Source organism: Bacillus sp. 179-C3.3 HS, from assembly GCF_047229225.1.
Lineage (GTDB): Bacteria > Bacillota > Bacilli > Bacillales > Bacillaceae > Bacillus.
In genome coordinates this window covers 1-57671 of the sequence record NZ_JBFEFT010000008.1, presented here as the reverse complement: position 1 = coordinate 57671, position 57671 = coordinate 1, and the positions used below count along the sequence as shown (strand labels likewise).

At 40.5% G+C, this 57671-nt stretch carries 64 protein-coding genes and 1 pseudogene (1 of these 65 running past the window's edge); 8 read left to right on the top strand and 57 right to left on the bottom strand.

Features of this window, described 5'->3' with window-relative positions; genetic code table 11:
- Together AB1K80_RS07375 and AB1K80_RS07370 are read left to right on the top strand one after the other, a co-directional pair.
- Positions 1 to 151, top strand: partial view of an SDR family NAD(P)-dependent oxidoreductase gene (locus tag AB1K80_RS07375; RefSeq protein WP_412855967.1) — the 3' end only. It extends 536 nt beyond the left edge of the window; the window shows 151 of its 687 coding nt (coding positions 537-687); the start codon falls outside the window, past its left edge; its stop codon occupies positions 149 to 151.
- A 71-nt stretch (positions 152 to 222) separates the two neighbouring features.
- Positions 223 to 867 (top strand): NAD(P)-dependent oxidoreductase, encoded by a 645-nt coding sequence (locus AB1K80_RS07370; RefSeq protein WP_412855966.1) that lies wholly within the window; start codon positions 223 to 225, stop codon positions 865 to 867.
- Between the two features lie 97 nt (positions 868 to 964).
- Here the strand turns inward: AB1K80_RS07370 and AB1K80_RS07365 are convergent, their stop codons facing one another.
- From AB1K80_RS07365 to rpsU, 25 genes are all read right to left on the bottom strand, one after another.
- Positions 965 to 2086, bottom strand: a complete 1122-nt coding sequence (locus AB1K80_RS07365; RefSeq protein ID WP_412855965.1) for a Nif3-like dinuclear metal center hexameric protein — start codon at positions 2084 to 2086, stop codon at positions 965 to 967.
- Positions 2079 to 2795, bottom strand: coding sequence for a tRNA (adenine(22)-N(1))-methyltransferase (locus AB1K80_RS07360; RefSeq protein ID WP_412855964.1), 717 nt, complete (start codon positions 2793 to 2795; stop codon positions 2079 to 2081). The genes AB1K80_RS07365 and AB1K80_RS07360 overlap by 8 nt, the downstream gene beginning before the upstream one ends.
- A gap of 120 nt (positions 2796 to 2915) precedes the next feature.
- Positions 2916 to 3275: a cytochrome c550 gene (gene cccA / locus AB1K80_RS07355; RefSeq protein WP_412855963.1), complete on the bottom strand. Its 360-nt coding sequence runs from the start codon at positions 3273 to 3275 to the stop codon at positions 2916 to 2918.
- 299 nt (positions 3276 to 3574) lie between these two features.
- Positions 3575 to 4696, bottom strand: a complete 1122-nt coding sequence (gene rpoD / locus AB1K80_RS07350; protein ID WP_061408609.1) for an RNA polymerase sigma factor RpoD — start codon at positions 4694 to 4696, stop codon at positions 3575 to 3577.
- Between the two features lie 200 nt (positions 4697 to 4896).
- The gene (gene dnaG / locus AB1K80_RS07345) at positions 4897 to 6726 is read right to left on the bottom strand and encodes a DNA primase (RefSeq protein WP_412855962.1); all 1830 of its coding nucleotides are present in this window, start codon (positions 6724 to 6726) and stop codon (positions 4897 to 4899) included.
- 33 nt (positions 6727 to 6759) lie between these two features.
- Complete coding sequence (locus AB1K80_RS07340; protein ID WP_412855961.1) at positions 6760 to 7260, bottom strand: YaiI/YqxD family protein; 501 nt, start codon at positions 7258 to 7260, stop codon at positions 6760 to 6762.
- Positions 7261 to 7521: 261 nt separating this feature from the next.
- Positions 7522 to 8343, bottom strand: coding sequence for a pyruvate, water dikinase regulatory protein (locus tag AB1K80_RS07335; RefSeq protein ID WP_412855960.1), 822 nt, complete (start codon positions 8341 to 8343; stop codon positions 7522 to 7524).
- A 25-nt stretch (positions 8344 to 8368) separates the two neighbouring features.
- A complete protein-coding gene (locus AB1K80_RS07330; protein WP_412855959.1) occupies positions 8369 to 9007 on the bottom strand; it encodes a helix-turn-helix transcriptional regulator in 639 nt (212 codons plus the stop codon).
- 163 nt (positions 9008 to 9170) lie between these two features.
- Positions 9171 to 11216 carry a glycine--tRNA ligase subunit beta gene (gene glyS / locus AB1K80_RS07325; RefSeq protein ID WP_412855958.1) on the bottom strand — a complete coding sequence of 682 codons (2046 nt, stop codon included), beginning with the start codon at positions 11214 to 11216 and terminating at the stop codon, positions 9171 to 9173.
- Positions 11209 to 12096 carry a glycine--tRNA ligase subunit alpha gene (gene glyQ / locus AB1K80_RS07320; protein WP_412855957.1) on the bottom strand — a complete coding sequence of 296 codons (888 nt, stop codon included), beginning with the start codon at positions 12094 to 12096 and terminating at the stop codon, positions 11209 to 11211. Before glyQ ends, glyS begins: the two co-directional genes overlap by 8 nt.
- 327 nt (positions 12097 to 12423) lie before the next feature.
- Positions 12424 to 13194 carry a DNA repair protein RecO gene (gene recO, locus AB1K80_RS07315; RefSeq protein WP_412855956.1) on the bottom strand — a complete coding sequence of 257 codons (771 nt, stop codon included), beginning with the start codon at positions 13192 to 13194 and terminating at the stop codon, positions 12424 to 12426.
- Positions 13195 to 13228: 34 nt separating this feature from the next.
- A complete protein-coding gene (locus AB1K80_RS07310; RefSeq protein ID WP_003217288.1) occupies positions 13229 to 13372 on the bottom strand; it encodes a YqzL family protein in 144 nt (47 codons plus the stop codon).
- Between the two features lie 146 nt (positions 13373 to 13518).
- Positions 13519 to 14424 carry a GTPase Era gene (gene era / locus AB1K80_RS07305; RefSeq protein ID WP_412855955.1) on the bottom strand — a complete coding sequence of 302 codons (906 nt, stop codon included), beginning with the start codon at positions 14422 to 14424 and terminating at the stop codon, positions 13519 to 13521.
- Positions 14417 to 14815 carry a cytidine deaminase gene (locus AB1K80_RS07300; protein WP_412855954.1) on the bottom strand — a complete coding sequence of 133 codons (399 nt, stop codon included), beginning with the start codon at positions 14813 to 14815 and terminating at the stop codon, positions 14417 to 14419. Before AB1K80_RS07300 ends, era begins: the two co-directional genes overlap by 8 nt.
- 114 nt (positions 14816 to 14929) lie before the next feature.
- The gene (locus AB1K80_RS07295; RefSeq protein WP_412856034.1) at positions 14930 to 15316 is read right to left on the bottom strand and encodes a diacylglycerol kinase family protein; all 387 of its coding nucleotides are present in this window, start codon (positions 15314 to 15316) and stop codon (positions 14930 to 14932) included.
- Positions 15297 to 15773, bottom strand: coding sequence for an rRNA maturation RNase YbeY (gene ybeY / locus AB1K80_RS07290; RefSeq protein WP_412855953.1), 477 nt, complete (start codon positions 15771 to 15773; stop codon positions 15297 to 15299). Before ybeY ends, AB1K80_RS07295 begins: the two co-directional genes overlap by 20 nt.
- Positions 15774 to 17861, bottom strand: a complete 2088-nt coding sequence (locus AB1K80_RS07285; RefSeq protein ID WP_412856033.1) for an HD family phosphohydrolase — start codon at positions 17859 to 17861, stop codon at positions 15774 to 15776.
- Positions 17862 to 17999: 138 nt separating this feature from the next.
- Positions 18000 to 18959, bottom strand: a complete 960-nt coding sequence (locus AB1K80_RS07280; RefSeq protein ID WP_412855952.1) for a PhoH family protein — start codon at positions 18957 to 18959, stop codon at positions 18000 to 18002.
- A gap of 3 nt (positions 18960 to 18962) precedes the next feature.
- Positions 18963 to 20153, bottom strand: coding sequence for a sporulation protein YqfD (gene yqfD, locus AB1K80_RS07275; protein ID WP_412855951.1), 1191 nt, complete (start codon positions 20151 to 20153; stop codon positions 18963 to 18965).
- Between the two features lie 18 nt (positions 20154 to 20171).
- Positions 20172 to 20453: a sporulation protein YqfC gene (gene yqfC, locus AB1K80_RS07270; protein WP_412855950.1), complete on the bottom strand. Its 282-nt coding sequence runs from the start codon at positions 20451 to 20453 to the stop codon at positions 20172 to 20174.
- Between the two features lie 219 nt (positions 20454 to 20672).
- Positions 20673 to 21149: a hypothetical protein gene (locus AB1K80_RS07265; RefSeq protein WP_412855949.1), complete on the bottom strand. Its 477-nt coding sequence runs from the start codon at positions 21147 to 21149 to the stop codon at positions 20673 to 20675.
- A gap of 31 nt (positions 21150 to 21180) precedes the next feature.
- The gene (gene floA / locus AB1K80_RS07260) at positions 21181 to 22173 is read right to left on the bottom strand and encodes a flotillin-like protein FloA (RefSeq protein WP_412855948.1); all 993 of its coding nucleotides are present in this window, start codon (positions 22171 to 22173) and stop codon (positions 21181 to 21183) included.
- A 25-nt stretch (positions 22174 to 22198) separates the two neighbouring features.
- Complete coding sequence (locus AB1K80_RS07255) at positions 22199 to 23512, bottom strand: NfeD family protein (RefSeq protein ID WP_412855947.1); 1314 nt, start codon at positions 23510 to 23512, stop codon at positions 22199 to 22201.
- 139 nt (positions 23513 to 23651) lie between these two features.
- Complete coding sequence (locus AB1K80_RS07250; protein ID WP_412855946.1) at positions 23652 to 24101, bottom strand: GatB/YqeY domain-containing protein; 450 nt, start codon at positions 24099 to 24101, stop codon at positions 23652 to 23654.
- Positions 24102 to 24115: 14 nt separating this feature from the next.
- Entirely contained in the window at positions 24116 to 24289 is a 174-nt protein-coding gene (gene rpsU, locus AB1K80_RS07245) for a 30S ribosomal protein S21 (RefSeq protein WP_003152957.1), read from the bottom strand.
- A 181-nt stretch (positions 24290 to 24470) separates the two neighbouring features.
- Between rpsU and AB1K80_RS07240 the strand changes: the two genes are divergently transcribed.
- Positions 24471 to 25400, top strand: a complete 930-nt coding sequence (locus tag AB1K80_RS07240; RefSeq protein ID WP_412855945.1) for a Na/Pi symporter — start codon at positions 24471 to 24473, stop codon at positions 25398 to 25400.
- A 38-nt stretch (positions 25401 to 25438) separates the two neighbouring features.
- On the opposite strand, the gene mtaB is transcribed toward AB1K80_RS07240, so the two are convergent.
- The 12 genes from mtaB to gpr form a co-directional block, all read right to left on the bottom strand.
- Positions 25439 to 26797 carry a tRNA (N(6)-L-threonylcarbamoyladenosine(37)-C(2))-methylthiotransferase MtaB gene (mtaB, locus tag AB1K80_RS07235; protein WP_412855944.1) on the bottom strand — a complete coding sequence of 453 codons (1359 nt, stop codon included), beginning with the start codon at positions 26795 to 26797 and terminating at the stop codon, positions 25439 to 25441.
- Positions 26785 to 27567, bottom strand: coding sequence for a 16S rRNA (uracil(1498)-N(3))-methyltransferase (locus tag AB1K80_RS07230; RefSeq protein WP_412855943.1), 783 nt, complete (start codon positions 27565 to 27567; stop codon positions 26785 to 26787). The genes mtaB and AB1K80_RS07230 overlap by 13 nt, the downstream gene beginning before the upstream one ends.
- A 23-nt stretch (positions 27568 to 27590) precedes the next feature.
- Positions 27591 to 28526, bottom strand: coding sequence for a 50S ribosomal protein L11 methyltransferase (prmA, locus tag AB1K80_RS07225; RefSeq protein ID WP_412855942.1), 936 nt, complete (start codon positions 28524 to 28526; stop codon positions 27591 to 27593).
- Between the two features lie 22 nt (positions 28527 to 28548).
- Entirely contained in the window at positions 28549 to 29682 is a 1134-nt protein-coding gene (dnaJ, locus tag AB1K80_RS07220; protein WP_412855941.1) for a molecular chaperone DnaJ, read from the bottom strand.
- A gap of 167 nt (positions 29683 to 29849) precedes the next feature.
- Complete coding sequence (dnaK, locus tag AB1K80_RS07215) at positions 29850 to 31688, bottom strand: molecular chaperone DnaK (RefSeq protein ID WP_412855940.1); 1839 nt, start codon at positions 31686 to 31688, stop codon at positions 29850 to 29852.
- 25 nt (positions 31689 to 31713) lie between these two features.
- Positions 31714 to 32271, bottom strand: a complete 558-nt coding sequence (grpE, locus tag AB1K80_RS07210) for a nucleotide exchange factor GrpE (RefSeq protein WP_412855939.1) — start codon at positions 32269 to 32271, stop codon at positions 31714 to 31716.
- 65 nt (positions 32272 to 32336) lie between these two features.
- Entirely contained in the window at positions 32337 to 33368 is a 1032-nt protein-coding gene (hrcA, locus tag AB1K80_RS07205; RefSeq protein WP_412855938.1) for a heat-inducible transcriptional repressor HrcA, read from the bottom strand.
- Positions 33369 to 33449: 81 nt separating this feature from the next.
- A complete protein-coding gene (gene hemW / locus AB1K80_RS07200) occupies positions 33450 to 34589 on the bottom strand; it encodes a radical SAM family heme chaperone HemW (RefSeq protein ID WP_412855937.1) in 1140 nt (379 codons plus the stop codon).
- A 110-nt stretch (positions 34590 to 34699) separates the two neighbouring features.
- Positions 34700 to 36538, bottom strand: a complete 1839-nt coding sequence (gene lepA / locus AB1K80_RS07195) for a translation elongation factor 4 (RefSeq protein ID WP_412855936.1) — start codon at positions 36536 to 36538, stop codon at positions 34700 to 34702.
- A 182-nt stretch (positions 36539 to 36720) separates the two neighbouring features.
- Complete coding sequence (locus AB1K80_RS07190) at positions 36721 to 37053, bottom strand: YqxA family protein (RefSeq protein ID WP_412855935.1); 333 nt, start codon at positions 37051 to 37053, stop codon at positions 36721 to 36723.
- A gap of 13 nt (positions 37054 to 37066) precedes the next feature.
- The gene (gene spoIIP / locus AB1K80_RS07185) at positions 37067 to 38275 is read right to left on the bottom strand and encodes a stage II sporulation protein P (RefSeq protein ID WP_412855934.1); all 1209 of its coding nucleotides are present in this window, start codon (positions 38273 to 38275) and stop codon (positions 37067 to 37069) included.
- Positions 38276 to 38341: 66 nt separating this feature from the next.
- Complete coding sequence (gpr, locus tag AB1K80_RS07180; RefSeq protein WP_412855933.1) at positions 38342 to 39457, bottom strand: GPR endopeptidase; 1116 nt, start codon at positions 39455 to 39457, stop codon at positions 38342 to 38344.
- A gap of 198 nt (positions 39458 to 39655) precedes the next feature.
- Here gpr and rpsT point away from each other — a divergent pair, with 198 nt between their 5' ends.
- Positions 39656 to 39922 (top strand): 30S ribosomal protein S20, encoded by a 267-nt coding sequence (rpsT, locus tag AB1K80_RS07175; RefSeq protein WP_412855932.1) that lies wholly within the window; start codon positions 39656 to 39658, stop codon positions 39920 to 39922.
- Between the two features lie 132 nt (positions 39923 to 40054).
- Here rpsT and holA read toward each other — a convergent pair whose 3' ends face one another.
- A complete protein-coding gene (gene holA / locus AB1K80_RS07170) occupies positions 40055 to 41074 on the bottom strand; it encodes a DNA polymerase III subunit delta (protein ID WP_412855931.1) in 1020 nt (339 codons plus the stop codon).
- Between the two features lie 239 nt (positions 41075 to 41313).
- On the opposite strand from holA, the gene AB1K80_RS07165 reads away from it, so the two are divergent.
- Positions 41314 to 41448: a YqzM family protein gene (locus tag AB1K80_RS07165; protein ID WP_412855930.1), complete on the top strand. Its 135-nt coding sequence runs from the start codon at positions 41314 to 41316 to the stop codon at positions 41446 to 41448.
- A 38-nt stretch (positions 41449 to 41486) separates the two neighbouring features.
- On the opposite strand, the gene AB1K80_RS07160 is transcribed toward AB1K80_RS07165, so the two are convergent.
- From AB1K80_RS07160 to AB1K80_RS07150, 3 genes are all read right to left on the bottom strand, one after another.
- Positions 41487 to 43814: a DNA internalization-related competence protein ComEC/Rec2 gene (locus AB1K80_RS07160; protein WP_412856032.1), complete on the bottom strand. Its 2328-nt coding sequence runs from the start codon at positions 43812 to 43814 to the stop codon at positions 41487 to 41489.
- On the bottom strand, positions 43807 to 44376 hold the full coding sequence (locus tag AB1K80_RS07155) for a ComE operon protein 2 (protein ID WP_412855929.1): 570 nt from the start codon (positions 44374 to 44376) through the stop codon (positions 43807 to 43809). The genes AB1K80_RS07160 and AB1K80_RS07155 overlap by 8 nt, the downstream gene beginning before the upstream one ends.
- Before the next feature lie 64 nt (positions 44377 to 44440).
- A complete protein-coding gene (locus AB1K80_RS07150) occupies positions 44441 to 45064 on the bottom strand; it encodes a helix-hairpin-helix domain-containing protein (RefSeq protein WP_412855928.1) in 624 nt (207 codons plus the stop codon).
- A 91-nt stretch (positions 45065 to 45155) separates the two neighbouring features.
- On the opposite strand from AB1K80_RS07150, the gene comER reads away from it, so the two are divergent.
- Positions 45156 to 46004, top strand: a complete 849-nt coding sequence (gene comER / locus AB1K80_RS07145; protein WP_412855927.1) for a late competence protein ComER — start codon at positions 45156 to 45158, stop codon at positions 46002 to 46004.
- A gap of 48 nt (positions 46005 to 46052) precedes the next feature.
- Here comER and AB1K80_RS07140 read toward each other — a convergent pair whose 3' ends face one another.
- From AB1K80_RS07140 to AB1K80_RS07105, 8 genes are read right to left on the bottom strand one after another with little or no spacing between them, the layout of a single operon-like run.
- Entirely contained in the window at positions 46053 to 46796 is a 744-nt protein-coding gene (locus tag AB1K80_RS07140; RefSeq protein ID WP_412855926.1) for a class I SAM-dependent DNA methyltransferase, read from the bottom strand.
- Entirely contained in the window at positions 46793 to 47149 is a 357-nt protein-coding gene (rsfS, locus tag AB1K80_RS07135; protein WP_412855925.1) for a ribosome silencing factor, read from the bottom strand. The genes AB1K80_RS07140 and rsfS overlap by 4 nt, the downstream gene beginning before the upstream one ends.
- Before the next feature lie 13 nt (positions 47150 to 47162).
- Positions 47163 to 47726, bottom strand: a complete 564-nt coding sequence (gene yqeK / locus AB1K80_RS07130; protein ID WP_412855924.1) for a bis(5'-nucleosyl)-tetraphosphatase (symmetrical) YqeK — start codon at positions 47724 to 47726, stop codon at positions 47163 to 47165.
- Positions 47716 to 48285, bottom strand: a complete 570-nt coding sequence (locus AB1K80_RS07125) for a nicotinate-nucleotide adenylyltransferase (protein ID WP_412855923.1) — start codon at positions 48283 to 48285, stop codon at positions 47716 to 47718. Before AB1K80_RS07125 ends, yqeK begins: the two co-directional genes overlap by 11 nt.
- Before the next feature lie 13 nt (positions 48286 to 48298).
- Entirely contained in the window at positions 48299 to 48589 is a 291-nt protein-coding gene (gene yhbY / locus AB1K80_RS07120) for a ribosome assembly RNA-binding protein YhbY (RefSeq protein ID WP_412855922.1), read from the bottom strand.
- A complete protein-coding gene (gene aroE, locus AB1K80_RS07115; RefSeq protein WP_412855921.1) occupies positions 48583 to 49425 on the bottom strand; it encodes a shikimate dehydrogenase in 843 nt (280 codons plus the stop codon). Before aroE ends, yhbY begins: the two co-directional genes overlap by 7 nt.
- 21 nt (positions 49426 to 49446) lie before the next feature.
- A complete protein-coding gene (gene yqeH, locus AB1K80_RS07110; RefSeq protein WP_412855920.1) occupies positions 49447 to 50547 on the bottom strand; it encodes a ribosome biogenesis GTPase YqeH in 1101 nt (366 codons plus the stop codon).
- A gap of 2 nt (positions 50548 to 50549) precedes the next feature.
- Positions 50550 to 51071, bottom strand: a complete 522-nt coding sequence (locus AB1K80_RS07105; protein ID WP_412855919.1) for a YqeG family HAD IIIA-type phosphatase — start codon at positions 51069 to 51071, stop codon at positions 50550 to 50552.
- A gap of 362 nt (positions 51072 to 51433) precedes the next feature.
- Here AB1K80_RS07105 and AB1K80_RS07100 point away from each other — a divergent pair, with 362 nt between their 5' ends.
- On the top strand, positions 51434 to 51574 hold the full coding sequence (locus AB1K80_RS07100; protein ID WP_412855918.1) for a sporulation histidine kinase inhibitor Sda: 141 nt from the start codon (positions 51434 to 51436) through the stop codon (positions 51572 to 51574).
- 136 nt (positions 51575 to 51710) lie between these two features.
- Here the strand turns inward: AB1K80_RS07100 and AB1K80_RS07095 are convergent, their stop codons facing one another.
- The 3 genes from AB1K80_RS07095 to AB1K80_RS07085 all read right to left on the bottom strand — a co-directional run bounded on the left by AB1K80_RS07095 (position 51711) and on the right by AB1K80_RS07085 (position 53982).
- Positions 51711 to 51860, bottom strand: a complete 150-nt coding sequence (locus AB1K80_RS07095; RefSeq protein WP_412855917.1) for a hypothetical protein — start codon at positions 51858 to 51860, stop codon at positions 51711 to 51713.
- A gap of 77 nt (positions 51861 to 51937) precedes the next feature.
- Positions 51938 to 52666 carry an SGNH/GDSL hydrolase family protein gene (locus AB1K80_RS07090; RefSeq protein WP_412855916.1) on the bottom strand — a complete coding sequence of 243 codons (729 nt, stop codon included), beginning with the start codon at positions 52664 to 52666 and terminating at the stop codon, positions 51938 to 51940.
- Positions 52667 to 52860: 194 nt separating this feature from the next.
- The gene (locus tag AB1K80_RS07085; RefSeq protein WP_412855915.1) at positions 52861 to 53982 is read right to left on the bottom strand and encodes an aspartate phosphatase; all 1122 of its coding nucleotides are present in this window, start codon (positions 53980 to 53982) and stop codon (positions 52861 to 52863) included.
- A 227-nt stretch (positions 53983 to 54209) separates the two neighbouring features.
- On the opposite strand from AB1K80_RS07085, the gene sigK reads away from it, so the two are divergent.
- Complete coding sequence (gene sigK / locus AB1K80_RS07080) at positions 54210 to 54938, top strand: RNA polymerase sporulation sigma factor SigK (RefSeq protein WP_412856031.1); 729 nt, start codon at positions 54210 to 54212, stop codon at positions 54936 to 54938.
- 130 nt (positions 54939 to 55068) lie between these two features.
- Here sigK and AB1K80_RS07075 read toward each other — a convergent pair.
- The 5 genes and pseudogenes from AB1K80_RS07075 to AB1K80_RS07055 form a co-directional block, all read right to left on the bottom strand.
- Positions 55069 to 55253: pseudogene (locus tag AB1K80_RS07075) on the bottom strand (pre-toxin TG domain-containing protein); the annotation flags it as partial.
- Positions 55254 to 55392: 139 nt separating this feature from the next.
- Positions 55393 to 55725: a tRNA-Val4 gene (locus AB1K80_RS07070; RefSeq protein ID WP_412855914.1), complete on the bottom strand. Its 333-nt coding sequence runs from the start codon at positions 55723 to 55725 to the stop codon at positions 55393 to 55395.
- 126 nt (positions 55726 to 55851) lie between these two features.
- On the bottom strand, positions 55852 to 55986 hold the full coding sequence (locus AB1K80_RS07065; protein WP_412855913.1) for a hypothetical protein: 135 nt from the start codon (positions 55984 to 55986) through the stop codon (positions 55852 to 55854).
- A gap of 683 nt (positions 55987 to 56669) precedes the next feature.
- Positions 56670 to 57056, bottom strand: a complete 387-nt coding sequence (cdiI, locus tag AB1K80_RS07060; protein WP_412855912.1) for a ribonuclease toxin immunity protein CdiI — start codon at positions 57054 to 57056, stop codon at positions 56670 to 56672.
- A gap of 1 nt (position 57057) precedes the next feature.
- A partial coding sequence (locus AB1K80_RS07055) for a CdiA family toxin C-terminal domain-containing protein (protein ID WP_412855911.1) occupies positions 57058 to 57671 on the bottom strand: 614 nt, incomplete at its 5' end.

Here is a 57671-nt window from a genome sequence, read left to right as displayed (position 1 = left end):
GGACAAGGGTATTTATGCTGGGCATGTTTCGATTGGTATCTGGATGCAGCCGAATTCCGGAGTACAAGACAAAATCGCTGACATTTGGTATGACATGTACACGAAAAGAGATCGAGTTGAAGAATTAGTGACGGATGATCATGTGTCATAAAAGCAACCTTTGATATAGACATTAGATACATTTTATTTAGAACATAATAAGCTCGAGGTGGTAGGAAAAAAATGAACATAACTATTTTTGGAGCAAGTGGTGCAATCGGTCATCTTCTCATGGAAATTGCATTAGACAACGGAGATCTTGTTACTGCTTATGTAAGAGATCCTAAGAAGATCAAGATAAATCATTCAAACTTACGGCTTGTAAGAGGAGAACTCTCGGACACAGTAGCCATTGAAACGGCAGTTGCAGAAGCTGATGTTGTCATTAGCACAATGGGGCCTTCGATTGATATATCTCGAAAGCTGAAAGGTACGCCAATTGCTGATGGGCATGACCGGATTATCAAAGCAATGAAGAAGTTCAACAAAAAAAGATTGATTACTCTAGCAACTCCGGCCTTACAATCGAAAGATGATAAGAAAAACGTATCGACGGTTTTGCCAGGATTATTGGCAAAACTCTTTTTACCAAACGGCTATGCTGAAATGAAGAAGATGGAAAGGATGATTAAGCAATCCAATTTAGATTGGACTGTTGTCAGAATGATTAATCCTAATATAAAACACAACGGGCAACTTTATGGTTATTCAATTGGAAATCAATCGGCTAAACTGTCTGTCTCTAGAGAGAATGTAGCAAAATTTATATATTCCACTATTGGGCAAGGCTCGTTAATAAGAAAAATGCCCATTGTTTATAATATTTAATCTATCTTTTAATAGTAACCTCTTGCGGATATCATACCGAAGAGGTTACTATTAAAATGATTATGAATGATCCATCTTTTTTATAAAACTACATTTTTTACATAAATTGAAATGGATTTGTATTAGATTCAGACACAAAGAGCTGGACATCATACTTTTGATCGTCACATAGCGATTGAAGCTTCTGCTTCACGCCCTCTTTCATGATCTTTTCTGCATAATGCCCTGGATCAACCACATGCAGCCCGATCATCATGGCATCATGTGCCACATGGAAATAGAGATCTCCAGTAACGTAGACATCAGCACCCATTCTTTTCGCTTGATGGATGTATTTATTTCCGTCTCCGCCAAGCACCGCTACTTTTTTCACAACGGCGTCCTTCTGTCCAACAAAACGAGCACCGTTCACATCTAGCTTTGTTTTCACCAATTGTGTAAAGTCTTCAAGTGTCATCGGTTTTTCTAATTCTCCAATGCGTCCGAGACCTTTTTGAACGGGAGGAAGGTCGGTTGTGTGTACACTATATGCAACCTCTTCATATGGATGTGCTTTGATCATCTCACGAATGACCTGTTTTTCAAGACTTGCTGGAAAAATCGTTTCGATTCGCACTTCTCTCACAAACTCTAGCTTGCCTGACTCCCCGATAAAGGGTGTTGCCTCCTCTGACGGCAAAAAGCTACCTGTCCCTTCATTTGAGAAAGCACAATGACTATAGTTGCCAATATGGCCCGCTCCAGCATTTCCTAATGCCACTCGGATGGCTTCTTCAAATTCCTCTGGTACATACACAATGAGCTGTTTGATTTGCTCTTCATATGTCGGAACTAACACCTTTGTTTCCTTGAGCTCTAATGCATCAGCGAGTAAATCATTGACTCCCCCATCAGCCACATCTAAATTTGTATGCGCCACATACACCGCAATATCATGCTTGATGCACTTTTCAATGATGCGCCCAGCTGGCTGGTCAGTTGCTACATGTTTTAATGGCCGAAAAATAGGCGGGTGGTGCGCGATAATTAAGTCTACTTTCCGCTCAATCGCTTCGTCTACCACGTTTTCTAATACATCTAACGTAATCATCACATTTGAAACACGTTTATTTAATGTCCCAATTTGCAGCCCAATTTTATCTCCTTCCATTGCGTAAGCCTTTGGCGAAAATTGCATAAACAATTGAATGATTTCATGACCGTTTACTGTTTTAGCCAACAGTTAAAACCTCCTTTAATAACATGATTTTCTTTTGCAACTCTATCTGTCGCTCTTTATTCTCTTCAGTAGGCGCTGCCTGCGCGATTTGACCTTCTATTTTCTCCATATGTTGAAGCTCTTGCACCCATTTACGTCGGAAGACATCACTCTGTTCTTTCGCAAGAAATGGACCAACCAATAGCCCCGCTTCAAACGACATATGTTGATAGGCTTGATCTTTATTGCCTTTTTCTGCAATGATGATTTCGTATATCTTGCCATCCTCTTCTAAAATGACTTCATCTAAAAGTTCATATCCCTCTTGATAAAGCCATAAACGTATATGATAAGCATGGATATTAGGCTGGAGGATCAGTCTTTCTTTTCCATCCAATTTCTCTTTGCCTTCTTTTAGGATGTTTGCAATAAGGGCTCCGCCCATCCCGGCAATTGTCACAGCATTGACCTCACCTTGTTCAATGACTTCAAGGCCATTCCCTTTTCTCACCGAGATTTGTTCATCTAACTCTAGTCTATGTACTTGCTGTTTCGCAGATTGAAGCGGTCCATCGGTGATTTCTCCCGCAATGGCTTTCACTGCTTTTTGGTGTAAGATCGCGTAGCATGGCAAATAAGCATGATCTGACCCGATATCGGCAAAGACAGCGTCTTTTGGTAAAAAGTCTGCTACCCGTTTTAATCGTTTTGATAAATTCAATTCATTCATACATATCACTACTTTTCTTTAATGTTCATACTTGTCTATCTTATATAAATTATGGACTTTTTAAAAGTCGTTTTCAAATGAAAAAAGCTCTTCTTAGGAAAAAGAGCTTTTTGTGCGATATTATTTGATTTTGGATACCCACTCCGACATCTCATCTAGCTTTTCATTCGGAATGAGTCCACCTGGCATCCCATTTCCACCTTCTTGAATTTTCTTCTTAATTTCTGCCACTTCAAGCTTATCACCAACCCCTTTTAATGCAGGACCTGCGCCGCCTTCATAATTCTCCCCATGGCAGCTTAAGCAGTTTTGCTTATACAATTCTTCCGGTGTAGCATTCGCAGTCTCTTCTTGCTTTTGCTCTTCGCCCCCAGATGCGATCTTCTGTTCATCTTTGAGCCCCTTCATTGATAAGAAAAAAGTGAGTCCAATTCCTAAAATGGCAATCAATAAGAATGGTATAAGTGGATTCCGTTTCATTTCTTTCATCCTCCCCTTTGTAAAAACCCCTTTGATACTTTGAAAACAATTCTAATTCTACTTTAATTTTACAAAAAGTAAACGCATTATGATACAATACTTTGATCAAGTTCACATATTAGACAAAACTATGCAACAAGAGATTTGACGCTTCCAAGACATTTTGATGTATTTTTTATACATCTTTTCCTAAGAACGTTGCAAATTCATTTGTTATTCAGTAAAATATAATCAGAATTGAAAAAGCGTTTTCATTTTGATGATGAAAGAACGGATCTCTCGCAAGATCCGTTCGGGTTCTATTCTAAGAAGTCTTTTAATCGTTTACTTCTGCTAGGATGTCTTAATTTACGAAGAGCCTTCGCTTCAATTTGGCGGATCCGCTCTCTAGTTACGCCAAACACCTTTCCAACCTCTTCTAATGTGCGTGTTCTTCCGTCATCCAGTCCAAAACGTAGTCTCAGCACATTTTCTTCACGATCCGTTAGCGTATCTAATACATCTTCAAGCTGCTCTTTTAACAATTCATATGCAGCATGATCCGATGGAGATGTGGCCTCTTGATCTTCAATAAAGTCACCAAGATGCGAGTCATCTTCTTCACCAATTGGTGTTTCTAAAGAAACTGGCTCTTGTGCAATTTTAAGAATTTCTCTAACCTTTTCTGGTGTCAAATCCATGTCTTCAGCAATTTCTTCTGGCGTTGGTTCTCTCCCCAAATCTTGTAGAAGCTGTCTTTGAACACGGATTAATTTATTAATCGTTTCAACCATATGCACTGGGATACGAATGGTTCTTGCCTGGTCAGCAATAGCACGCGTGATCGCCTGTCTAATCCACCAAGTCGCATATGTTGAGAATTTATATCCTTTGCGGTAATCAAACTTCTCAACCGCCTTCATGAGCCCCATGTTTCCTTCTTGAATTAAATCAAGGAACAGCATACCACGACCGACGTAGCGTTTGGCAATACTGACAACGAGACGAAGGTTCGCTTCCGCTAATCTTCTTTTTGATTCCTCATCGCCTTCTTCAATCTTCTGTGCATACGAAATTTCTTCTTTTGCAGATAATAAATTGACGCGGCCGATTTCTTTTAAATACATACGAACAGGGTCATTAATTTTGACACCTGGTGGTACACTTAAATCATTCAAGTCAAATTCTTCTTCTGCTTTCGCCAGCTGCTGAACATTCGGGTCTTCAGTCTCTTCGTTTTCACTGATGAGTTCGACACCCTGTTCGCCTAAATATTCATAGTATTCATCCATTTGGTCTGATTCAATTTCAAAGCTAGACATACGCTCTGCAATTTCCTCGTATGTTAAAACGCCCCGTTTTTTACCCGTTTCAGTAAGTTTGTCTCTTACCTGTTCAAAGGTTAGTTCAGTTTCAGTTTCGTGGGCTTGTTTATCAGCCATTATGGATCCCTCCTTCCAAAGCTTGCAACGAATTCTTAAGTAACTTGCGATTTGCTTCTCATCCGCTCTTCTCTCTATATAGAACAGTACGAGCAAATAGGAATAATATAAATAATGATGAAGGCAAGATGCTTGCGGTCTCTTTTGCTCCTCCTGTAAAGGATTCATTGCCAGCCGTAAGCGGATTACTTATTAACGTATTACTTCAGCGTACGGTTCAACTGAACAATTTCTTTTGCAAGTGTTGCCGCTTTGAAGAAATCTTTTTGTCTTTCCGCCTCTGCACGTTCTAGTTCTTTTTCCTTTATCATTGCCAAATTCCGATGATTCAACACTTTTTTTACATAATCACTTAACTCAGCTTCACTTAGTTCGTCTCCGACTTGAATCATTAGTATATCCGTAAGAAGCTGATTCATCTGATCATCTTCAAAACGGTTCATTAGGTGCTGCGGCGTTGGCTCTTTGCCTTCCTCATACAGTGCATACACGTATGTTGCAAGAGCCCTATGTGAATCTATATTAAATTCTATCCCTACTCTATCAAGCACTTTACGAATGACATCATCGCTTTTTAACATATGGGCAAGTAACATTCGTTCTGCATTTTCATATGCGGGCCGTAGACGCTTTCGTCTGACCTGTGTTGATAGATGTGCACGCCGTTTCTCAAGTCCATTCTCTTCTTGCGTGTTTTTCACTTCTTGCCGCTGCTGCTTTTCAAATAGCTCTAATTGTTCTTTTAATGAGTCAAGTGAGATCGAGAACTCTCCAGCAAGCTGCTTCATGTAAATTTCTTGTTCCAAGGAGCCGTTTAATCGGCTAATTTCGCGGAGAACTTGCTTCATATAAGTAAGACGGTCTCCCTCGTCTGATAAATTTTTCCCTCTTCGGAAAAAATTCATCTTAAACGTCATTAATGTCACACTTGCATCTATGATGTCGTTCCTAAATTTCTCGCCGCCATATTTGCGAATGTAATCATCTGGATCGAGTCCATCTGGAATCATGGCAACGCGAACTTTACATCCTCTTTTCCCAAGCAAATCCGATGCTTTCATGGTTGCTTCATATCCGGCCGTATCTGAGTCATAGCATAGGATGATTTCTTCTACGTTCCGTCTAAGAAGCTTCACATGCTCTTCTGTTAGAGACGTTCCCATTGTTGCAACACTTTCACCGACACCAGATGTAACAGCCGATATCACATCTGCAAACCCTTCAAAAAGTACAGCTCTTTCGCGTTTTCTAATATGCATACGCGCGTCATGAAAGTGATAAAGCAACTTACTTTTATGAAAAAGTGGCGTTTCAGGACTATTCATATATTTTGGCTGCTGATCACCGAGCGACCTGCCGGAAAAAGCTACGACCGCGCCATGGTGATCGTGAATCGGAAACATCACGCGATCTCTAAAGCGGTCAAAAAATCCTGTACCATTTTCACGTTGAATTAAAAGACCTGCCTTCTCCATCATCACGGGTTCGAACCCTCGTTTTTCTAAAAACTTGGTCATGAAATCCCATGAGTCTAGTGCATACCCGATCTCAAATTTGGCTATTGTTTCATCCGTAAAGCCTCGTGAACGTAAATAATCGAGTGCTTTTTGACCTTCCTTTGTATTTACCAACAAATGGTGGTAAAATTTCTTTAGAAGATCATGTGCCTCCATCATTTTATGATCTGCTGTATCTTCTTGAGAAGAAGAACTGACCTGTGCATTCGCTACATGATCTGGCAGGTCAATATGGTACTTATCCGCCACGTGTGAAACGGCTTCGATAAATGAGTAGCCTTCCATTTGTCTCAGGAAAGAAAAGACATTTCCTCCTGCACCACAGCCAAAACAATGGAAGATTTGCTTATCTGCTGAAACAGAGAATGAAGGAGTATTTTCACCATGGAATGGACAAAGACCGAAGTAATTACGACCTTGCTTTCTAAGCTGTACGTATTCGCCAATTACTTCGACAATGTCTGCGTTTTTTTGGATCTGCTCCAAAAGTTCATCTGGTATACGTTTGCTCATCCTAATAACACTCCGTCGTACATTATTCGCCTTTTAATTCAAAAACCCTTCATAATTCGACAGGATTTTTTGTAGTTGTACAATAAATCGCTGTTTATCTTCTTCTAAAAGCTTTTTGGGACCTTTTCCGTATACACCTTTTCTTCGCTGTCTGCTCGACATATGCCTCCGCTCCAAATCAAAATCAATTGTATCGTTTTTGTACATCCGTCCTCTTTCTGATAGGACGATGACATCTTTTGGAAGGAGTAGCGAAGCAAGGCCGATATCCTGCGTGACGACAATATCATGTGCAGAAGCCGCATTTGCAATGACGAGGTCAGCTGCTTCTTTGTGTGTATCAACAAACCGCCAATCCTCAAGTGGTGATCGACTTGTTTGAAAATGGACATATGAAGCAACGAATGTCACAGGGACTTGAAATTCAGATGCGACAGAAAGAATTTCATCTTTTACAGGACAAGCATCTGCATCGACATAAATCGTCCTGCCTTTTTTACGTTCATTCAGGTGACTAATTCTCCATCCCTCCACCTTATTCCTGCTTTAGCGAAGCAAAAAGATCATACTTTTCCCCCATAAAGTGTTCAAGAGTAAAACTCATTTTGTCGAAAAATTATGTTCAGAATGACTTGACTTCTGCCAATATTAGTTTATTCGTTCTTGACTTAACTTAAACCTAAAATCAATCATTTTATCACAATTTTTTATTATAATACAAATGCAGCTAATTTGCTATTGTTTTTGTTTACCCATATCCCACCATAGGAAAAACCCAGGAGATACATCCTGAGTTTATTCGGAACCTCTTCTTGTCATCATTTGATGAATGACATTCGCCGTTTCCTCAACTGCCTTGTTCGATACATCAACGACTTGACAGTTAATACGATCAACCACTTTTTCAAAATATTCCAGTTCCTCTTTAATTCGCTCAATATTCGCATAAATAGCGCGATCATTAAGACCTAATGATTTCAAACGTTCTTTACGAATATGATTGAGTTTGTCTGGACTGATTTTTAGACCGATGCATTTTTTGGGATCTACTGAAAATAGCTCTTCTGGCGGGTCTACTTCAGGAACGATCGGAACGTTCGCTACTTTTAGACGCTTATGAGCCAAGTATTGAGATAGCGGTGTCTTAGACGTACGCGATACACCAATGAGCACAATATCAGCCTTTAAGATTCCTCTTGGATCTCTACCGTCATCATACTTAACAGCGAATTCAATCGCTTCAACCTTTTTAAAATAGTCTTCATCTAATTGACGTACACGACCCGGCTCATGTTTCGCTTCATTCCCATATGCAATTTCCATTTTATCAATTAGAGGACCAATAATGTCGTAGTAAACGACGCCGTTCGCTTCTGCCTCTTGTATTAAAAATTGGCGCATCTCCGGCACAACAAGTGTAAAGCAAACAATACCGTTATCTGCCTTTGCCAATGAGATGACTTCTTTGATTGTACCTATATCTTCTACATATGGAATTCTTCTAATATTTGAATGGTCAGATGAGCTGCCATCAAATTGGCTTAACGCCGCTTTGACCACGAGCTCTGCTGTTTCACCTACTGAATCTGAAACAACATAAATTACGCGATTACTCATAACATCCCCTCGCAGTCTTCTGTGATTAGAGTATTTCGTTCTCCGATAAGCTCACAAGTAATTTGGTCATGTTTGTTTTCGTGATTCTGCCTACTACTTCAAAGCCTTTATCTGTATCTTTAATGACAGGCAGTGCGTCTATTTGCTTTTCAATCAAGTGTTTAGCCACATCCATGATGAAGTCTTCCTTTCGGCAAACGGTGATGTTCGGCATCCTCGTCATGATGATGTGCACTGGGATGGATGGGAGTTCTTGTTTTCCAATACTGGCTCGAAGAAGGTCTTTTCTCGATAAAACACCAGTTAAAATAGAGTGATCGTCGACCACAAATAATGTACCCACATCCTCTAAAAACATCGTACAAATCGCATCATAAACCGAAACATTCTCATGGATCACGACTGGAATGGATTGATAATCTTTCACTTGAAGCTTTTTCAGCTTATCTGCTAAAAGCTGCGTGCCTGTTTTCCCTGTGAAAAAGTAACCGACCCTTGGCCTTGCTTCTAAAAAGCCAGACATCGTTAAAATGGCCAAATCCGGCCTTAGGGTTGCCCTTGTTAAGTTCAGCCGATCGGCAATGTGCTCTCCAGTGATCGGACCATTCTCTTTGACAATCTGTAAAATCTGCTCTTGCCGTTTATTTAACTCGATTGTACTCACCACCTTTAAATAGAGAGAGCGTGTCTTTCCTTATGTAGATCATTTTCACAACTTATCATATTATAGCGCATCTTTGTCCGAATGAAACAGAAATCCCTCAAAAACGCTGAATAAATGAGTAAAAAACGATTGCCCTTCAGAAAAGGCAACCGCTTTTGGATATTCATTTTACAATTAAATTGTTCATATTCGCAAATGATTGAATGACTTTTGCAAGTTTGACCATCTGCGCCAAACGATTTTTCTTTAATTTTTCGTCATCTGCATGAACCATTGTATGATCAAAATAATGAACAATCTGTGTTTTTAACGTCTCTAGTGCATCAAGTGCCAATTGATATTGTCCCGCTGCCGTATGTTCTGCTGCGGCTACCTCTACCTGCTGATAAGCATCGAATAGAGCTTTTTCGTGTTCGTTTTCAAACAATGCTGGTTCGATGTGTGTATCTTCACCTTTTTTACTGATTGAAATGACACGCCCAAGCGCTTCCGCCGTTTCTTTGAAGCTTTCTTGTTTCACACTTTCCTCAAGGACGGCTGCTTTTTTCACGGCTGCATAAGGCTCGATATCTTCTACATCAAGTACTGCATCGATGACATCATGTCGAATATGTTCTGCTTGAAGGACATGCTTTAATCGTTGCGTCAAGAATTCAACAAGTGCCGTCTCATGGGCTGGCTCAATGTGTGCAAGCTGTAATAGCTCTTTAAATGAGATATTCCAATGACGGTCGAGCAAGATCTGGACAATACCGCTCGCTTGTCTTCGCAATCCATAAGGGTCTTGTGAACCAGTTGGAATGACGTCAATCGAGAAGAATGAACAGATAGAATCTAGTTTATCAGCGATTGCGACAATTGCCCCAATGAAAGTAGACGGCGCTTGATCGCCAGCAAAACGCGGCATGTAGTGTTCATTGATACTCTTTGCAACTTCCTCATGTTCACCAAGTGCTTTGGCGTATTTCTCACCCATGATTCCTTGTAGCTCTGGGAACTCATTCACCATTTGGGTGACAAGATCAAACTTTGAAATACTTGCAGCTCTTGCAACACGTTGTTTCGTTTCATCGTCAGCTCCAATATGCGCTGCTAGACGAGTTGAAATGTCTGTCACTCTCTTCAGTTTGTCACCAATCGTTCCGAGTTTCTCATGGAAGACAACTTTATCAAGCTTTTTAATATTGTCTTCAATGACGAGCTTCTCGTCTTCCTTATAGAAGAATGCCGCATCCGATAAACGTGCACGGAGTACTTTTTCATTTCCTCTTGCGACATTTTCGAGTGCCTCGCTGTTCCCATTTCTGACTGTAATAAAGTGTGGCAATAATTCTCCTTGCCCATTTTTCACAGGGAAATAGCGCTGGTGCTCTTTCATTGTTGTGACCAAAACTTCTTCTGGCAATGCAAGGAACTCTTCTTCAAAGGATCCAAACAACACAGTTGGATATTCTACAAGATTGTTGACTTCTTCTAAAAGCTCAGGATCGACTGGAATCACCCAGCCTTTTTCTGAAGAAAGAGCATCTAGCTGTTCCGTAATCATTTGTTTTCTCTTCTCTATATCAACAATGACAAACTGGTCTTGACATGTTTGCACATAAGTTGCAGGTGAATCTATGCTGGCTGTCGTCCCGAGAAAACGATGTCCTCTTGTCTCCCGTCCGCTTTGTACGCCTGCAATTTGAGTAGGAATCACCTCTTGACCAAATAAACAAACAATCCATTTAATCGGACGGATATAGCGTAGATCTTTGCTACCCCATCTCATGTTTTTTGGAAAGCTTAATGAAGCAGCGATGTCACCTAGTGCTGGCAGAAGGTCTTTGACTTGTTTTCCTTCTTCAAACTTCTGCACATGGACATAATCTACTCCTTTGATCTCTTTGAAATAAAGATCATCTGTTGTAGCACCTTGACCACGGGCAAAACCTTCAGCTGCTTTTGTCCAATGACCTTCATCATCTTGGGCAATCTTTTTAGCTGGGCCTTTTGCTTCTTCTTTGATATCATCTTGCTTTTCTGCTACACCTTTGACAAGAGCAGCAAGACGTCTCGGAGAATTATATAAGGAAACATCTTCAAATGAAATGTTTTGCGCGTCAAACCACGCCTTTACTTTTTCACCTAGCTGTTTTGTGCTCTCTGCCATGAAACGCGCCGGCATCTCTTCTAAGCCGATTTCGAGTAATACATCTTGTTTATTCATGAGATGCCGCCTCCTCTTTTAGCATTGGGAATCCCAGTTTTTCTCGTTCTTCGTAATACGTTTTGGCTACTTTTCTCGCTAAATGACGCACTCTACCAATATAGCCTGTTCGTTCAGTGACAGAAATGGCGCCTTTTGCATCGAGTAGGTTAAACGTATGGGAGCATTTGAGCACATAATCGTATGCAGGGTGAACAAGTCCTTTGTCCATTTGGCTATGTGCCTCTTTTTCGTAAGTTGTAAATAAATCAAATAGCATTTCTGTATTTGATGTTTCAAATGTATACACAGAATGCTCATATTCAGCCATTGAAAATAGATCTCTCACCGTAAATCCGTCTGTCCATTCCAAATCAAAAACATTTTCTTTGTCTTGAATATAGGAAGCGAGACGTTCAATTCCGTATGTGATTTCAACAGATACGGGCTTACATTCTAAGCCGCCAACTTGTTGGAAATACGTAAATTGCGTAATCTCCATACCATCAAGCCATACTTCCCAACCAAGTCCTGCACAGCCAAGAGATGGATTTTCCCAGTTATCTTCCACAAATCGAATATCGTGTTTCAATGGATCAATGCCAAGCGCCTTCAATGAATCTAAATATAGTTCCTGAATATTATCAGGTGAAGGCTTAATAATGACTTGAAATTGATGATGCTGATACAATCTATTCGGGTTTTCTCCATATCTGCCATCAGCTGGGCGTCTGGAAGGCTCCACATATGCCACCTTCCATGGCTCTGGGCCAATGCTTCGCAGGAATGTGTATGGACTCATCGTTCCTGCGCCTTTTTCTGTGTCATAAGCCTGCATTAAAACGCAGCCCTCATTTGACCAATGCTTTTGCAAAGTCAAAATCATGTCTTGAATATTCAATGATCGCACCTCCAACTTTTTCTACGCGATCCGCTATGTATGACGGATGCGGAATAGAACCTTTTCAGAGAACACAAAAACTCCCGTCTCTATGCTCGCAAGGTCCTTGCAAACATAGGGACGAGAGTTTTTCCCGCGGTTCCACCCTATTTGCTGGAATCGCCATCCAGCCTCTTTGTTTTACGTTGCTCAAGAATGCCTTTCGTTACGCCTCCATCCTTAGCTCACACCGCCCTAAGGTCGCTTTTATGGATGATACGTAAGTACTTCTTTCTGTCAATGCAACATATTGATCTTAGATGATCTTACAAAAAGTCTTGGGAGATGTCAACTTTTGTTTTCGTCACCCATGAGCTTTTTCATGGATTCCATCTGATCCATGAATTTTTTAGATTTTAAATAAAGACCTGAATACTCGTCATAATAGTGATCTAACACTTGACGAATCTCTTGTTTTGTTTGTGGTTTGACATCCACTTGACCAAGTCTCGATATATCAAAATAATGAAACAAACGGAGAAGTCTTGCAGCTGCTGGAGATAAGGGCAGTTTATATGGATCTTTCGCAAAACAGTTTTGACAAATGAATCCGTTGTCTCTAATCGAGAAATGAAACTGCCCCTCTTTATGACCACAATGTACACATTGATCCAGTTCAGGTTTCATTCCCATCACTGATAACATTTTGACTTCTACTATAAATAAAATAATTTCAGCATCTGTGCCTTCATTCAGATGGCGCAAAGATTGAAGAAGCAGCTCAAACAAGTAAGGGTTTGGCTTCTTTTCTTCCGTTCCTTTATCAAGCAATTCTGTCATATATGCGGCATATGCGGTAAGAAATAAATCTTCCCGAATCGCTCGCATGCTTTCCATCATTTCACCTTGCTGGAGCGTTCCGAGCCCTGTGGATGATTGAATGAGGAATGTTCCGTATAAAAACGGCTGGCTAATTGCTGACAAGCGGCTGTTTGATTTTTTAGCGCCTCTTGCCATCACACCAATCTTCCCATGTTCTCTAGTGAGTAGCGTGACAATTTTGTTTGTTTCGCCATAATCTGTGGTTCTAAGGACAATTCCTTCACTTTTAATGAGCATTTGTCGACACTCCGAGCTTGGAGGAGATCAAGATTTATAAAATTGGAAAATCAAATCGTGCTATTTCTTCTTCAAGTACATCGGGTCTTTCCAGGTTCTCCTTTTCTAACTCTTTGAAAAGAAGATACGTGTCTACGCTTCCTGTTTGTGAAAATACGTTCCATGTAAAATTCAACATAAAAACCCCACCTTTCTTTATTAGAAGCAGCAACGCTACATCCAACATATTTAATTTTATCTTGACCAGGCTACCTCCATTTCATGATAAACAATTTTTACTAAACGAGCCGCTTTATTGTAAGATTTTATAACAGCTGTACGTTTTTAATATTCGTCTTCTCTAAATCCAAAATCACGCAGGTGAGTGGACTTATTACGCCAGTCCTTTTGAACTTTTACCCAAAGCTCCAAATACACTTTCGAGCCTAGTAATGCTTCAATATCTCGACGCGCTTTTTGTCCCACTTCTTTTAATAAACTACCTTTTTTTCCGATGACAATTCCTTTTTGGGAATCACGCTCAACGACAATGGTCGCCGCAACATGAATCTTTCCATTTTCATCAGGTTTAATAGATTCGATTGCTACTGCAATACTATGAGGTATCTCCTCTCGCGTTAAATGCAGCACTTTTTCTCGAATCAATTCAGAAATAATAAACCGTTCTGGATGATCCGTTACTTGATCGGCAGGATAAAATTGAGGTCCCTCCGGCAGATAATGTTCAATCTGCCGAAGAAGCGTATCAATATTATTCCCTTCAAGTGCCGATATTGGCACAATTTCCTTAAATGGGAAACGGGTGCGGTATTCATCAATTAAAAGAAACAGTTCATCCGGATGAATCTGATCAATTTTATTCACGACCAAAAACACCGGTGTCGATGTTTGTTTTAGTCGTTCAATGATGAATTCGTCACCTTTTCCATAGCCTTCCTGTGCATTGATCATGAATAAGATCAGGTCGACTTCCTTCAGTGTGTTTTGCGCCACCTTCATCATAAAATCCCCTAGCTTGTGCTTAGGCTTATGAATTCCTGGTGTGTCGATAAAAATCGTCTGTGAGGTGCTCGTTGTCAAAACACCTTGCACTTTGTTCCGTGTGGTTTGGGGCTTATCACTCATAATCGCGATCTTCTGCCCAATCACTCGGTTGAGGAAGGTCGATTTTCCTACATTCGGCCTTCCAATAATTGATACAAATCCAGATTTGAAGCTTTCATTAGTCATTTAAATCCTCCGGTGAAAATGCGCCTGGCAATAGTTCGTTTACTGTTGTTTCGTGTATATGTCCTTGTAAGTTGGTTAGAATCACTGGCATATCAGGTGCACATAGCTCTGAAATGACCTGTCTGCACGCACCACATGGTGGAACAGGACGATCTGTGTCAGCTACGACTGCAAGCATTTGAAAAGATGTGATGCCTTCTGAATAGGCTTTAAAAAGTGCTGTTCTTTCCGCACAGTTACACATGCCATAAGATGCATTTTCAATATTGCATCCACCATACACTTTTCCATCTTTCGACAATAATGCTGCACCGACTTTGAATTTTGAATAGGGTACATACGCAAAATCTCTTGCTTTAATCGCTTCTGAAATTAACTCTTGTTTGTTCATTTGCTCATTCCCTCTTTCAGAAGAAATGGTACCACTGTCACATTTATATTTTACATAATTTACGTGACATTTTCACGCCCATTTCTCAAAATGTTAATAAATAGTAACATCGTTCTATTGCATCACCTTCGGTAGGAAGATGATCAATCCAATCATAACCGAAATAACCGCGTAAACGCAAACAGCCCCTGCTGCTGCGTCTTTTGCTCTCTCTGCAAGTGGATGCCTCTCCTCTGTCATGAGATCAACAGCGTGTTCTATGGCTGTATTCACAAGTTCAAGCGCAAACATCCCGCCACATAATAAGAGAATGATCATCCATTCAAACAGATGAATATGAAACCAAAAGCCGCAAACCACCACGATGATGGCTGCGACTGTGTGAAATCGAAAATTGCGTTCATTTAAGAACGTTCGCCCTATACCTCTAAATGCATAATAAAAACTCCGAAAAAAACGAACAAGCGGCCGCCGCTTTTTATCATGATCTTGAAAGGCCATAATCATCCAATATTTCCGTCTGTTTGGCGAACATTTCTTTTTCGTCCTCTGCAGTCATATGATCATAACCGAGCAGATGCAAAAAGCCATGAACTGTCAGGAATCCAAGCTCTCTCATAAAGGAATGACCATATTCCACAGCTTGTTCCCTTGTTCGATCCACACTAATGATAATATCACCTAATACCGGCGGAATATCCTCCGCTCCAATGATTTGAATTTCTCCTTCTCCTTCTTCCTCAAGTGCAAAGGAAATCACATCTGTTGGCGCATCTTTCCCACGATATTCTTTGTTGATCTGCTGAATTTCTTCGTTTGACACAATCGTTACAGACACTTCAGCTTGATCTTTTACTTCAAGGGCGTCCGCAGCAAATTGAAGAAGCTTTTCAACTTCTGCAAGCTGCTCTTTTGATACTTGTCCTGTTTCATCTATTAAATCAATTAACAATGTCATTTACTTCACCTTCTGCTTCGGGGCATCTGGATACTCAATCCGAGAATGGAAAATCCCCTTTAATGTTGTACAAATCGTTTGACTAATCATGTTTAATTCTTTGAATGTTAAGTCACATTCACTAAACTGTCCATCCTGCATTTTATCTGAAATAATCCCTTGGACAAGTTTTTCAATACGCTCAGGATTCGGATTATGCATGGAGCGAACTGCCGCCTCAACGCTGTCAGCGACAGAAATAATCGCTGCTTCTTTTGATTGCGGTTTTGGTCCAGGGTAACGAAATTCTTCTTCTGTCACCTGATCATCACGTTCTTTTGCCTTATAATAGAAGAACTTCAGCAGTGATTTCCCGTGATGCTGTTCAGCAATATCAACTAGCTCCTGAGGAAACTTCTTTTCTCTCAACATATCAGCACCATCTGTTGTATGGGCAATGATGATGTTTTTACTTAACTGCGGAGAGAGCTTATCATGCGGATTATCCATATTCATTTGATTTTCAATAAAATATTGTGGCCTTTTTGTTTTTCCAATGTCATGATAATACGCCCCTACTCTCGCTAGAAGCCCATTGGCTCCAACCGCTTCACATGCCGCATCTGCTAAGTTCGCCACCATCACACTGTGATGATATGTGCCTGGTGTCTCTGTTAAGATTTTTTTGAGTAACGGATGATTCGGGTTCGATAATTCGATCAGTTTCATTGTTGAAAGAATACCGAACATACTTTCAAAAACAGGCATTAATCCAATAACCAAAATAGCGGATGCAAATCCTGAAACGATCGCCATCATCAGATTTATACCAATTTCAAGGCCGGATGGAGAAGAATTTTGAATGAGCGTAATGGATAACACGGCAAGAACATTGACCGCGGCCACCAAAAGTCCAGCCTGTAAAATTTTCGATCTTCCATTATGTTTTCGAAGGAATAAAATCCCTGCCATCCCACTCATGAGATAGTAAGCACAGATGACATAATTGAAGACACCTGTCACTCCTTGATTAAACATCATACTTCCGCAAAGAGCAAATACAAGTCCAGAGTAAATGGCTAATCGCTCATTAATCAGGAGCTTGATCAGCATCGTACCGAGCGCAACTGGTACAACGTAGCCAATTGTGGTGTATTTCGTTTCTTGAAAAAGACTGAAGACTTCCATAATGATTAAAATGATTGTGAAAATCAATGAAAAGAGCAGTAACGTTCTATTCCTATGTGCAACAGATACACTTCTTGTTTCAAATGAGTGAATAATCGCTGCTAAAAAGAGGCCGATGAGTATGATCAGACCGCTGACAGGCTTTACTAAATTTGAGCTATTCAAAAGACCCGTTAGCTCTAGTTTACGGTATACTTCACGGTCGATGAGTTCGCCTTCTTCCACAAGAATTTGTCCTTGCTTGATTTGAACTGGCTGAACATTATCAGCGGCTTCTTGCCTTTTCTTCTCGGTTGCCACCGGATCAAATACATAGTTTGGAATAATCGCAAATTCACCGATTTCTTTGGCTGCATCTAAATATTTAGAAGGAATCGAATTGTTTTCAAGCTCCTTCTTTACTTGTTTTTTCTCTTCTTGCAATTTAGCCGCTGTGATTTCTTTACTCATCAGTGAGTTAACGACTGTGATAATCGAATCCTTTGTAAAAGAGAGATTTTCATCACTGGCTTGTAAGAGTGCTTTAATGGATTTGTCAGAAACGGCTTCCTGCATATCAGATGTCAACTTCTCTTTTACGCGCTTCACCTGTTCTTGATCTGTTGGTGGGTTCTCTTTTTGTTCAGCAGCTTTCTTCTCTTCTTTAATGGCTTCAAAGAGGGATGAAATGAGGTCAACTCGATTATCAGAATACGCTTTTTTGAGCGTATATTGATCTTCCACTTGATCTGTTGCTTCTTGTTTCTTTTCTGCTGTCGCTTCTTGATCATCAACGGTGGATGGAGAATAAATGGTCTGTTCGCTTACTGAAAATAAATCTAGATCGAGCGATTCAGGCTTCACATGGAAGAAGAGCACGCCAAACATAATGACTGCTAATGCAGCATATAGCAAGGTGTTTATGTAACGTGAGCGTTCCATTTTCTGAGGTTCTTTTTTAGATAGCAGTCGTTTGCGCTTCCTGCTTTTCTCATTCTTTCTCAAGGAACGTACCTCCTTTTATACTTTAAACCACGACTGAAATAAAATGACCCGATTAAGGAGATCGGGTCACTCAGTTCACTTTTGCTTTTCGTATGCGCCAATGATCTTCGCCACAAGCGGGTGTCTCACCACATCCGATTGGTCCAATTCAATAAATGAAATGCCCTTAATCTCTTGAAGCATGTCCCTTGCAGTGGCAAGTCCCGACTCAACACCCTTTGGCAGATCAATCTGTGTAATATCTCCTGTAATGACCATTTTAGAGCCAAATCCAAGTCTCGTCAAAAACATTTTCATTTGAGCGGGTGTCGTATTTTGCGCTTCATCTAAAATGACAAATGCATCATCGAGCGTCCGCCCTCTCATATAAGCTAGAGGCGCAATTTCTATTACACCGCGTTCAATTAAGCGTTCGGTATGATCACTGCCAAGTACATCATGCAAGGCATCATATAGTGGTCTTAAATAAGGATCAACCTTTTCCTTTAAATCACCTGGCAGGAAACCAAGGCTCTCTCCTGCTTCAACGGCTGGTCTTGTGAGGATAATTCGCTTCACATGCCCATTTTTCAATGCATGTACTGCATGTACAACGGCTAAATAGGTTTTACCTGTACCAGCCGGCCCAATCCCAAAGACCAAATCGTCTTTTTTCATTGCCGCAGCGTATTCACGTTGGCCGATGGTCTTGACCCTGATCGTTTTCCCTTTGGCATTTTTCGTGATTTCATCTTCATACATATTTTCGAAATAATTCAGCTTGTTTTTCTGAGCCATTTTGATGGCATAGACGACATCTCGCTCCGAAATCTCAATTCCTTTTCGGATCAGATGTAAAAGTGATGTAATCAAATGATTTACTATATCTCTCGCTGCTTCCTCACCAGAGATATACACCTTTTCTCCACGTGTGATAATGGATACATTCAGCTCGTTTTCCATCAATTTTAAATAAGCATCTTGATTTCCAAATAGAGCAATGGCTTCATTTGGACTGTCTAATTTTTGTTGAATTTCAAGTAAATGTTCTGTCATTCTCTAGTCTCCCTGAACAATAGGTGTTGGTTGAACAATGTCTTCTATTACTTGGTAGAGTATAATTAACTTAACTTTACCATTCCCTGTTGTCTCGTGCAAAACTTTTTCACTTTTCACCTCTCCTGTTTGACCTAGCTTCTCTTCTAATTCTTTTTTACCCATTTTAATCCCTGCTTGCACGGCTTCTTTATTTGTGTATGTTCGATTTATTTTTTCACTTTCGCGTGTGATTTCCTTTTCATATGAGAATGGAAGTTGAAACGTTAAGAATCGAAGAGGATGAACTTCAGTTTCTGTTTGAGATTGTTGAAACTGATCCTTTTTCAAGTGAAACCCCCAAAATGGCACTGAACCGCCAAATAAGGAGAGCTTGTGCTTTGTCTTCATTTTACCCGTTAAGACGTCAAAAGATGTTTTGAGCGGGACAGAAACTTCAGAACGATACCAAGTCTCACCATAAATTTCCGCTTTGGCTCCTACAGTTTTTTGCTGATCTTCGTTGCCAATGAGACCAGATACGAGCATCTGCCCCTTTTTCACATGCTCATCCACCTGTGTGAGCGGTTCTCCCTTTTCTACGTACATTCTTGTGATTACGGCTTTCTTCTTAGCTACGATATGCTGAGGACTTGTATATTTTTCTTTTTCAGGTTCATTTTTTTCAACAACCTTCATTTGAAATGCGGTTCCATTTAATTCTACCCCTACCCACGTAATGTTCTGAATATGAGTTGTCAGGGATTTTTGAATTTTCTCTGGTGTTCCCATTAGAAATTGAAAACGCCCTTTTTTCACACCAATTTCATCTAAATGTTTTCTCATTTGATGTTCCGTCTCTGGATTTGCGCCGGTAATGTCGATTTTCCATACCATATTCGACAAAGCGAATATCGTCATGAGAAAGAAAATGATGCCAACTGTGAACCCCATGTTTTTCTTTGACCACATGAGAAGAAATGGAAAGCCTTTCTTCTGATGAAATGAACATTTTATCTCATGATGCCTTCGCAACTTTCGAAAGGCATGTACATCTGACAAGCGAATAAATAAGCGCACGCTGTCTTGACGGCGGCTCACTTGAAATAACGTGATCCCCTCTCTCGTGCACTCATTTATGAGCCGCTCTATCCCGCTTCCTTTCATCTCCACTTCTACTCTGCCAATAAAGTAGGCAAACCATTTATTCTTCACGCTTCTCCCCTCCGTCAGCTAAGAATCAATATAACGGACTTGATCGATTTTTCCTTCTAATAAAATTTCTTCTGGCAAAATTGTTTTAATGACAAAGTCTTTTCCTGAAATGATGCACTGTCCTTGTTTGAGCATCAGCCTTACCTCTTGATCACTGAAAAGCAAGAGCCCTTTATGGTTCTCTATGTAAATGTGGAGTCTGCCAACCATCGTCATCCGGGGAAGATCCATCATCACGTCCGGAGGGATTTCAAGTGTTCTTGTCAGCCATGCTTTAAGACGATTTTTCCTTTTTCCCATTCAATAAGAACCCCTTCCCACCCCATGTGTATGAGATCAAATAGAAAGATGGCGAGACTCATGAAAAAGCCTCTATCCCATTCTATTCCTCAGCGGTTCAGTTCATGCTAATGAATCCCGGAAAAGAGGTCGTTTGTGAATCCCAATCTAGCTTGAGCTGATGTAGAAACACTTTCTTCATCGCGCAAAAAAGCTCCCTTCATAAAGGGAGCTTCTTGTTTATCTCTTGTATGGCCGTTTCATCGTTCGATGCGGCTTTTTAGCGCGTGGGTCTCCAAAGACTTCACCAAGGATCATGCCTCGCACAATGGTATCTTGATTGAGCTTCTCAATCATGATCGGTTTCACTTCAGCCATTGGTTTTTTTGGTCTTGTGAGCTGATTTTCAAGCGATTGCAACTCTTTGCTTAATTCGCTTGTTCTTCCTTCGACTTTGGCTAGTGTTTCTGAATAGCGATCTTGTAAAGTCTCTGCCTTCTTTTTCATTCCGCCATGATCAGGCACGTCACCAAAATCATCAAGCTGGTCCGTCACGACTGGATCTGGACGGGTTTTGGATGCTGTTTGCTTTTGGGGCATTGGTTTGCGCTCGTTCTTTTGTTCATTCTCATCTTGCTTCCCAATTTTCCCAAAAATCGTTGAGATGATCCCGATAATAATCGCAATTAATATCGGATTTTCAAATAGAATGTCCATTAGGCTCCCTCCTTAAAGCGTGAGAGGATGCTTATTTGTTTTCATTTTCAGATGGACCCTTTGTCATTTTACCAAATGAGTCTCTCATATCCGTATCAGCATCGATATTTTTAATGTTCATGTAATCCATGACACCAATGTTGCCTTCACGTAGAGCTTCGGCCATTGCAAGTGGTACTTCAGCCTCCGCTTCTACTACTTTCGCGCGCATTTCTTCTACTCTCGCACGCATTTCTTGTTCTTGGGCAACAGCCATTGCGCGGCGTTCTTCTGCTTTTGCCTGTGCAATGTTTTTGTCTGCTTCCGCTTGGTCAGTTTGGAGAATCGCCCCGATGTTTTTACCGATATCAACATCTGCGATATCAATCGAGAGAATTTCAAACGCAGTACCTGAATCTAATCCTTTGCCTAGTACAGTTTGAGAAATCATATCAGGATTTTCAAGAACCTTTTTATGATTATCTGATGAACCGATTGTAGAGACAATTCCTTCACCTACACGGGCAATGATTGTTTCTTCCCCTGCACCACCGACAAGTCGGTCAATGTTTGCACGAACAGTAATACGTGCTTTTGCTTTCACTTCAATCCCGTCCATTGCAACACCCGAGATAAATGGTGTTTCAATGACTTTAGGGTTAACACTCATTTGAACCGCTTCAAGTACATCACGACCTGCAAGGTCAATGGCTGCACAGCGTGCAAAATTCAATTCAATATTTGCGCGTTGAGCCGCAATGAGAGCATTTACTACACGGTCAACGTTACCACCTGCAAGATAGTGGCTTTCTAATTGGTTAATTGTTACATCAAGACCTGCTTTATGTGCTTTAATGAGCGGGTTTACAACTCGGCTTGGAATAACGCGACGAAGCCTCATCCCAACAAGTGTAAAAATGCTCACTCTTACGCCTGCCGCTAGGGCAGAAATCCACAGCATCACCGGTACAAAGGTGAAGAAGATCGATAGAACGATCAAACTTGCTGCAATAATCACAAATAATAGTAAAGTAGACGGATCCATTTTTTTCCTCCTATAAAATCAGTATCTATACTTTCCTCACGACAATGCGTGAGCCTTCCGCTTTTACAATCTTCACTTGTTCATCTTTATCAATGAACGCACCTTCTGACACAACATCAATGCGCTCGTCTCCGAGTATAATCGTACCAGACGGACGAAGTGCTGTCGCTGTCACAGCGATTTGTCCAACAAGATCATCTCTTGTTTCATTTGAGACATATCCACTTTCTTTATTCGTTGAATCGGTTAAAACCAACTTCTTAAAAAATTTCATCCGTTTCCCCAACACCTTTGTCAGTATAATAAATGCTATGATTGACACAGCCGTGGCAATCGCGATTGAAATCGCCATTCCTGTAAAGCTTCCACCTGCTAAAAATAAGCTGACAACTACACAGATTAGCCCAATAACACCTATAATGCCACCAGGCAAAAACAACTCTAGGATGATCAGCACAATTCCTATTAAAAAGAGAATGAGTGTCTCATACCCTGCAAAACCGGCGACAAGATGGCCATAAAAGAAAAGGAGTAGCGCTGTCACACCCATCGTTCCTGGCACACCGAAGCCTGGAGAATACAGCTCAACGACAAGACCTAAGCTTGCAATCGATAAAAGGATTGGAATGACAACTGGATGCGTGAGAAAACGCGCAACCTTTTCAGCGAAGCTGACTTCATCATATTGAACAGATACATTCGCTAAGTTCAGCTTGTTCAATAACTCATCCATATTCTTCGCTTCACCTTCTGCATATCCAAACTCAAGCGCTCGGTCTGTATTGAAGGTTAACAATTCTCCTTTAGGTGCACCGGCTTCTTTAGCATCTATATCAGGATCTGCCATCGCAAGCGCATACTTTGGATCACGGCCCTGCTTTTCCGCAGCGTCACTCATTTCTGCCAGCCATAGTGATTCAGATTTTTGATCAGCCGCATTCCCTTCACCATCAATGATCGCAGCTGCCCCCATCTTACCATTCGGGGTCATATAGATTTGATCAGCGTTTAATGCAAGGAAAGCTCCAGCTGATAGTGCCCTATTATGAATATATGCTGTTACTGGGATATCGGAAGCTCGGATCGTATCTGCGATCTCAAGTGCCGCATCAACTGCACCACCTGGTGTGTTAATGTCGAGAATGATATGTCTCGCCCGCTCCGTTTTTGCTTGTTCAAATGATCGTTCTATAAACTTAGAAAGTCCTTTTTCAACCGTATCTTCGATTGGGATCACGTGAACTTTCGGTTCTGCTGATTTCGCGGTCAATTGAACCCCTAATATTAAGCATATTATAAAACAGCTAACAAGAGCAATAGAAAGTTTCATTTTTTTCATCTATCTGGTCGTCCCTCCTCTCTATTCTTATTTTACATTTCCCTTATATACGTTACAAATGTATCAGAGGTTTCATTTTTATATGACACATTTGCAAGATCATAAAAAAAGTACCCTTCTAACGAAGAAGGATACTTTTTTATTGAGACAATTGTTCGCTGACCAGTCTGTTTATAGCAGAACCATCAGCTTTACCTTTTACTTTTGGCATGATAGCGCTCATCACTTTCCCCATATCTGCTTTCGATGAAGCACCTGTTTCAGCAATCGTTTCTTTCACGATGCTTTGCAGTTCTTCCTCTGAGAGCTGTTCAGGTAAGTAAACGGCTAAATTGTCAATCTCTTTTTGAACTTTATCTACTAAATCTAAGCGATTAGCTTTCGAAAATTCATGGAGGGAGTCTTTACGTTGCTTCATTTCGCGGGAAAGGACGGTTAGTTCCTCATCTCCGGTCAAATTGTCTTTCTTAAGCTTTATTGCTTCATTTTGGAGTGAAGCTTTTACCATACGAATGACAACAAGCTTGTCTTTCTCACGGTTTTTCATCATCAGCTTCATATCAGAATTTAATTGCTCAAGAAGACTCATAAATCCACCCTCTTTTAAAATTTACGTTTTCTAGCAGCTTCGGACTTTTTCTTGCGCTTTACGCTAGGCTTTTCATAAAATTCACGCTTTCTTGCTTCTTGCAATGTTCCAGTTTTGGATACACTGCGTTTAAAGCGACGAAGAGCATCTTCAAGCGATTCGTTTTTTCTAACGACCGTTTTTGACATTCTCTTTCCCTCCCTCCGAATACACCAATCGACTGCATTAAAAAAAGATATACATGTAAACATGTACCTAAACATTATAATATAAGCCAAGTGCGAGGTCAACTAAGTGATTCGGAATTATATTTTCGTCATGAACAGGTAAACAAGTCCATATATTCATTGGTAAGAGGAGGACTTTTAGATGATGGCATTGATCACTTTTTGTGCACTTATTTTTGTTTTTTTATGGTCCATGGGGTTATTAAGAAAAGGGTTATTGGCCTTGGCATCCTCCCGTATTGAGAGGTCACTTCTCCTCTTTACGGATCACCCTTTAAAGTCGTTTCTTGTAAGCATCGTGTTTACCGGTGTTCTTCAAAGTAGTTCAGCATTTATGGTCATCGTGATTGGCTTTGTGAGTACAGGCATCCTTACTTTTAAAAAGTCGATTCCCATGATCCTCGGAACCAATATCGGTTCGACTTTTACGACAGAATTCATTGCCATTAAAATGGATGTGTTCATGTGGATTCTAATTGGCACGGGTCTTTTATGTATCTTTTTTGGACAACGTTCTTTCAGGCAGGCAGGAAAAAGTATCTTTGGACTTGGGATGATTTTCTTTTGTATACAAGGTTTTTCGAAAATTGCTGGTTTGATGACAAATCAATCAGAAACGATGCACTTTTTAGAGATGTTGCAGCATTCTGAATGGACATCTCTTCTCTCAGGCACTATATTAACTGCCATCGTTCATTCAAGTTCTGTCTGTATCGGCATTTTGATGGGATTTATGAATGAAGGGACCGTTGCATTGCAGGAAGGAATCAGCTTTGTGTTAGGTTCAAATGTTGGTACATGCATCACAGCTGTTATGGCTGCGATATCTGGAGGATTTGCAGCACGTCAAACAGCTTATGCCCATGTCTTGTTTAATGTTTTCGGGGTCGTATTATGTCTCCCTTTTCTCACCTTCATAACTCAAGTTGTCGAGCTCTTGGCTAGCAATCCTGCACAGCAAATTGCACATTTCAGCTTGTTGTTTAATGTCGTCAGTTCGTTATTGTTCTTCCCATTTATCCGGCCTTTTCATGCATTCATTTTGTTTCTTGTTCCGACTCATACGAAATAAGAAAACCGACTTGCCTTAGAGGCAGCCGGTTTTTTCATTTATGAAGTCATTCTCACTTTTTCTGGTTGAACATCATCGCTTATACGGACATATTGCCCTTCGTTATAAGGATAACCGGCTTTTGTGATCTTCACTTTCACTAATCGCCCAATCATATCTTCCGTGCCTTCAAAGACAACCTTCATATAGTTATCTGTATAACCCACGTAAAGATTGTGTTCCCCGTCTTTTTCTTTGAATGATTCTTCTGGGATGATTTCTAGCACATCCCCTTCATATGCTGACGCATATTCTTTCGCCAATTGATCAGAAAGAGCGATCAAGCGGTGAACACGTTCGTTTTTCGTCGTTTCTTCTACTTGGTCTTCCATTCTTGCAGCTGGTGTACCTGTGCGTTTGCTGTATGGGAAGACATGGAGTTCAGAGAATTGATGGTCTTTAACAAAATTGTATGTCTCCATAAATTCTTCTTCTGTTTCTCCAGGAAACCCAACGATGACATCAGAAGTCACTGCAAGCCCTGGTAATGCTTTTTTCAGCTTCGTTAAACGCTCTGCAAAAAATTCCATCGTGTATTTACGACGCATTCTTTTGAGCACCGTATTAGAACCAGATTGAAGCGGGATGTGAAGGTGTCGAACGATTTTATCGGACTGATCTAACACTTCAATCACTTCGTCTGTAATTTGGCTAGCTTCAATGGATGAGATGCGGATACGTTTTAAACCGATGACTCGTTCATCTAATTCTTTTAGAAGCTTCGCAAAGTTATAGTCCTTCAGGTCTTCACCATATCCACCAGTATGAATCCCTGTTAAAACAATTTCTTTATAACCTGCATCAACTAGCTGCTGTGCTTGGTTAATGACTTCTTCAGGGTCACGTGAGCGAAGAAGCCCGCGAGCCCAAGGGATGATACAAAACGTACAGAAGTTGTTACAACCTTCTTGGATTTTTAACGAAGCACGTGTACGGTCTGTAAAGGCAGGAACATCAAGCTCTTCAAATACTCGTGCTTTCATAATGTTGCCAACACCATTTATCGGTTGTCTTTCTCTACGATATTCTTCAATATAGCCAAGTAATTTATGTCGATCCTGTGTACCAACCACAATATCAACGCCAGGAATCGCCATGATTTCTGCCGGAGATGTTTGCGCGTAACAACCTGTTACACAAATCACTCCGTCTGGGTTATGACGAATGGCTCTTCTAATGACTTGACGACTTTTCTTATCGCCTGTGTTGGTCACTGTACATGTATTGATGACATAGACGTCTGCTTTTGATTCATAATCTTTTCTTTCATAACCATCTTCTTTAAATAGCTGCCAGATGGCTTCAGTTTCATAGTGATTGACCTTACAGCCAAGTGTATGGAATGCTACTGTTCCCATAATGATTCACCTCTTAATAACTCTGTTTGATAGGAAATAGCAGAGAGTGCGAAAAGTGGCGCTGTTTCCGTTCTTAAAATACGTGGCCCGAGTCCGCAAATGACTGCACCAACCGCTTCAAGCTCTTCAATTTCCTTTTCCGCCAAACCGCCTTCTGGGCCAAATACCAATAATAAGGTTTGTCCGCCTTTCATCTCTTGGAGGACAGATTGAAAACGGCTTTGCTCTCCTTCTTTCGATGATTCTTCGTATGCAACGACACATTTATCGAATTCACGAGCCAATTGAATCAGCTCTTTAAACGTTGATACTGGATGAACATGAGGAATGATATTCCGGTAGGACTGTTCCGCTGCTTCTTTCGCAATTTTCTCCCAGCGCTCACGCTTTTTTTGTGACTTTTTTTGGTCCAATTTTGTGATGGAACGCGCCGCTTGAAATGGAACAAAGGCGGTTGCACCTAGCTCAGTTCCTTTTTGAATAATGAGCTCAAGCTTATCACCTTTAGGCAAACCACTCGCAACCGTCACTTGCACCGGAAGTTCTCGGTTGTTGTTTGTCCAGCTTTCAACATGACAAGTGACTTCTTCCTTTGTCATTGTATCAATTTTACTAAGTGCTTCAAAGCCATCAGTCGTTAAGCAAAGAATTTCTTGGCCTGTTTTCATTCGCATCACATTTGTCAGATGATGTACATCTTCACCTTTTATGACAATGGTTCCTTTTGTGATGACTTCTTCTTTCGTAAGGTCGATAAAATATCGTTGCATACGTGTCCTGACACCTACTTGCTTTATTTTTTTGCTATGATGCTGACCCAGTCTTCCATTGACAATACTTCGACAATTTCAAAGCCAGCTTCTTCTAACGCCGTTTTAACTTGCAATTTCTTTTGACCGATGATACCAGACGTAATAAAGTAGCCATCTTTCTTGATTAGATCATACGCTTGATTTGTAAAACGCAGAATGACCTCTGCAAGAATGTTTGCCACAATGACATCACGTTCACCTGATATTCCATCAAGTAAATTATTTTGTTTGACCGTGACTTGATCACTCACACCATTTAATTCGATGTTTTGCTTTGCACTTTCTACTGCAACGGTGTCGAGATCAAAGGCCTGAATGTCTTTTGCGCCAAGCATAGCGGCTGCAACGCTTAAAATACCAGATCCTGTTCCTACATCAATCACTGTATCATGTTCCTTCACGTAACGCTCAAGTGCCTGAATACACAATACGGTCGTTGGATGCGTTCCTGTTCCGAATGCCATACCAGGATCCATTTCAATGATCAATTCATCAGAATGAACAGGTGTATACTCTTCCCATGTCGGTACAATCGTGAACTTTTCAGAAATCTTCACAGGATGATAGTATTTCTTCCACGCTGTTGCCCATTCTTCTTCATTCACTTCACAAATAGACAACGTATTATGTCCAAGATCAATGTTGTATAGAAGAAGATTGTTGATGGCTTCTTTGATCTCATCTACCGTTTCCATCAAAAAGCTATTGACCGGAAGATAGGCTTTGATCACAACGCCTTCATCCGGGTAATCATTCGGATCGAGCTGGTAGATTTCACCGTATACATTTTCACGTTCCTTGATTAAATCAAGCGGGTCCTCAATCACGACACCACTTGCACCTGCTTCATGCAAAATATTGGTGATGGGCTCCACCGCTTCATTTGTTGTGTGAACGCTTATTTCTGACCACTTCAATACTACCAACTCCTTATCCGACTTACTCGCCTTTAAATGCGCGTTTCACCTTATCGAAAAAGCTCTCTTCTTGTTCGTCCGGTTTGTTTCCGCTCACTTCAGCAAATTTTCTGATGATCTCTTTTTGATTTTCCGTTAAATTCGTCGGTGTTACGACGCGTACAACGATATGTTGATCGCCTTGACCGTAGCCGCGTACATTCTTAACACCTTTTCCTTTTAATCTAAATTTCGTTCCTGTTTGCGTACCTGCTGGAACTTTCACTTTCACTTTCCCGTGTAATGTTGGGACTTCAATCTCATCACCAAGTGCAGCCTGTGCAAAGGTCAGTGGCATTTCACAGTAGATGTCATCGCCATCACGTTCGAAGAATTCGTGTTCACGCACGTGGAAGACAACAAATAGATCCCCTGGAGGTCCGCCGTTTACGCCTGGCTCGCCTTGACCAGATACTCTAAGCTGCTGACCATCATCGACACCTGCCGGAATTGTAACGTTGATCTTCTTGCGTTTACGCACTTTACCAGATCCACCGCAAGTTGAACATTTGTGTTCAATTTGTTTTCCAGTTCCGCTACAGTAGTTACACACTCTGCGGTTAACTACCTTACCAAATGGTGTGGATTGTTCCACGTTTAATTGACCAGATCCGCCGCAATGTGAACATGTCTTTGCCTGCGTACCAGGTTTTGCCCCTGATCCTTTACATGTATCACATGATTCTTCCCGAGGGATTTCGATCGTCGCTTCTTTACCAAATGCCGCTTCTTCAAATGAAAGGGTCATGGTGTACTGAAGGTCCGCTCCTTGACGTGGTGCATTCGGATCTCTTCTTCTCGCTCCGCCACCAAAAATACTAGAGAAGATATCATCAAAGCCGCCGAAGCCACCAAAATCTCCTCCGCCACCAAAGCCGCCACCACCAAATCCTTGATTTGGATCAGTATGACCAAACTGATCATAATGGGAACGCTTTTGTTCGTCAGAAAGGGTTTCATAAGCTTCTTTTACTTCTTTGAATTTCTCATCCGACCCAGCTTCTTTATTTATATCAGGGTGATACTTTTTTGAAAGCTTGCGGTATGCCTTTTTGATTTCTTCCTTTGAGGCGCTCTTACCCACGCCAAGCACTTCATAGTAATCACGCTTACTCATCTCTTCACACTCCCGATTTTCTCACATAAATACGATTGTATCATTTTGATTAAGCCTTTTTCAATTCCTTTTCATCGTTGGAAAGAAAAAAAGTCAAAGCCAAGAGATCCTGACTTTGACTTTCTGACGAGTACGTTTCAGCAGTCTTTTTTCAAAAGTAAAGGTGATTATTTTTTCTCTTGATCGTCGTTTACTTCTTCGTATTCTGCATCCACTACATTGTCATCTGCTTTTTGTGCACCTTCAGCGCCTTCTTGCTGAGCTTGTGCTTGTTTTGCAGCTTCTTCATATAGCTTTGTCGTTAATTCTTGAACGATTGTTTGTAGCTCATCTTTCTTCGCTTTGATGTCTTCAAACTCGCCTTTTTCGATCGCAGCTTTTAATGCATCTTTTGCATCATTTGCTTTTTTGACTTGTTCTTCATCAATCTTGCCTTCTAGATCTTTTAATGTTTTTTCTGTTGTAAACACTAATTGATCTGCTTCATTGCGTACTTCGATTTCTTCTTTTTTCTTTGCATCAGCTTCAGCATTTTCTTCTGCTTCTTTGACCATTTTTTCGATCTCATCATCAGAAAGGCCTGAAGAAGATTTGATGGTAATGTTTTGTTCTTTTCCAGTACCCATATCTTTCGCACGCACGTTTACAATACCGTTTTTGTCGATATCAAACGAAACTTCGATTTGTGGTACACCGCGTGGTGCTGGTGGGATATCTGTTAATTGGAAACGACCTAATGTTTTGTTATCTGCTGCCATTGGACGTTCACCTTGAAGCACGTGGATGTCTACAGCTGTTTGGTTATCAGCAGCTGTTGAGAAAACTTGAGACTTACTTGTTGGAATCGTTGTATTACGTTCAATCAGCTTTGTAAATACGCCGCCCATTGTTTCAATTCCTAAAGAAAGTGGTGTTACGTCAAGAAGAACAACGTCTTTGACATCTCCTGTGATGACGCCACCTTGGATAGCAGCTCCTAATGCAACAACTTCATCTGGGTTCACGCCTTTATGAGGCTCTTTTCCAGTTTCTTTTTTAATCGCTTCTTGTACAGCAGGAATACGGGTTGATCCACCAACAAGGATGACTTTATCAATCTCGCTAGCAGATAAACCAGCATCTTGTAGTGATTGACGAACAGGGATCATTGTGCGCTCTACTAGATCAGAAGAAAGCTCTTCAAACTTAGCACGAGTTAGCGTTAACTCAAGGTGAAGCGGACCTGCTTCTCCAGCTGTGATAAATGGTAGTGAGATCTGTGTAGATGACACACCAGAAAGATCTTTTTTCGCTTTTTCAGCTGCATCTTTTAAGCGCTGAACAGCCATTTTATCTTTAGAAAGATCAATGCCGTTCTCTCTTTTGAACTCAGCCACAAGATGGTCAATGATGACTTGGTCAAAGTCGTCTCCGCCTAGACGGTTGTCTCCAGCAGTTGAACGAACTTCAAATACGCCATCTCCAAGCTCAAGGATCGAAACGTCAAATGTACCACCACCAAGGTCATACACAAGAATGGTTTGATCTTCTTCTGTTTTGTCTAATCCATATGCAAGCGCAGCTGCAGTTGGTTCGTTAATGATACGCTCTACTTCAAGACCTGCAATTTTACCAGCGTCTTTTGTTGCTTGGCGCTCTGCATCGTTAAAGTATGCAGGAACTGTGATAACAGCTTTTGTTACTTCTTCGCCAAGATAGCCTTCTGCGTAAGATTTAAGGTGTTGAAGGATAATTGCTGAAATTTCTTGTGGTGTGTAGTTCTTACCTTCAACTTCTACTTTATAATCAGTACCCATATGTCTCTTAACAGACATGATTGTGTTCGGGTTAGTGATTGATTGACGTTTTGCCACTTCACCTACTTGGCGTTCGCCATTTTTAAAAGCGACAACAGATGGTGTTGTACGTGCTCCTTCAGCGTTCGCAATGACTTTAGGCTCTCCGCCTTCAAGTACTGCAACACATGAGTTTGTTGTTCCTAAGTCAATTCCAATGATTTTACTCATATTCAAATGACCTCCCATTATGTAGTTATTGATTTACTTTTACCATTGATGGACGAATAACTCGATCTTTGAGTTTGTAGCCCTTTTGTAATTCTTCTACTACAATATTTGAATCATAGTTTTCATCTTCAACTTGCATGACCGCTTGGTGAAGGGTTGGATCGAACTCTTTGCCGACAGCTTCAATTTGTTCAACGCCTTCATCTTTCAAGGCTTCTATGAGCTGGCGGTAAACCATTTGCACTCCTTCTAACAAGCTTTTCGCCTGATCATTGTCTGGATCAATCCCAAGTGCTCTTTCAAAGTTATCAAGAGCTGGAAGAAGATTGCTGACAACATGTTGAGAACGATATTTTTGTACCGTTTCTACTTCAGTGCGAGCACGTCGTTTATAGTTTTCAAAATCTGCTTGAACACGCAAAATTTTGTTTTCTTTTTCATCTAGAAGTTGCTGCAATTCATCTACTTTCTCTTGGAAGGCAGTCTGTTCATCATGCTTCACTTCTTCAGTTTCTGCTTGAACTACTTCTTCTTGTGCTTCAACCTCTATTTCTTGCTCAGGTGTTTGTTTTTCTTCTGACATTGTGTTCACCTCCCTCAAAAGATTAAGAAATACAAAGGGGCTATGCCCCCTCAATGTTTATCACCTTACTCATCATACAAATTGGAAAGTGCGTTTGACAAGTCTTTTGATACATGATGTAAAAGACTGACGACTCGCTCATAATCCATGCGGGTTGGACCGATGATCGCAATGGAGCCAAGAGATTTTTGATCAATTGAATAGGTCGCTGTAATTAAGCTGCAATTCTCCATCGCTTCCAAATTGTTTTCTGAACCGATTTTAATGGTGATTCCTTGCTGATTTGGATGAAACAGCTGCATGACATCATTCTTTTGCTCGATCAGCATCATCAGTGAACGAATGCGATCAATGTCATGAAACTCCGGCTGGTTCAACATATTCATTTTCCCGCCAAAGAAAAGTTTTGATTCATTTTGAGTCGATGTGAATGTGTTGCTAAGTGCATTTACGATATGATCATAATCGTTTAAATGCGTACGAAGCAGCATGACGACTTCTTTATACATCCTGTCTTTTAGCTGATCCATCGGAACCCCAACAAGACGGCTGTTTAAAATATTCATCAATTTCTCAATATCAGAGACATCAAGATGCTCAGAGAAAGTGATCGTTTTGTTTTCAACATGTCCGCTGTCCGTAATCATAATCGCTACTGCCTTGTTTGGTTGAACTGGGACAAGTTGAATTTGTTTTAATCGATTTTCACTTAACTTTGGTCCAAGTACAATCGACGTATAGTTTGTGAGATCTGATAAAATTTCCGCCGATTTTTGAACTGTTTTTTCCAGCTCAAAAATTTTCTCCTGAAAAGCTGACTGAATCAGTACAAGCTCTTTTGACGACAATTTTCGCGGAGAAAGCAAATGATCTACATAATAACGATATCCTTTTTCTGAAGGAATTCTTCCTGATGAAGAATGGGTTTTTTCGATAAAACCGAGTTCCTCCAAATCAGCCATTTCGTTTCTAATCGTCGCAGAGCTGAATGTAATGTCTTCTTTTTTAGACAGAGTCCTTGATCCAACTGGCTGCGCCGAACGAATAAAGTCATTAATGATGACTTGCAGAATCAAAAGCTGACGATTTGTTAACATCATCATCACCCCTGTTAGCACTCTCTTTCAACGAGTGCTAATTGTATAAACAAAATTACCAAACTCAAATTAAAATGTCAATTATAACTCACCAAGAAACGCTTGAAATACTTCATTTCCCAGCAATTTCCCTTTTCTTGTTAATCGAATCGCTTGATCATCTTCTGTAATAAGACCTTTTCCTACTAAGTCTTCTAAAACAGTCGAAAACAGTGTTTCAGGTGTGGTTCCAAATTTTGTGTGGAAATGAGCTTTGTTCACACCTGCGATTTTCCGAAGACCTAAAAACATTTCTTCTTCTATTCGTTCAGTCTTTGTGACCTGATGTGTTTCCTTATAAGGGAACCCTGTTTGTTCAATCAGCTCCAAATAATGTTTCACTGGTCCTGCGTTGACGTTTCGGATGCCATCTACATAGCCATGCGCCCCTGCACCAAAACCAAAGTAATCTTCATTACTCCAGTATGTGAGGTTGTGCACGCTTTCGAATCCAGGCTTGGCGTAATTACTTATTTCATATTGCTTTAACCCGTGACGTTCCATTTCATCCATGATGAGCTCGTACATCTCAGCCTCACGTTCTTGAGGCGGTAAATGGAGTTTGCCTTTTTGCATCAAATTATAAAAGACGGTTTTCGGCTCAACAATGAGCGAATAGACAGAATAATGCTCTGCATCTAATGAAAAAGCCGTCTCAAGCGAACGCATCACATGATGTTTTTCTTGATGTGGCAAACCGAACATGAGGTCAAGGCTGATGTTATCAAAACCTACCGCTCTTGCTCGTTCAAAAGATGTGAGTACATCTTTCTTTTGATGAACACGGCCAATTTTTTTGAGCAAATCATCTTCAAATGTTTGAACACCGAAGCTCAGACGATTTACGCCAGCCGATTTCAGCACATGCAGTTTCTCAAGTGACAGTTCGTCCGGGTTGGCTTCGACTGCAAATTCAACAAGGTTACTCGTTGGCTTTAATACACGATGAATGCTGTTCATGAGCTGATCTAGCTGACTGACAGTTAATGATGTCGGAGTTCCTCCACCAATAAAAATGGTCTTTAATTCTTGTTCGCCTTTTTGCACAATCGTGTTCTGCATCTCTTTTTCAAGAGCGACTAAGTATTCATCAACTGGCTGGGTTTTGATGAAAAATTTATTAAAATCACAATAGTGACATATATGCTCACAAAACGGTATGTGAATGTATGCTGCTTTCATTTGATGACACCTTCTTTACAGATAAAGAGCCGCAGTTTATCGCTGCGGCACTTTCGTTTGTTTTGACTATAAACGTCAAGGCAGGCATTGTAAAGCAGGTTGCCTGTGGGTTATTTTTTCGGTGTAGTATCGTCCATTTTCAGAACGGCCATGAAGGCTTCTTGTGGAACCTCAACAGATCCCACTTGCTTCATGCGCTTTTTCCCTTCTTTTTGCTTCTCAAGAAGCTTTCTTTTCCGGGAAATATCCCCACCATAACATTTTGCAAGTACGTTTTTACGCATGGCTTTAATGGTAGAACGAGCCACAATTTTTTGACCAATCGCCGCTTGTATAGGCACTTCAAAGTGCTGACGCGGTATAAGTTCTTTTAGCTTATCTACGATGATCTTGCCTCGTTCATATGCATAATCACGGTGTACAATAAAGGATAGGGCATCGATCTTCTCACCATTCAGCATGATATCCATTTTGACAAGAGTGGACGGGCGATAGCCAATCAGCTCGTAATCAAAGGAAGCATACCCTTTTGTATTCGATTTTAGTTGATCAAAGAATTCGTATACAATCTCAGCCAATGGGATTTCGTATACGATACTTACCCTGTTGGCATCAAGGTATTGCATGTCAATGAAATGACCACGTTTTCCTTGGCAAAGCTCCATGACAGAACCTACATAGTCGTTTGGCACCATCATGGTTGCTTTGACATAAGGTTCTTCAATCTGCTCAATTTTTTGCGGATCAGGCAGATTGGACGGGTTATCGACTATGATTTTTTCGCCGTCTGTCATATACACATCATAGATAACACTTGGAGCAGTTGTAATGAGATCGATTTTAAATTCACGTTCGATTCGTTCTTGAATGATTTCCATATGAAGCATTCCAAGGAAGCCACATCTGAAACCAAATCCGAGTGCTTGAGATGTCTCTGCCTCATATTGAAGCGACGAGTCATTTAATTCAAGCTTTTCTAATGCTTCACGTAAGTCGTTATACTTGGCTGTATCAATTGGATAAAGTCCACAATACACCATCGGATTAAGCTTTCTGTATCCTGGCAGTGCTTCTTGTGCTGGGTTCTTCGCATTTGTAATCGTGTCCCCAACACGCGTGTCTCCTACATTCTTGATCGCAGCTGTTAAGTAACCAACATCTCCAACCGTCAGTTCGTCTGTTGGTGTGGCTTTTGGTGTGAATACACCAACTTCTAACACTTCAAACTCTTTACCTGTTGCCATCATTTTGATTTTCTGACCAGGCTTTACGGTTCCTTCTACAATTCTTATATAAGCGATAACGCCTCGATACGCATCGTAGAGGGAATCGAAAATGAGTGCTTTTAGAGGTGCTTCTGGGTCTCCTGCTGGTGCTGGCACCTTTTCGACAATTTGCTCTAAAATATCCTCTATCCCAATTCCTGCCTTCGCAGAGGTCAGTACAGCTTCAGATGCATCCAAACCGATCACATCTTCAATTTCTCCTCTAACACGCTCAGGTTCTGCACTTGGTAAATCAATTTTATTGATAATCGGTAGAATTTCTAAATTGTTATCAAGAGCTAGATACACGTTTGCAAGTGTCTGCGCTTCAATTCCTTGTGCTGCATCTACAACAAGAATCGCACCTTCACAAGCTGCTAGGCTCCGGGATACTTCATAGGTGAAGTCGACATGCCCTGGTGTATCAATCAGGTGCATAATATATTCTTCTCCATCCCTTGCCTTATATTTCAGTTGGACAGAGTTTAATTTAATCGTGATACCGCGTTCACGCTCTAAGTCCATAGAATCAAGTAATTGTTCTTTCATTTCTCGTTGTGTAATTGACGAGGTTTTTTCCAAAATACGGTCCGCTAATGTGGATTTTCCATGGTCAATATGGGCGATAATAGAGAAATTACGAATTCTTGATTGCCGTTCTAATCGTTTTTCTTTATCTGTCACAATCTATCACTCCTACTATAAAACGCGGGTTGCGCTAGGTTAGATTATATCAATAGGACTGTAAAGATTCAATCGAAAACAAGAAGAGCCGCTCGTCAGTTAGCGGCTTTTATGAAAAGGGCTTTCTCCCATTGAAAGTCATGTGTTGAAATCAATGATAAATCCCTTAGAATATCCGTTTTTTATTTCCCATTCACCCAGTCATATATGGAACGTGCTGTATTCGTGATCCCATCAGAAAGGGCTTGACCAGCTTTAGAGAAAGCATTAAAACTTTCCATGTCTTCAAGCTGCTTTTGTTTTTCAGCTAGGTCCTTTTCTGTGACGGCTGTACCTAAGATGGATGCTTCCCGTTCTTGATCATCGTTGACTTGTATGGAGAAAGCTCCTTTCAGTTGCGGATCATGATACCCCTTCATTTGCAGCATCCCATTGTTGGCTTGCTGCATCCCAAGTAGGACGCCGAAAAACAGAACCAAACCTAATAAAATGGTTTTTCCGATAAATGAGCCCATGTCTGTCACCACCTTAAGAACGTTTTTTCTCACCCTTTGCTCCACCATCCACCTTTTCTGCGTCCCAGAAAATATCACTGAACACATCAGCCGCCGCATTGGATGCATTTTTTAATTCTTCCATGTTGTTATCTACTCCGCCAAATTCTAATAGGAGGGCTTTATCAGATAAATCTTGATTATAGATGCCATTATCGCCGATTTCCCCCTTGGCAAACACACCGATACTGAGTCCTTTATACTTCTTCTCCATCATATGGTGAAAGGCGGTTGCCAGCTTTAAATTCTTTTCATAGTTTGGATTCTTTTTGCCTACAACAAACGCAATTCTCGCATATTTTTTCCCTTTGATATCAACGGTCGTATGTTTCTTTCTTCGTGAATCTCGGTGAATATCGATGAAATATGCTAGATCGTCATTTTGTGCCATGGCTTCTTTTACGACCGTTCTTGATTCATTGTAGGACTGTGGATATTTCAACCCTTTTTGCAACAGTCTTTTCTCAATTTCCGTTTTGTCCACGGTATTGCCAATGCCTTGCTGTTCAAGCGCTTTTCCAAACATTTCACCAACAAGGGTCACGTTGACTTTCGAGTGCCTCGCATTGTTTGGATTGGTTTCACCTTTTAAAAATGGCAAATATGATTCCGTATTATGTGTGTGATAAATGTAAACGGCTTTCCGTTTTCCTGTCGATTGATTCGGCTCTTTCGTTGGCTTCTTCTGCACATCCTCATTGAGCTTGTCCAGTTCTGCTAGGTTTGCCTCTTTTTCATCCTTGATGACTTCACTTGGTGGAGGCGATTCCATTGGCATGTTGGTATAGTCTGTTCCTTCACCAGCTAAAATGATTTTTGTATCGAAATGTTCAAATCCTGGTAACTCTCTCCCGAGAAAGCTACGTGGGTCCTCTAGATTGATACTTGTTGCAAGTTTCAGGGATAGACCCGACAAATGAATGCCTTTTTGATCTTTCGGAACAGCCGAGGCGAAATATTGATTCTCCATCCCCATCAGCGTGGCAAAGAATGCACCAGACAATTCATCTGCCACACCATATAACGATGCTTGAGGTCTTAGTTCTGGCTTTAATGATGTCAAAGCCCCTGACATGACAAACATCACAACAAGGGCAGCAATAAACAAGAAAATACTTTTGACTACTTTGGTTCCATTAATCGCAACAACCAACTGTCGAGGACGGCGGGGTCTCTTTTTCATCATTTACTCCCTCCAGCAAACTTTCTAGTAATTACACTATGAAAGAGCTAGAGAAAGTAGAACCGATTAATGGTTATAAGAACCCATGTTATCTTGCGAGATTTTTTGATGGAGCGCTGTATTTAATCCATTCGCTAAAACGTTTGCCATATCATCTATGAATGTATCCACTTCTTTTGGCGTCACCATGAGATTATGACCTAACGGGGCAAGCACTTCATGGATCAACTGCCTTTTTTCTTCTTCAGGTAATGTACCGACTATCCCTAAGAAGGATTGGCGTGTTTCTTCATCCGGTAAATCTTCTTCCTTCAGGACTTTTTTCTTCCCGAATGTAAGGCCAGCAGGGACAAGTGAGCGAGAGGGTCTATCATCCTTCAGTTCTCGTCCAAAATGCTTCAACACATAATCAATGGTGTCACTCGCAATTGTCACTGCATCAACAACTGTCGGCACACCAATCGCAATCACAGGTATACCTAACGTGTCCTTGCTCAATTCTTTCCGTTTATTCCCTACACCTGATCCCGGATGAATACCAGTATCAGAGATTTGAATCGTTGTGTTCACTCGCTCAACTGCACGAGCAGCAAGCGCATCAATTGCGATCACAAAATCTGGTTGAGATCGTTCAATGACACCTTGTATAATGTCACTCGTTTCAATACCAGTCAGCCCCATCACACCTGGAGAAATTGAAGAAACGGGGCGATAGCCTTCCTGTACACTTTCGGGTTGCAATTCAAACAGGTGCCGGGTTACAAGTAGATTTTCAACCGTAAGAGGGCCGAGTGCATCCGGCGTCACATTCCAGTTGCCAAGCCCCACCACAAGGCAGCTGGCATCCTCTTGAATTCCTTGCTCTTTTAAAAATTGTGCAAAATGACGAGCAAAGACCTCCACTACCTTTTCTTGCATCTCAGAGTCTTTCTCTCTGATACCCTGCGCTTCAAATGTGAGGTATGTACCCGCTTTTTTACCAGTCAGCTCTTGTCCTTCTTTCGTAATCTCTACAGCTCGGATGCGGATGCCGTGTTCTTCCTTTTCTTTCTCGATAATTCCTTGAATACCGTCCTCTTTTACAACATTAGGATCGTTCTCTTGTTCTAGTATCTCTTTTGTTTCAACTGCCAAGTCCGTTCTGATTTGATATGCACTTAAATCAAGTTCTTCTTTCTTCATCGAAAGGCTCCTTCCACCACGTCATTAACAGTAGTCTTTCCATCTCTCGACAGAAACATTCCAGCCCTTCATCAATGAAAAATACTTTACATTTATATTGCAATCTAAAGGTGTGTTTGATAGAATACAACTTGTTCTATTGTGAAGATTTAACCTTAAGACAATTGTGTTTAGGTTGTATCTTAGGAGGTGAAACACATGCCAAATATTAAATCAGCGATCAAACGTACAAAAACGAATAACGAACGCCGTGCACACAACGTAACAATCAAGTCTGCGATGCGTACTGCGATTAAACAAGTTGAAGTTTCTGTAGCTAACAACGATGCTGAGCAAGCTAAAGCTGCTCTTGCTTCTGCTACAAAACGCATTGACAAAGCCGTTAAAACTGGTCTTGTACACAAAAACGCAGGTGCGCGTTACAAGTCAAGACTTGCGAAACAAGTTAACGGAGTTTCTGCATAATGATTGCAACGCCTCAATCATGAGGCACCTGTTTAACTGTACGTCCGTCCAGACCGGCACTGCCTTATGGACAGACTGGCAATTATACATGTACACAAAACGACCCTCTTGATAGAAGGTCGTTTTTTTGTGTCATGCCCCCAACAAACGGAGCAGGAACAGTTCTAATAATAGTTGTTTGTCCTTTTTACCAGTTTTCATTTCATAATCAATGGTTGAGAGCTCTTTGACAATTTGTTTTAGCTCCTCTTCTGAAAACAGACGCGCTTGATCCATTGCCAGCTTCACCCGAAATGGATGAACCTTTAAATTTGACGCAATTTGTTTTTGACCATAGCCTTGCTGGGCGAAATATTTCGTTTGTAAAATGAGGCGAAATTGATTTGAAATGAGCGCCAATATTTTGATTGGTTCTTCATTTTGTTTCAGCAGGTCATAAAACGTTTGCATGGCCTCTGAGCGGCGTCTATTGACAATTTGATTGATGAGTTCAAAAATGTTCTGTTCTAAACTACGCGCCACAAGTTGATTAACATCAGATAATTCGATTTTTTCTCGTTCCCCAATATATGTACTAAGCTTTCGAACTTCTTGAAAGATAGCGGATAGACTTCCACCGCATAACACGACAAGCTGTTCAGCCGCTTCTGTTGTGATGACCTTCCCTTCAGTCTTTGCCAATGTAACTGTAAAATCTGTTGTTTCTTTCGGGTTTAGTTCTTTTGCTTCTACCATCGCCGCTTTCTTTTTTAACAATTTCGTGATTTTCTTTCGCTCATCCAGCTTCTCATAAGGCGCTAGTAACGCAAGAATCGTATAAGGTGCTGGTTTTTCTAAATAAGACTCTAAAACAGAAAGCTGATGTTCTATTTTTTCTTTTTTCTTTTCAGCAGTTAGAAAATAAGGATTCTTGATGACAACTAGACGCCGCTCTCCCATAAACGGAAAAGTTTCTGCATCCGTGATGGCCTGTTCAAGTGGCACTTCTTCCATATCGAATATGGAATAATTAAAATCCTTCGTTTCCTCATCAACGACAGCTTGTTTTAATTTAGTCGCTGTTTCTTGGAGTAAATACGTTTCTTTTCCATATACACAATAAACGGGATGAATATCCCCTTTTTTCAAGTTGTTCCATACATCAAACACCATTCGCTTAAATCCCTCTCTTTCACTTCCTCCTCTCATCCTAAAGTGTACGAAGACATTAGTAAAGAGGAAGCTGAAAGTGCCGCCTCCTCATTTATAGTAAACGTCTGACGCAAGCTCCCGGGTTAGCTCACGGTCAGACGATGTTCATAAAATGATGGATAAAATGGAAAACGGTTACTTTACCTTCTAGCAATTACAATCAAGTTCAAGTATACTAAAATTAGCCAGGAGGGATGAACATGAATGAATTTGAAAAAAATGTGCAAAGCAAGCGGAATGATGTGACCGACTCAGCTGTTGGTTTTTTTGTCACATTCGGATTTTTCGCCTCAATGTTTATTTTGGCAACTATTATACACCTCGTTGGATCTTAAACTTCATGAATGTCACTGACTGCCGTTTGGCAGTTTTTTTATTGGTTTTGTAAGATATCATATGGTGGGTATTGTGTAAAGGTTCCTCTCCTCTCAATAAAATTGTAACTGATACTTCCATCCACATCTGTCCGCAAAACACGTATGCCTTTCTCATTTAACTTTTCCATCACTTCCTGATGGGGATGCTGATACCGATTGCCTTCACCTGCTGATATGAGCGCATATGCAGGCTTCAAATGCTGGAGCCACTCATCACTTGTTGACCCTTTACTCCCATGGTGTCCCACTTTCAGCACGTCTGCACGCAAATTTGGGTATGCTTCAACAATGTCCCGCTCCCCTTCTTGTTCTAAGTCTCCCGTTAACACAAACCGTTTACCGCCAAGCGTAAAACTAAGCACTAGTGAATCATTATTTTTACTTGTCACCCGATTTGGTACCGGATGAAGCACATCAAAGGTTTCTCCGCCAATCAAGAGCTGATCTCCCCGCTCTAATTCTTCAATTGGAATGCCTTTAGAAACAGCCTCTTTTAAGATCTGTGCATCATCTGAATGTCGCACAAAACCTTTAGGTACGACCAGCCGCTTCACTTTGTTTCGTTTGATTAAACGAACAGCCTCACCCGCATGATCTTGATCCGCATGTGTCAGAATGAGCACATCAAGTTTCTTTATGCCTTTTGAATGTAGAAAGGGAATTAGTGTTTGATCAGCGATTGTAGAGACTTTGCGCCTTTTTGTCCACGGTTCTTGTTCAAACGTCAGTCTCCCCCCTGTATCCACTAATATGTGACCCTTTCGATTTGGGAGCTGGATAAACAAACTATCGCCCTGCCCTATATCCAGCATCGTCACTTCACCATGTTTGTCAACATTCGGCGTAAAGTAGTGCAACGCAAAAACGCTAATCAAACAGATCATGGTTAACACCCAAGGTGCCACAGATTTCCTGCACTCAAGCACAAACAGAAAACATATCATCGCTATCACTTCGAGCACTACGTGCCACCAAGAAGACTTTATAAATATAAGATGAAACCCATCAAAAGCAGACATAAACGCTGATACATGATGACTAAACTGGATCATGATATCAAGAAGTTGGAAAAGCTTCTGACCAATCGGGAGATAAATGATTGAGGCGATAAAACTAAGCAATGACGCAGGCATAACAATCGTTGTATAAAAAGGGACAAAGATCATATTGAGCGGAACGCTTAGTAAAGAATACTGTTGAAAGTGATATAAAAGAATAGGAAGTGAGGCAAGTTGTGCAACAAAAGAAATGAGGAATAACTGCATCCATGCGCTTTTTGCTTTTGATAAAATGTTGGCAGATAATAAGATGACAAACGTCACCACGTATGAAAGCTGAAAGCCGATATCAAATATATACAGCGGCTGAATGATCAGTAACAGAAGAAATGACACGCTTAATACCACCGCAGAAGGCTGCTTCATTTCTTTTGGTAAGCTCGTCATGATGACATATAATCCAGCCATGAGACAAGCCCTTAAAACAGATGGCGCAGCACCTGTTAAACAAGCATAAACCGGCAGGAAACCTAGTAAAATCAACCGAGAAGTCTCTCTCGTGACACCGGCACGGAGCATACACCAGAATAAACAGGCGAACAACGTTTGAACATGCAGTCCCGAGATCGCTAATAAATGAATAATTCCGAGTGTTTGATAATCTCTTAGTGTATCAGGATCAATCAGCTCTCGTTCTCCAAACATGAGTGCCTGTACAATTCCAACTGAACTTTTTGGAATATGCTCTTCTAAAAATCGTAACCCCTTCTGTCTCATTGTTTCGAGAACATGTGAGGAGCGATCTTGCTTCACACAGCTTGTGATGGATTGCAGCAAGAATATCGCATCAATGCCTTTTGTTTTTAAAAACTGTTTGTATTGAAATCCGTTAGGAATGGTGGCTTGTTTAGGTAATCGAATTTCCCCTGTCATTTGACAGCTCATCCCTGGCTCGACATTGAGCAACGCTTCTTTTTCACTTTCGGTTTGAATCGTATAAAAAGCCGCTAGTTGAACTTTCTCATGAGAGACAGTTGCTGAGAATCGATTGCCGTCTACTTTTGGTATACTCTCAATCTGGACGACACCCGATAAGAAGGTGTCTTTTACAGAATGGGATGCGCCCAGAGATTGATGAATCATAAAAATACACATATAGATGGATCCACACAAACTAACAGTTAGAAATAGCTGAGGGATTTGTTTATAAAGGCTAATAAGGAAAAAAATCAGAAGGAAGAGAAGAAAATAGATAGGAAGACCAAATGCGGCTAGGGCAATTCCGACAGCTGCTGAAATTGCCCCAAACGGCAAATAGTTAAACATAGGAAGTAAATAATTGATTTGCCTTTTCGTGCATGGCGCGAATCTCCGTTTCGTGAACTCCCGATTCACTTAGCTTGCCAATTAAATCTGCAACAAAGGCTAACTTTTCTTGATTTTTAAGGTCAATAATCATTTCGTCTAACTCCACCTGTTCCGTTTGAACACCCGCTTGTTCAAACAAATCAACGGCGTATGGGTGGTTTTTGTAATCCTTCGCATAATATACTGTTTGAATTCCCGCCTGAATAATGGCTTTACAGCACTGTAAACAAGGATAGTGGGTCACATAGATTTCAGCATTTGCTGTAGGTGCACCGAACTTAGCACATTGTAAAATCGCGTTCATTTCTGCATGAATGGTACGTACACAGTGATGATCAATGACATAACAACCAACATCCGCGCAATGGACATCTCCGGCAATTGACCCATTGTACCCTCCTGCAATGATACGCTTGTCCCGTACGATCGTCGCCCCAACAGCTAATCGCTCACACGTACTACGTAACGCAAGCAAATGGCTTTGTGCCATAAAATATTGATTCCACGAAATTCTTTCCACGAGCTGATCCCTCCAATTGATGTATGCTATTAAGTGTACATGCCTTCCTTCTATGCCGTCAATTTTACTTGACGATCAATTGACCTTTTAGCCGTTCGACGGTCTTCTCTCCAAATCCCGATATATTCCGCAAGTCTTCTATGGTTTGAAATTCACCATGTTCTTCTCTATAGGTAATGATGGCTTCCGCTTTAGCTGGTCCTATTCCACTAATCGTTTGCAATTCTGCCGCATCGGCTTGATTGACATTGACCCCTTGGTTCTCACCATCATTCGGTGAAGTACTAGCAGTTGACGAATTGGTTGGTCTCCCTTCTTCTCCTCGCTTTGGAACATAAATCATCATACTGTCTTCTAATTTGGCTGCTTGATTGATTTCGATTGTATCTGCTTTACTTGTAAAACCTCCTGCCCTTTTGATTGCCATTTCAATGCGATCGTCTGATTGGAATGTATACACACCTGGTCTTTTGACAGCTCCTTTGACCTCTACGACAATCGCCGTCGATTGACTACTTACACGCTCCTCTTTTTCTTCTAATGGCACTTCTTTCATTTCCTTTACGACGATGGGTTCAGCTTTCTCTTCGCCTTTTCCTATTAAAAAGAATAGACAGGTGATGATCACAAGGAATACACCGGCTACGAGATACAGTTTGTATTTTTTCAATGCAATGAGTCGATTCATTTACGCACACTTCTTTCAATCATATTTTCCACCACCAAATCATACTGTTTAGAAGATAACAGATCCTATGGCATAAAAGGAGGGAGAACGTTTGAATATCGGATTAATCGGTACAGGAAACATGGGTACCATACTCACTGAGGCATTTATTGAATCAAAGGCAGTCAATCCCTCATCCATCACCATCACAAACCGGACCATTGAAAAAGCGTTCAATATAAAAAAGAACCATCCAGAGCTTGAAGTAACCAAACAGCTTTCAAGGACTGTGATGAATAAAGATTTTATTTTTGTTTGCGTGAAACCACTTGATATTTATCCATTGCTAAAAGAGCTGAGCCCTATGTTGACAGAGCAGCAAACCATCGTCATTATTACGAGTCCAGTTCACCCTGAACAACTTCAGGATATCGTCCCTTGCCAAACAGCTCGGCTCATTCCTAGTATTACAAACCGTGCTTTATCTGGCGCTTCGCTCTTAACATTCGGTTCCTCTTGCAGTACGTCGACCAAAGAAACTTTAAGAGAGCTTGCTTCCCGTATATCCAGACCAATCGACATCCAGCCTACGATCACAAGGGCTGCTTCGGATATTGTTAGCTGCGGACCTGCTTTTATTAGCTTTCTCGTTCAGAAAATGATTGACGCTGCGGTTGAAGAGACAGACTTGTCAAAAGAAGAAGCCATTACTTTATCAGAAGAGATGCTTGTAGGACTTGGCCGTTTGATTGAAAAAAAGGTCTATAACCTCCCTACTCTCCAAGAAAAAGTGTGTGTAAAAGGTGGTGTCACTGGGGAAGGTATCAAAGCACTTGATGCAGGTGTTCAAGATATGTTCCACCAACTCTTTCGAAACACCCACCATAAATACGATGAAGATCTTGAAGCTGTTGCCCATCAATACCCACCTAGTGTGTTTACTGATGATCGCAGAAATTAATTTCTGATGCAACTAACGAAAAAAGGGTTTTAAAAAACCATCGTTCCATTAAACGATGGTTTTTGGTTTCTTCGCCGAGAAAAAATATCTTTCAGCGGATTCTGTAGGGGCTTCATTCGTAAAATCAGCCGTTACTTCAATACTTTCAAAGCCAACAGACTTCAAAAGTGCAACATATTCCTCTAAGGTAAACGTGCGCTGTTCATGCGTTTCATCATAACGTTGGTACACATCTCCGTCTTTCACGAAAAAACTTAAATCATGGATGACTGAGTACACGTCTTCTCCTTGTTCACTCTGCCAAATATAACTGATGTCTTCATCTTGATCTGCAAAAGTGGAACCTACAAATACCTTTTCCATTTTATAAGGCGTGTGCACATCAAAAAGTAAAACCCCACCTGCTTCCAAAACCTGAAACATGTTTTCAAAGGTTTTTTTTACATCATTTTCATTTTTTAAGTAATTCAAGGAATCACAGCAAATGACTGCTGCTTTAAATGCTTGATCAAAGCCATCAAGCTCTCTCATATCTTGATGTAAAAATTGAATTGAATGGTGCTGTGCCATCGCTTTTTGCTGTGCGAGTGCTAGCATATCTTCACTCAAGTCGACCCCTGTCACTGTATGACCTTTTTCTGCCAAACGAAGTGAGATCTCACCCGTCCCACAGCCTACGTCAATGACGGTTGCATTTGACTCAATATGCTGCTTGATCCACTCTACCCATTCATCATAAGGTGCATGAGTCATAAGCTCATCATACACACCTGCAAACCCTTGATAAATCATGAGTTAATGCCAAGTGATAGCGTTTCTCTCGGCGCATCTCCCCATAACTTTTCTAAGTTGTAATATCCTCTTTCTTCTTTGTGGAATACATGGGCAATGACATCCCCTAAATCAATCAAGACCCATCTCGCTTCATCAAAGCCTTCCAATTTCTTCACGTCAATTCCGTTTTCTTCGGCAAGTTGCTTTACTTCACGTGCAATTGCCTGTACTTGTTTATCCGAGTTCCCGTGGCAAATGAGAAAGTAATCTGCCACAAGTGAAATCCCCTGCATATTAAGAGCAATGATATCTTCTGCTCGTTTATCATCACACGCTCCTGCTGCGATGTTTAAAATTGTTGATGCGTCCATTCAAAATTCCTCCTTATTTGTTCTTTTGAACAAGCGAGTTGTAGGTAGCCAGTGTATCAGGATAGACAGGTTGATTCTTTTTCATTAAAAAGTGGATCGTGTTTTTTAATGATTGGGTCAATGCGCTATCTAAATGATTTTCCGCTAACGCTCTAACTTCTTCTACACCAGGAAAGTGACGACCTGGTTCAATATAATCAGCCACATAAATCACTTTTTCAAGTAATGACATGTTTGGTCGACCAGACGTATGGAATTCAATCGCATTTAGAACCTCTTCATCGTCTATTCCCACTTCTTTTTTGACCAAATATGCACCGACCGGGGCATGCCAAAGTTCCGGAGAATAATCGAGCAATTGTGGGTTCATCCGTTCTTTTTGTATGATGCCCTTCATTTCTTCTTTTGGTCTGAATTTAGCATAGTCATGAAAAATAGCGGCGATCTCTGCTTTTTTTACATCTGCACCGAAACGTTCCGCTAATGTCATGGCTGTATTCATCACACCAATTGTATGTGTATATCTATGCTCCGTTAACTGCTCTTTGACACAATTCAATGCCTCTTCACGATTCATATAGATGATGCTCCTTTATATAACGCTCGACGGCGTCCGGAATTAAATAATCAACCGGTTCCCCTAGCTTTATACGCTGTCTAATCAATGTCGATGATACATCAAAAAGTGGCACATCCGCAAATAAAAGGGGATAGGTTGTTTCCCCTTGATACCCAGGTCTTTTCATCCCGATAAAGGTAATCATTTGAAGCAAATCTTGAACTCGATGCCACTTTGGCAAATAATCCACCATATCTGCTCCAATCATAAAAAAGAACTCTTCATGAGGATGGCGCTTCTTTAATAATTCTACCGTCTCCACCGTATAAGAAGGACCCTCACGCTCCAATTCAATACATTCCAACCTAAAATGCGGGTTAGACTGGATCGCCGCTTCTACCATTTTCGCGCGATGATGACTGTCGGCTCGTCTTCTATCTGTTTTATGAGGCGGGTGATGATTCGGAATAAACCAAATTTCATCTAGCCCCAATTGAAAACGAACCTCATTCGCCATCAGCAAATGCCCATTATGCGGGGGATCAAATGTCCCCCCGAATAACCCTATTTTTTTCATGTCATTTCCACCTTTATGGCAGCTTAATCTGTTTATTTTCCTTTGACTCTTTATAAAGGACAATCACATTTCCGATCGTTTGAACGAGCTCTGCTTTTGTTCCTTTTACAAGAGCTGCAGCGACATCGCTTTTATCCTCATCGCAATTTTGCAATACGCTGACCTTCAAAAGTTCTCTTGCTTCAAGCGCCTCGGAAATTTGCTTGACCATATTGTCATTTACTCCACCTTTCCCCACTTGAAAGATCGGTGTTAAATGATGTGCTTGTGCACGTAAAAAACGTTTTTGCTTCCCTTTTAACATGGTGTTCCTCCTAATTTCTCTATCACAATTGACTTCATTTTTCTAGCGTCAGGTGTGGTGCCTGTCCATAATTCAAACGCTCTAGCCGCTTGACCAACAAACATACCAACACCATCTACTGTTTTTAAACCTAACCTTGCTGCATCATTCAGCAGTTTTGTTTCTAATGGATTATACACAATATCACAGACGACTGCTGTTTTCTTTGCATTTGTTAAAGAAATCGGCGTTTCATCTATATTTGGATACATGCCAATCGAAGTCGTATGAATGATCACATCATAATCCCCGAGACGGTTTTCTGCTTTACTTAAAGTAAGGGCATTTGATGTGATGTGTGCATCCGTACTTTCAATTAATGCTTCTGCTTTTTCAATGGTACGATTCGTAATATCAAATCGTTTCGGTGAATGATCAGCAATCGTTGTATAAATCGCTCTAGCCGCTCCGCCAGCTCCAATCATCAGGAATGACAGCTCTGACAACGGCTGATCTAACGTATCAAGTAATGAGTGAAGAAAGCCTTCTCCATCCGTGTTGTACCCAACGAGTTGACCTTCTTCAAGGCGCACAGTATTCACCGCTTTTAATCGTTCAGCTGTGACATCAATTTTGTCAAGGTACTGCATGATCTCAACTTTGTGCGGGACAGTGACATTGAAGCCACTCACTCCTAACGCTTTCATGCCACGGATGGCATCCGCAAGATCACGTTCTTCGACTTGAAAGCCATGATAATGTCCGTCTATCCCAGCATCCTTTAATGCAGCATTATGAATATCCGGAGACATTGAATGGCCGACAGGGTTGCCGATTAATCCGTATAAAGGTTTCAAGGTCTCTCCCCCTTTGAACTTTTAAATTAACGACCGTCTCACAAAGACATGAACACCTTTTGGCGCATAGACTTTGATTTGTTTATCCGATTCATTCGCTGTCACCCAGCCTAAGCCTGAAAATACAATATCCATCTTCGGCTGATCAATGGTAAAGGTATGAGGAACGAGTGGCGGAAAATCTTCCAAGCCTTCTTTTGATGGAGGTGAAAGCAGCTCTCCTGCATGCTTTTCATACAACTCATCTGCGTTCTCTAGCTTTGTGCGATGAATATTGAGCTCATTTGGCATATAACACACAAACGATGTTCTGCCGCCTTTTACATAATCAAAACGCGCAAGCCCGCCAAAATAAAGCGTTTGAGCTTCATTTAACTGGAACGTTCTCGGTTTCAATTCTTTCTTCGGCGTTAAGATTTTCAAATCACTTTTGCCCACATAGTGAGCCATTTGATGACGATTGATGATGCCCGGTGTATCAAACAAAGCAGATCCATCATCCAGTGGGATCTCAATGGCATCAAGGGTTGTACCCGGATATTGAGATGTCGTAATCACATTTTCTTCTCCAGACACTTCTTTAATAATTCGATTGATAAATGTTGATTTTCCAACATTCGTACAGCCGACCACATAAACATTTCGACCCTCACGATAATGATCAATGGCTTCCATTACCTCTGGCACACCTTGACCTCTACTTGCACTAATCAAAAAGACATCTATCGGATTCAGACCGTTCTCTTTTGCTTCCCGCTTCATCCATTGAACAAGGCGATCTCTTTTCACCGATTTTGGTAGAATATCGGCTTTGTTACCGACAAGTAAAATCGGATTACCACCAACTATTCGGCTTAGTCCATTGATCCAACTCCCATTAAAGTCAAATATGTCGACAACTTTTACAATAAGAGAATCTGTCTCGCCAATGCTGTGTAAAATATTTAAAAAATCGTCTTCTGTTAAAGAGACGTCTTGCAATTCGTTGTAGTTCTTTAACCGAAAACAGCGCTGGCAAATCACATCTTCTTTCAATAGAGATGCTGCCGGCGCATATCCTAATTGATCTTTATCTTCCGTCTGAATGGCTACACCGCAGCCAATACAAACCACTTTTTCCATTGTTACTCTTCCTCCCACTGAATGTGGCCCTTGCGTTTTAAGGCTCCTAAAATTCTACGTTCAATTTGTCTGTTAAACTTCGTGAAAAACCCGTCTGAAGCCGCTACAGGTACCACCAAAATGGTATGGAAGCCATGCCTGTTCCCACCCAAAACATCCGTCATGAGCTGATCACCGATGACAACCACATCTTCTTTGTTTAAATTCATATCGGCCACTGCCTTATTAAAGGCTCTGCCCATAGGTTTTCTCGCTTTATAAATAAACGGGATTTGAACCGGTTCAGAAAATAGCTTGACCCGCTTTTCGTTATTGTTCGATACAATCGTCACTTGTATCCCGTGATCTTTCATCTCTTGAAACCATTCAATTAAACGCGGAGTCGCACTTGGGCGATCCCATTCTACTAGTGTGTTATCTAAGTCCGTAATAATTCCTTTTACGTTTCGTTCTTTTAGTTTTTGCGGCGAAATATGAAAAATACTTTTCACAAATTCATCCGGTAAGAAATACTTCTTTAGCACAATTTGCACCCTTTCTTCCATTGGTTTTTCAGCGTTTGTGTCGAATCACATCACAATTTGTCCGTCTATCGAATGCAACGAAAAAGTTTTCGACAAATGATGAGGACCTTCAACAGGTGTGGATAATTTTACACACATTATCAACCTATATTTCATCATGCTTTTATTCAATTATAAACACTCTACCCACAAGTTATCCACTTAACCATGTGGATAACAGAACGATTGTTCTTGTTTCCCATTCATGGTAGATTAAAGGTACTTCAAAGACATTCGATCAACCTACGATGATATGTCTTTTCCTTCAGCTTTATGCCAACTTTTTCAGGGGAGGTGTTTTTCCCATCATATGGGTTTCTAGTATGAAAAAGCTGTCAGATGATTTACTTATAGAATCGTATTTTAAAGCACATGAAATGAACTTAAATCGCGATTTCATTGAATTAATTGAGACAGAAATGAAAAGACGTTCGCTCGGGCATATGCTCTCTGTTTCCTCTTAATTCCATCACACGAGGAATCATGCCTCCCGAGCACTCTCCTTTTTAAAACTCAGGTGACTGATATTATATCACTTGCGCTATAGGCTTACTACTATTTTCCGTAAAAAACACCCCTTCTCATGTAAGAAGAGGTGTCTTAATTGCTAAGCCCATCATTCCAAAACCATAACCCTCCACCAATGACAAGAATGACCACAAGGAAGACAACAAGAAAAGCGTAACCAATTCCTCCTCCTTGGGCTTGATAAGGTGATACTCCAGGATAAGCATGAGGACATCCCCACATATCAGTTACCTCCTTATGGGATGATTACTGTTAGACTATGCAGATTTGCTGGTCTTGTTTAGGCTAATGGGCATCCTTTAAAAATGTTTGATGACGTCATGCTTTTTGATTTCATGATAAATGATTCTCGCGCCTTTAGGTGTCATATGATTGCCAGAAGGATCAATTAAACCCGACTGAATCAAAGCGTGATCGCTATTTTCACCAGCTTCTCGTATAAAAGCTTGCCAGTTATCTATGAGCGGGGCATGCATATCTTTAGCGATTTGTCTCGTTATCTCATTATAAGAGTTTTGCCATGCTCTCGCACCGCCTCTTTCAACAAAATAAGATGACTGATATCGTGAGTAATAATATAAGCCCTTTTTTCCGCCTTCAACAATTGGTACACAGGTCATTAGAATCGGGGTCACCCCTTCTTTTCTACTTTCAGAAATGAAGTACGATACATTCTCTTTAAACCGTTTTTTCGTGACACGGGGGTGTTTCCCGTCTAAAATGGCTGCATCATTTGTACCAAACATGATAAGCACGTAGGTTGGTTTTTGATCTAACACATCCCGCTCAAAGCGAAGCCTCGCATCCTCTGTTGTCTGCCCGCCAATTCCAGCATTTATCACCTGCATTTGGCCACGCTCGACATTCTTGATAAGGTTCACCCATTTTTCGGATGATGGATAATCTCGATAATCCCAGTTTGATCCTTTTGTATTGCTGTCACCAAACGCAACGATGCTTTGCTGGGTTGGTTGTGAACACCCAGCAGACACACACATCAAGATGAACAGCAAGACGTATTTCTTCACAACATTCACCTCCAAAAGCTCTCTTCATATCGTAAACGACAAGACTTTTGGTTTCAATGAATGACTGTAACAACTTACACACTCACATTTCATGCTTGAACACCCTCTTCTTTTTTCAAAGAAAAAAAGCCGGCCATGACAGGCCCGCTTTTCTGTTTCACGTTTGGTTTCTCTCTTCAACTGTCGAACGTTGCTTAGAATTCATATAGACACTCTCCTTCTTGAATTTGTTTTTGAGCCCATAATAATTTCTGATAATACTGATTGGACTTTTGATATTCTCGAGAGGCTTCTAAGGCTGTCGCAATTTCTAGTGAGATATCCTCTATATAAGAGTATAGGCTAAGTTTTTCCAAATAATCAATGGTTTTTTGCAGCTGCTCTTCATTGATCGTCTGAACATACAAAGCATCCAGATATTCAAACATATGACAGAACAACTGGTCCTCATGCTTCTTAGCGGCTAATTTACCATTCTCTAAAATACGCTGTGCTTGCGCCTGTTCATCTTGTTTAAAAAGCAGTTTCGCAAGCGTATAGAGGGTGTGAGGGAGCGTGGGGAGCTCTTCTACTTCTGCAAGTTCAGCAGATTCTGTTAAATATTGTTCAGCTTCTTTCCTATAGCCAAGCTCACCATAACATTTACCTAAATTGTATAAGGCCGAACTATAGATACGGGGGTGATTCATTTTTGAGGCGAGCTGTTTGGCCTTTTGTAAATGCGGCAACGCTCGATCCTTTCGTTTTAAATCTTGATAATTGCCTGAGATCACAAAGAGGCATTGAATAATGCGAATGGCATAATCATCATGCTGATCATAAATATCAAGTGCTTTTAAAATGTGGTGCATGGAGACATGTGTTTGTTTCATAATATAGTAGGCTTCAGCTACTTTAAAATGAAATTCAGCTTGTTCAATATCATCCCGTACCATTGACAACTGTTTCTCTGCCACACGATAATACTTGACAGCCTCTAGATACTCTTTTTGACTAAATTCATGCATGCCACGAAAAAATGCATGGTAATAGTGCAACATATCTGATAACTCATGATTGGAGTTTTCAATTTTATCGACAAGATTAGATACCGAGAAAGGTTGATATTTTGAAGGGTGTATATAGTCAAGCATGATTTGATGCCGTAAGCACATGAGCTGATAATAAATCAATAAATGCTGGTCCTCTTCCATCTGCTTGATTTCTTCTTCGACTTCCGATTTTAAAATTTCTGCATCTGGAACACTGAACTGCCGAATCATTCGATACCATTCATTAATTTTCATCCCGACATGTGAAGAAAGAACCTTCCCCATGTTTCGAAAAAACCCCTTCCTTTTCGATCATCTCATAATTACATATTTTAGCACGCTTCTAGACCGCCATTCACCGCAAAGAAACCGCAAACATATGAGAATACATATGAGAGAATGAATCCACCCATGTTCAAAAAGATGAATTTTTCATCGTACAGACACAGACAACCCCACCCTCACATACATTTGAGGATATAGGCAAAGGCCTAAACTTGGTGGAGGTGAAAATCGTGGCAGGCGTATTTACAGTGATGGGATTGATGATCAAAGAATTGGTGTTTTTGGTGTCCTACGTCAAAAACAATGCCTTTCCCCAACCCCTTTCAGGAGATGATGAAAAAAAATACTTAGCCCTCATGGCACAGGGGGATGAACACGCAAGAAACATGCTGATAGAACATAACCTTCGGCTCGTCGCCCATATTGTCAAGAAATTTGAAAATACAGGGGAAGACGCAGAAGACCTCATCTCCATCGGGACAATTGGGCTGATAAAAGCCATCGAAAGCTATTCATCTGGGAAAGGAACGAAGCTCGCAACGTATGCAGCGCGGTGTATTGAGAATGAGATCCTTATGCATTTACGTGCGCTCAAAAAAACAAAAAAAGATGTCTCCCTGCATGATCCCATTGGTCAGGATAAGGAAGGCAACGAAATTTCATTAATTGATGTCTTAAAATCAGAAAATGATGATGTGATCGATACGATTCAGCTCAATATGGAGCTTGAAAAAGTAAAGGAGTATATCGACATTCTCGACGGTCGCGAAAAAGAAGTGATCGTTGGCCGATTCGGTCTAGATTTAAAAAAAGAAAAAACGCAGCGAGAGATTGCAAAGGAACTTGGGATCTCAAGGAGCTATGTGTCTCGGATTGAGAAGCGTGCATTAATGAAGATGTTTCATGAGTTTTATCGGGCGGAGAAGGAGAAACGGAAGCGGGAAAAGGGGAAGTGAATTCTGTTAAGAAACAGACCACATCAGGTCTGTTTTTTATTTCAGCTCTATTAGCTTCTTTCCTATTTTTTTATTTTAACAACATTTTCTGTGACACTATTTTATTGCTTCACGGAAGCCTTTGGAGATGCGCCCAGCCTACAGCCGGAATGTAGCCTGCGACGACTCGTTGACCGGAGGTGAGATGTTCACCCGTGATCGGGTCAACGCTTGTTGCTGCTCGTTTTGCGTCGTTTACACCCAAGTTTCATTGACAATATTCCCGCCATAATCGAACGTTTTTTCATACCAAAAACGGTTCGCTAGGGCTTCTTGTTATACTTTTTGAGATATTTTCATTCTTAGTGACATGTTTTTCAGACAATTATTGAAAGCTTTGTTTCATAACAAAAAAGCACTTTTTGCTTAGAATAACAATAAAGTGCTTTTTATTTTGCAGTCTCGACAATGATGTTTAATCTTTAAATATTTCTGGTATTTTCTCTCTCCAAATTAACAACAAATCTATGAAATCCTTCGTTTCAATTTTATTTTCAAGAGGTTCTTCAATCCTATAATGATGTTCAGCTACTGTCTCATCATTTTTAATATTTACACTGGTAGCATTCAATGTAATTTCAAAGTTCTCATATACTCCATCTATAACATTTTGAATATATCCTATATATTCATCCACTTCTTCTGTTGAAATATCTTGTATAAAATCTGAGAAAATACTTATTTCTTCTGGTAGTATTATTGCTAAATCACCAAATTGATCTTCCTTAAATTCGTATGAATATCTCATATAAGTTAATCACCTTCATAACAACCGCTGCACTATTCAGCTTTCTAGATTTATCAATATAAATCTTTGAATCATTCCTCCTCAAAAATGAAACATTAAATCTATCACTTGTGCTCTTTTCTAAAATTACTTAAAACTTAACTTAACAGTAGTTTCAAGATAGTTCCCTTCACTTATCGGTGCAACACAAATAATATCTTTTGCCCTTTGAATTACTTTAAATTCCGTTTCAATTAAATGATATATATCACTTAAATCCATATGCCCTACTCCTTTATTTAATAACTCTTTAAAAAGCAGGGCGGAATTTTTTTGAGATATCCCATGATATTATTACAAATAAACTTGACGTTATCTTATAACATCATTTGATAGTATCTCCACATTAATTGGGTCTATTGAGACAAAAAAGCGCTGAATATTAACTTCAGCGCTCTCTTGTATTAACTTTTCCAATTTAAATTATTAATCAATGGAAAATTTAAAATTATACTATCTAACAACTAACGAATACGTTAATTATCTGATTCCTGAAGAGCCTTCTTAGCTAAAGGCAACAGTTTATCCAATCAGACTTCGTAAATTATTCTTGGTTCTCTGGAACTTTTAAGAGTAGTTCTGGAGTTTTTTTACGAAAGCCTTATGTATGTCTTCCTCTTCGTCTACACACTTCATGTGCATCTTGACTTGATTTCCATATTTCGTTTAGAAACCCCATGCTGTGTTTTGTACATTCCTCTACCTCATTGGTTGAAATATTCTAAGTACAGTTAATCAAAACTCAATGATTAACGTTTAGAGGTTCTTGCTTCTGTACAATATATTTGTTCGTTTTGCTTGCCACTATCATACGGTAATCTCACTCACCAAAGCCTCTTTGGTTCGTTTCTTATTCAAATTCTATAGAACTCTCATTCTTACTACATCATGTATTCAATCTTTAGTTATTCAATATAATATTCTTCTTTAATCTTCATAGATAAGTCTTTAACCACATCAATTGATTCTGGATTTTTTTCCATATAAAAATTACATGCAGCAATCAAATACTGATACAATTCATCATAATTTACAATATCGTAATCATCGTCACCGTCACCAGAGTAAAATAAAACTTTATTTTCTCCAAAGTACCCTTCTTCTCCTTGTTCATATTCATCTGAGTAAATTACTCCATTATACTCCCGGCGCTCCCCTTCTTTATTTTTAAATTCCTCTAAATGTTGTAGAAAGTTACGTCCATTTACGTATAGATTTAAGACATCTATAACTGCCTCTTTAGTCAAATTATTCTGTTTCATCATCTCTATAAATTCTTCATATACGTTCATACTAATCCACCCATTCTAGTACAGGATAAGCATTCTCTATCTCTCCAGATTCTGAATTCATAATGCCTTCAAATTTCAGTTTTTCTCCATTATAGTCTGCTTGTCCTTGTATTTTTATCTTCTTTTGTTTTAATAGAGGGATTTCTCTCTTGCTGTTTAACCCTTCCACCATTGCCTCTTTACTTAAACTTATTATCTCTTCATCCGAAATAACCTTTGGATCATAAATCGTTTTTTTATACACCTTTTCCTTATTAGGTATTATTTTGTATTCACCTGTACCCTTCGTCCCTGTATAATCCATCTTCTCGTACTTTACTTTATATTCTAGATCGAAAACACCATCTATACTAGGATGTTTCTTTTTTACAACAGACTCCAACTCATACCTGTTAGATTTACTATCAAAGTAATTCTTAAACTCATCATAATTATGCCCACCACTAACACCATTGCGTTCAGTAAATTTTTTGATGGGGCCAATTGTATGTTCAACATAGTAACCTTTTTTAAATTTAAGATTACTCCCTCTGCTCTCAACCCCCATCTTACCATGAAACCCTTTCGCCCCAAACGGCAAAAGTGCCCCGAGCGCCGCATTCATACTGGCTTCCT

Excerpts from the sequence above, each read along its gene's own strand:
- AB1K80_RS07370 (WP_412855966.1), top strand. The coding sequence starts at position 223 with ATGAACATAACTATTTTTGGAGCAAGTGGTGCAATCGGTCATCTTCTC.
- AB1K80_RS07360 (WP_412855964.1), bottom strand. The coding sequence starts at position 2,795 with ATGAATGAATTGAATTTATCAAAACGATTAAAACGGGTAGCAGACTTT.
- cccA (WP_412855963.1), bottom strand. The coding sequence starts at position 3,275 with ATGAAACGGAATCCACTTATACCATTCTTATTGATTGCCATTTTAGGA.
- rpoD (WP_061408609.1), bottom strand. The coding sequence starts at position 4,696 with ATGGCTGATAAACAAGCCCACGAAACTGAAACTGAACTAACCTTTGAA.
- dnaG (WP_412855962.1), bottom strand. The coding sequence starts at position 6,726 with ATGAGCAAACGTATACCAGATGAACTTTTGGAGCAGATCCAAAAAAAC.
- AB1K80_RS07335 (WP_412855960.1), bottom strand. The coding sequence starts at position 8,343 with ATGAGTAATCGCGTAATTTATGTTGTTTCAGATTCAGTAGGTGAAACA.
- glyS (WP_412855958.1), bottom strand. The coding sequence starts at position 11,216 with ATGAATAAACAAGATGTATTACTCGAAATCGGCTTAGAAGAGATGCCG.
- recO (WP_412855956.1), bottom strand. The coding sequence starts at position 13,194 with ATGCTCATTAAAAGTGAAGGAATTGTCCTTAGAACCACAGATTATGGC.
- AB1K80_RS07310 (WP_003217288.1), bottom strand. The coding sequence starts at position 13,372 with ATGTTGAATTTTACATGGAACGTATTTTCACAAACAGGAAGCGTAGAC.
- era (WP_412855955.1), bottom strand. The coding sequence starts at position 14,424 with ATGACTAATGAAAGCTTCAAATCTGGATTTGTATCAATTATTGGAAGG.
- AB1K80_RS07300 (WP_412855954.1), bottom strand. The coding sequence starts at position 14,815 with ATGAACAAACAAGAGTTAATTTCAGAAGCGATTAAAGCAAGAGATTTT.
- AB1K80_RS07295 (WP_412856034.1), bottom strand. The coding sequence starts at position 15,316 with ATGGCCTTTCAAGATCATGATAAAAAGCGGCGGCCGCTTGTTCGTTTT.
- ybeY (WP_412855953.1), bottom strand. The coding sequence starts at position 15,773 with ATGACATTGTTAATTGATTTAATAGATGAAACAGGACAAGTATCAAAA.
- AB1K80_RS07285 (WP_412856033.1), bottom strand. The coding sequence starts at position 17,861 with ATGGAACGCTCACGTTACATAAACACCTTGCTATATGCTGCATTAGCA.
- AB1K80_RS07280 (WP_412855952.1), bottom strand. The coding sequence starts at position 18,959 with ATGACAGAACATTTACTTGAAATTCAACAAAAATTAGACAGTCCAAAT.
- yqfC (WP_412855950.1), bottom strand. The coding sequence starts at position 20,453 with ATGGGAAAAAGGAAAAATCGTCTTAAAGCATGGCTGACAAGAACACTT.
- AB1K80_RS07265 (WP_412855949.1), bottom strand. The coding sequence starts at position 21,149 with ATGGACATTCTATTTGAAAATCCGATATTAATTGCGATTATTATCGGG.
- floA (WP_412855948.1), bottom strand. The coding sequence starts at position 22,173 with ATGGATCCGTCTACTTTACTATTATTTGTGATTATTGCAGCAAGTTTG.
- AB1K80_RS07255 (WP_412855947.1), bottom strand. The coding sequence starts at position 23,512 with ATGAAAAAAATGAAACTTTCTATTGCTCTTGTTAGCTGTTTTATAATA.
- AB1K80_RS07250 (WP_412855946.1), bottom strand. The coding sequence starts at position 24,101 with ATGAGTCTTCTTGAGCAATTAAATTCTGATATGAAGCTGATGATGAAA.
- rpsU (WP_003152957.1), bottom strand. The coding sequence starts at position 24,289 with ATGTCAAAAACGGTCGTTAGAAAAAACGAATCGCTTGAAGATGCTCTT.
- AB1K80_RS07240 (WP_412855945.1), top strand. The coding sequence starts at position 24,471 with ATGATGGCATTGATCACTTTTTGTGCACTTATTTTTGTTTTTTTATGG.
- mtaB (WP_412855944.1), bottom strand. The coding sequence starts at position 26,797 with ATGGGAACAGTAGCATTCCATACACTTGGCTGTAAGGTCAATCACTAT.
- AB1K80_RS07230 (WP_412855943.1), bottom strand. The coding sequence starts at position 27,567 with ATGCAACGATATTTTATCGACCTTACGAAAGAAGAAGTCATCACAAAA.
- dnaJ (WP_412855941.1), bottom strand. The coding sequence starts at position 29,682 with ATGAGTAAGCGTGATTACTATGAAGTGCTTGGCGTGGGTAAGAGCGCC.
- dnaK (WP_412855940.1), bottom strand. The coding sequence starts at position 31,688 with ATGAGTAAAATCATTGGAATTGACTTAGGAACAACAAACTCATGTGTT.
- grpE (WP_412855939.1), bottom strand. The coding sequence starts at position 32,271 with ATGTCAGAAGAAAAACAAACACCTGAGCAAGAAATAGAGGTTGAAGCA.
- hrcA (WP_412855938.1), bottom strand. The coding sequence starts at position 33,368 with ATGTTAACAAATCGTCAGCTTTTGATTCTGCAAGTCATCATTAATGAC.
- hemW (WP_412855937.1), bottom strand. The coding sequence starts at position 34,589 with ATGAAAGCAGCATACATTCACATACCGTTTTGTGAGCATATATGTCAC.
- AB1K80_RS07190 (WP_412855935.1), bottom strand. The coding sequence starts at position 37,053 with ATGGGCTCATTTATCGGAAAAACCATTTTATTAGGTTTGGTTCTGTTT.
- spoIIP (WP_412855934.1), bottom strand. The coding sequence starts at position 38,275 with ATGAAAAAGAGACCCCGCCGTCCTCGACAGTTGGTTGTTGCGATTAAT.
- gpr (WP_412855933.1), bottom strand. The coding sequence starts at position 39,457 with ATGAAGAAAGAAGAACTTGATTTAAGTGCATATCAAATCAGAACGGAC.
- rpsT (WP_412855932.1), top strand. The coding sequence starts at position 39,656 with ATGCCAAATATTAAATCAGCGATCAAACGTACAAAAACGAATAACGAA.
- holA (WP_412855931.1), bottom strand. The coding sequence starts at position 41,074 with ATGGTGTTTGATGTATGGAACAACTTGAAAAAAGGGGATATTCATCCC.
- AB1K80_RS07165 (WP_412855930.1), top strand. The coding sequence starts at position 41,314 with ATGAATGAATTTGAAAAAAATGTGCAAAGCAAGCGGAATGATGTGACC.
- AB1K80_RS07160 (WP_412856032.1), bottom strand. The coding sequence starts at position 43,814 with ATGTTTAACTATTTGCCGTTTGGGGCAATTTCAGCAGCTGTCGGAATT.
- AB1K80_RS07150 (WP_412855928.1), bottom strand. The coding sequence starts at position 45,064 with ATGAATCGACTCATTGCATTGAAAAAATACAAACTGTATCTCGTAGCC.
- AB1K80_RS07140 (WP_412855926.1), bottom strand. The coding sequence starts at position 46,796 with ATGATTTATCAAGGGTTTGCAGGTGTGTATGATGAGCTTATGACTCAT.
- rsfS (WP_412855925.1), bottom strand. The coding sequence starts at position 47,149 with ATGGACGCATCAACAATTTTAAACATCGCAGCAGGAGCGTGTGATGAT.
- yqeK (WP_412855924.1), bottom strand. The coding sequence starts at position 47,726 with ATGAATCGTGAAGAGGCATTGAATTGTGTCAAAGAGCAGTTAACGGAG.
- AB1K80_RS07125 (WP_412855923.1), bottom strand. The coding sequence starts at position 48,285 with ATGAAAAAAATAGGGTTATTCGGGGGGACATTTGATCCCCCGCATAAT.
- yhbY (WP_412855922.1), bottom strand. The coding sequence starts at position 48,589 with ATGTTAAAAGGGAAGCAAAAACGTTTTTTACGTGCACAAGCACATCAT.
- yqeH (WP_412855920.1), bottom strand. The coding sequence starts at position 50,547 with ATGGAAAAAGTGGTTTGTATTGGCTGCGGTGTAGCCATTCAGACGGAA.
- AB1K80_RS07100 (WP_412855918.1), top strand. The coding sequence starts at position 51,434 with ATGAAAAAGCTGTCAGATGATTTACTTATAGAATCGTATTTTAAAGCA.
- AB1K80_RS07095 (WP_412855917.1), bottom strand. The coding sequence starts at position 51,860 with ATGTGGGGATGTCCTCATGCTTATCCTGGAGTATCACCTTATCAAGCC.
- AB1K80_RS07085 (WP_412855915.1), bottom strand. The coding sequence starts at position 53,982 with ATGGGGAAGGTTCTTTCTTCACATGTCGGGATGAAAATTAATGAATGG.
- AB1K80_RS07070 (WP_412855914.1), bottom strand. The coding sequence starts at position 55,725 with ATGAGATATTCATACGAATTTAAGGAAGATCAATTTGGTGATTTAGCA.
- AB1K80_RS07065 (WP_412855913.1), bottom strand. The coding sequence starts at position 55,986 with ATGGATTTAAGTGATATATATCATTTAATTGAAACGGAATTTAAAGTA.
- cdiI (WP_412855912.1), bottom strand. The coding sequence starts at position 57,056 with ATGAACGTATATGAAGAATTTATAGAGATGATGAAACAGAATAATTTG.